This is a genomic window from Acidobacterium sp. FHG110202_01 (genome assembly GCF_059115305.1).
Window position 1 is genome coordinate 1 of record NZ_JBZYWJ010000010.1, and the last position, 56141, is coordinate 56141.

54 protein-coding genes and 2 tRNA genes are annotated in these 56141 nt (G+C 56.9%); 34 read left to right on the plus strand and 22 right to left on the minus strand.

What is annotated here, in order from left to right; translation table 11 throughout:
* Positions 1-351: hypothetical protein (locus tag AC5S16_RS19525; protein ID WP_493931792.1), on the plus strand; the 351-nt coding region annotated here is incomplete at its 5' end.
* A 29-nt stretch (positions 352-380) separates the two neighbouring features.
* Positions 381-470 (plus strand) — tRNA-Ser (locus AC5S16_RS19530).
* Between the two features lie 60 nt (positions 471-530).
* Here AC5S16_RS19530 and AC5S16_RS19535 read toward each other — a convergent pair.
* Both AC5S16_RS19535 and AC5S16_RS19540 read right to left on the minus strand, forming a co-directional pair.
* Positions 531-1055, minus strand: a complete 525-nt coding sequence (locus tag AC5S16_RS19535; RefSeq protein ID WP_493931793.1) for a hypothetical protein — start codon at positions 1053-1055, stop codon at positions 531-533.
* 195 nt (positions 1056-1250) lie between these two features.
* On the minus strand, positions 1251-2051 hold the full coding sequence (locus tag AC5S16_RS19540) for a hypothetical protein (protein ID WP_493931794.1): 801 nt from the start codon (positions 2049-2051) through the stop codon (positions 1251-1253).
* A gap of 368 nt (positions 2052-2419) precedes the next feature.
* Here AC5S16_RS19540 and rplM point away from each other — a divergent pair, with 368 nt between their 5' ends.
* From rplM to AC5S16_RS19575, 7 genes are all read left to right on the plus strand, one after another.
* Positions 2420-2854 carry a 50S ribosomal protein L13 gene (gene rplM, locus AC5S16_RS19545; RefSeq protein WP_493931795.1) on the plus strand — a complete coding sequence of 145 codons (435 nt, stop codon included), beginning with the start codon at positions 2420-2422 and terminating at the stop codon, positions 2852-2854.
* A 97-nt stretch (positions 2855-2951) separates the two neighbouring features.
* Entirely contained in the window at positions 2952-3347 is a 396-nt protein-coding gene (gene rpsI / locus AC5S16_RS19550) for a 30S ribosomal protein S9 (RefSeq protein WP_493931796.1), read from the plus strand.
* A 244-nt stretch (positions 3348-3591) separates the two neighbouring features.
* The gene (gene rpsB / locus AC5S16_RS19555) at positions 3592-4479 is read left to right on the plus strand and encodes a 30S ribosomal protein S2 (protein WP_493931797.1); all 888 of its coding nucleotides are present in this window, start codon (positions 3592-3594) and stop codon (positions 4477-4479) included.
* A 211-nt stretch (positions 4480-4690) separates the two neighbouring features.
* A complete protein-coding gene (gene tsf, locus AC5S16_RS19560; RefSeq protein ID WP_493931798.1) occupies positions 4691-5350 on the plus strand; it encodes a translation elongation factor Ts in 660 nt (219 codons plus the stop codon).
* Between the two features lie 95 nt (positions 5351-5445).
* Entirely contained in the window at positions 5446-6546 is a 1101-nt protein-coding gene (locus AC5S16_RS19565) for a hypothetical protein (protein WP_493931799.1), read from the plus strand.
* Positions 6547-7228: 682 nt separating this feature from the next.
* Positions 7229-7525 (plus strand): type II toxin-antitoxin system RelB/DinJ family antitoxin, encoded by a 297-nt coding sequence (locus tag AC5S16_RS19570; protein WP_493931800.1) that lies wholly within the window; start codon positions 7229-7231, stop codon positions 7523-7525.
* 22 nt (positions 7526-7547) lie between these two features.
* Complete coding sequence (locus AC5S16_RS19575; RefSeq protein WP_493931801.1) at positions 7548-7823, plus strand: type II toxin-antitoxin system RelE/ParE family toxin; 276 nt, start codon at positions 7548-7550, stop codon at positions 7821-7823.
* Positions 7824-8057: 234 nt separating this feature from the next.
* On the opposite strand, the gene AC5S16_RS19580 is transcribed toward AC5S16_RS19575, so the two are convergent.
* Together AC5S16_RS19580 and AC5S16_RS19585 are read right to left on the minus strand one after the other, a co-directional pair.
* Positions 8058-8133: transfer RNA gene (locus AC5S16_RS19580), tRNA-Ala, on the minus strand.
* A 116-nt stretch (positions 8134-8249) separates the two neighbouring features.
* Positions 8250-9527: an alanyl-tRNA editing protein gene (locus AC5S16_RS19585; RefSeq protein ID WP_493931802.1), complete on the minus strand. Its 1278-nt coding sequence runs from the start codon at positions 9525-9527 to the stop codon at positions 8250-8252.
* 181 nt (positions 9528-9708) lie between these two features.
* On the opposite strand from AC5S16_RS19585, the gene AC5S16_RS19590 reads away from it, so the two are divergent.
* The gene (locus tag AC5S16_RS19590; RefSeq protein ID WP_493931803.1) at positions 9709-10266 is read left to right on the plus strand and encodes a hypothetical protein; all 558 of its coding nucleotides are present in this window, start codon (positions 9709-9711) and stop codon (positions 10264-10266) included.
* A gap of 6 nt (positions 10267-10272) precedes the next feature.
* Here the strand turns inward: AC5S16_RS19590 and pstS are convergent, their stop codons facing one another.
* Positions 10273-11649 carry a phosphate ABC transporter substrate-binding protein PstS gene (pstS, locus tag AC5S16_RS19595; protein ID WP_493931804.1) on the minus strand — a complete coding sequence of 459 codons (1377 nt, stop codon included), beginning with the start codon at positions 11647-11649 and terminating at the stop codon, positions 10273-10275.
* A 64-nt stretch (positions 11650-11713) separates the two neighbouring features.
* Between pstS and AC5S16_RS19600 the strand changes: the two genes are divergently transcribed.
* Complete coding sequence (locus AC5S16_RS19600) at positions 11714-12061, plus strand: hypothetical protein (protein ID WP_493931805.1); 348 nt, start codon at positions 11714-11716, stop codon at positions 12059-12061.
* A gap of 49 nt (positions 12062-12110) precedes the next feature.
* Here the strand turns inward: AC5S16_RS19600 and AC5S16_RS19605 are convergent, their stop codons facing one another.
* From AC5S16_RS19605 to AC5S16_RS19620, 4 genes are all read right to left on the minus strand, one after another.
* Entirely contained in the window at positions 12111-13241 is a 1131-nt protein-coding gene (locus tag AC5S16_RS19605; protein ID WP_493931806.1) for a lactonase family protein, read from the minus strand.
* 248 nt (positions 13242-13489) lie between these two features.
* Entirely contained in the window at positions 13490-14065 is a 576-nt protein-coding gene (locus AC5S16_RS19610) for an OmpH/Skp family outer membrane protein (protein ID WP_493931807.1), read from the minus strand.
* 138 nt (positions 14066-14203) lie between these two features.
* The gene (rho, locus tag AC5S16_RS19615; RefSeq protein WP_493931808.1) at positions 14204-15454 is read right to left on the minus strand and encodes a transcription termination factor Rho; all 1251 of its coding nucleotides are present in this window, start codon (positions 15452-15454) and stop codon (positions 14204-14206) included.
* 106 nt (positions 15455-15560) lie between these two features.
* Positions 15561-15782 (minus strand): DNA-directed RNA polymerase subunit omega, encoded by a 222-nt coding sequence (locus AC5S16_RS19620; protein WP_493931809.1) that lies wholly within the window; start codon positions 15780-15782, stop codon positions 15561-15563.
* A 629-nt stretch (positions 15783-16411) separates the two neighbouring features.
* Between AC5S16_RS19620 and AC5S16_RS19625 the strand changes: the two genes are divergently transcribed.
* From AC5S16_RS19625 to AC5S16_RS19635, 3 genes are read left to right on the plus strand one after another with little or no spacing between them, the layout of a single operon-like run.
* Positions 16412-16798, plus strand: coding sequence for a GntR family transcriptional regulator (locus AC5S16_RS19625; RefSeq protein WP_493931810.1), 387 nt, complete (start codon positions 16412-16414; stop codon positions 16796-16798).
* The gene (locus tag AC5S16_RS19630) at positions 16795-17700 is read left to right on the plus strand and encodes an ABC transporter ATP-binding protein (RefSeq protein ID WP_493931811.1); all 906 of its coding nucleotides are present in this window, start codon (positions 16795-16797) and stop codon (positions 17698-17700) included. Before AC5S16_RS19625 ends, AC5S16_RS19630 begins: the two co-directional genes overlap by 4 nt.
* A complete protein-coding gene (locus AC5S16_RS19635) occupies positions 17675-18454 on the plus strand; it encodes a hypothetical protein (RefSeq protein WP_493931812.1) in 780 nt (259 codons plus the stop codon). The genes AC5S16_RS19630 and AC5S16_RS19635 overlap by 26 nt, the downstream gene beginning before the upstream one ends.
* Positions 18455-18548: 94 nt before the next feature.
* Here the strand turns inward: AC5S16_RS19635 and AC5S16_RS19640 are convergent, their stop codons facing one another.
* Positions 18549-18962, minus strand: a complete 414-nt coding sequence (locus tag AC5S16_RS19640; RefSeq protein WP_493931813.1) for a type II toxin-antitoxin system HicB family antitoxin — start codon at positions 18960-18962, stop codon at positions 18549-18551.
* 9 nt (positions 18963-18971) lie between these two features.
* Positions 18972-19121: a type II toxin-antitoxin system HicA family toxin gene (locus AC5S16_RS19645; protein WP_493932045.1), complete on the minus strand. Its 150-nt coding sequence runs from the start codon at positions 19119-19121 to the stop codon at positions 18972-18974.
* Positions 19122-19265: 144 nt separating this feature from the next.
* On the opposite strand from AC5S16_RS19645, the gene AC5S16_RS19650 reads away from it, so the two are divergent.
* Positions 19266-19547 carry an acylphosphatase gene (locus tag AC5S16_RS19650; RefSeq protein ID WP_493931814.1) on the plus strand — a complete coding sequence of 94 codons (282 nt, stop codon included), beginning with the start codon at positions 19266-19268 and terminating at the stop codon, positions 19545-19547.
* Positions 19548-19554: 7 nt separating this feature from the next.
* Positions 19555-20094 (plus strand): adenine phosphoribosyltransferase, encoded by a 540-nt coding sequence (locus AC5S16_RS19655; protein WP_493931815.1) that lies wholly within the window; start codon positions 19555-19557, stop codon positions 20092-20094.
* 126 nt (positions 20095-20220) lie between these two features.
* Here the strand turns inward: AC5S16_RS19655 and AC5S16_RS19660 are convergent, their stop codons facing one another.
* Together AC5S16_RS19660 and pckA are read right to left on the minus strand one after the other, a co-directional pair.
* On the minus strand, positions 20221-20478 hold the full coding sequence (locus tag AC5S16_RS19660; RefSeq protein ID WP_493931816.1) for a hypothetical protein: 258 nt from the start codon (positions 20476-20478) through the stop codon (positions 20221-20223).
* A 142-nt stretch (positions 20479-20620) separates the two neighbouring features.
* Positions 20621-22207 (minus strand): phosphoenolpyruvate carboxykinase (ATP), encoded by a 1587-nt coding sequence (gene pckA / locus AC5S16_RS19665; RefSeq protein WP_493931817.1) that lies wholly within the window; start codon positions 22205-22207, stop codon positions 20621-20623.
* 282 nt (positions 22208-22489) lie between these two features.
* Between pckA and AC5S16_RS19670 the strand changes: the two genes are divergently transcribed.
* Both AC5S16_RS19670 and AC5S16_RS19675 read left to right on the plus strand, forming a co-directional pair.
* Entirely contained in the window at positions 22490-23425 is a 936-nt protein-coding gene (locus AC5S16_RS19670) for an NAD-dependent epimerase/dehydratase family protein (RefSeq protein ID WP_493931818.1), read from the plus strand.
* A 146-nt stretch (positions 23426-23571) separates the two neighbouring features.
* A complete protein-coding gene (locus AC5S16_RS19675) occupies positions 23572-23922 on the plus strand; it encodes a CxxC-x17-CxxC domain-containing protein (RefSeq protein WP_493931819.1) in 351 nt (116 codons plus the stop codon).
* A 98-nt stretch (positions 23923-24020) separates the two neighbouring features.
* Here the strand turns inward: AC5S16_RS19675 and AC5S16_RS19680 are convergent, their stop codons facing one another.
* Entirely contained in the window at positions 24021-24452 is a 432-nt protein-coding gene (locus tag AC5S16_RS19680; protein ID WP_493931820.1) for a hypothetical protein, read from the minus strand.
* A 111-nt stretch (positions 24453-24563) separates the two neighbouring features.
* On the opposite strand from AC5S16_RS19680, the gene AC5S16_RS19685 reads away from it, so the two are divergent.
* The 6 genes from AC5S16_RS19685 (at position 24564) to AC5S16_RS19710 (ending at position 31478) form a co-directional block, all read left to right on the plus strand.
* Positions 24564-24944, plus strand: a complete 381-nt coding sequence (locus AC5S16_RS19685) for a TraR/DksA family transcriptional regulator (protein ID WP_493931821.1) — start codon at positions 24564-24566, stop codon at positions 24942-24944.
* Between the two features lie 239 nt (positions 24945-25183).
* Positions 25184-26623, plus strand: coding sequence for a TolC family protein (locus tag AC5S16_RS19690; RefSeq protein WP_493931822.1), 1440 nt, complete (start codon positions 25184-25186; stop codon positions 26621-26623).
* 11 nt (positions 26624-26634) lie between these two features.
* Positions 26635-26886, plus strand: coding sequence for a YtcA family lipoprotein (locus tag AC5S16_RS19695; protein WP_493931823.1), 252 nt, complete (start codon positions 26635-26637; stop codon positions 26884-26886).
* 9 nt (positions 26887-26895) lie between these two features.
* Positions 26896-28128, plus strand: a complete 1233-nt coding sequence (locus AC5S16_RS19700) for an HlyD family secretion protein (protein WP_493931824.1) — start codon at positions 26896-26898, stop codon at positions 28126-28128.
* A gap of 1 nt (position 28129) precedes the next feature.
* Positions 28130-30271, plus strand: coding sequence for a hypothetical protein (locus AC5S16_RS19705; RefSeq protein ID WP_493931825.1), 2142 nt, complete (start codon positions 28130-28132; stop codon positions 30269-30271).
* Positions 30272-30737: 466 nt separating this feature from the next.
* On the plus strand, positions 30738-31478 hold the full coding sequence (locus tag AC5S16_RS19710) for a tetratricopeptide repeat protein (RefSeq protein WP_493931826.1): 741 nt from the start codon (positions 30738-30740) through the stop codon (positions 31476-31478).
* A 47-nt stretch (positions 31479-31525) separates the two neighbouring features.
* Here the strand turns inward: AC5S16_RS19710 and AC5S16_RS19715 are convergent, their stop codons facing one another.
* On the minus strand, positions 31526-32344 hold the full coding sequence (locus tag AC5S16_RS19715) for a hypothetical protein (protein ID WP_493931827.1): 819 nt from the start codon (positions 32342-32344) through the stop codon (positions 31526-31528).
* Positions 32345-32450: 106 nt separating this feature from the next.
* Between AC5S16_RS19715 and AC5S16_RS19720 the strand changes: the two genes are divergently transcribed.
* Both AC5S16_RS19720 and AC5S16_RS19725 read left to right on the plus strand, forming a co-directional pair.
* Complete coding sequence (locus AC5S16_RS19720; protein ID WP_493931828.1) at positions 32451-33032, plus strand: RNA polymerase sigma factor; 582 nt, start codon at positions 32451-32453, stop codon at positions 33030-33032.
* Positions 33029-33505, plus strand: coding sequence for a hypothetical protein (locus AC5S16_RS19725; protein ID WP_493931829.1), 477 nt, complete (start codon positions 33029-33031; stop codon positions 33503-33505). Before AC5S16_RS19720 ends, AC5S16_RS19725 begins: the two co-directional genes overlap by 4 nt.
* Here the strand turns inward: AC5S16_RS19725 and AC5S16_RS19730 are convergent.
* On the minus strand, positions 33498-33836 hold the full coding sequence (locus AC5S16_RS19730; RefSeq protein ID WP_493931830.1) for a phage holin family protein: 339 nt from the start codon (positions 33834-33836) through the stop codon (positions 33498-33500). The genes AC5S16_RS19725 and AC5S16_RS19730 overlap by 8 nt on opposite strands.
* Before the next feature lie 82 nt (positions 33837-33918).
* Between AC5S16_RS19730 and AC5S16_RS19735 the strand changes: the two genes are divergently transcribed.
* Positions 33919-34746 (plus strand): hypothetical protein, encoded by an 828-nt coding sequence (locus tag AC5S16_RS19735; RefSeq protein ID WP_493931831.1) that lies wholly within the window; start codon positions 33919-33921, stop codon positions 34744-34746.
* Positions 34747-34795: 49 nt separating this feature from the next.
* Here the strand turns inward: AC5S16_RS19735 and AC5S16_RS19740 are convergent, their stop codons facing one another.
* Both AC5S16_RS19740 and AC5S16_RS19745 read right to left on the minus strand, forming a co-directional pair.
* A complete protein-coding gene (locus AC5S16_RS19740) occupies positions 34796-35233 on the minus strand; it encodes a hypothetical protein (RefSeq protein ID WP_493931832.1) in 438 nt (145 codons plus the stop codon).
* Between the two features lie 139 nt (positions 35234-35372).
* Positions 35373-35990, minus strand: a complete 618-nt coding sequence (locus AC5S16_RS19745; RefSeq protein ID WP_493931833.1) for a hypothetical protein — start codon at positions 35988-35990, stop codon at positions 35373-35375.
* Between the two features lie 103 nt (positions 35991-36093).
* Here AC5S16_RS19745 and AC5S16_RS19750 point away from each other — a divergent pair, with 103 nt between their 5' ends.
* A complete protein-coding gene (locus AC5S16_RS19750; protein ID WP_493931834.1) occupies positions 36094-36642 on the plus strand; it encodes a superoxide dismutase family protein in 549 nt (182 codons plus the stop codon).
* Between the two features lie 206 nt (positions 36643-36848).
* Here AC5S16_RS19750 and AC5S16_RS19755 read toward each other — a convergent pair whose 3' ends face one another.
* Positions 36849-37325: a GNAT family N-acetyltransferase gene (locus AC5S16_RS19755; protein WP_493931835.1), complete on the minus strand. Its 477-nt coding sequence runs from the start codon at positions 37323-37325 to the stop codon at positions 36849-36851.
* A 66-nt stretch (positions 37326-37391) separates the two neighbouring features.
* Here AC5S16_RS19755 and AC5S16_RS19760 point away from each other — a divergent pair, with 66 nt between their 5' ends.
* Entirely contained in the window at positions 37392-39791 is a 2400-nt protein-coding gene (locus AC5S16_RS19760) for an ABC transporter permease (protein ID WP_493931836.1), read from the plus strand.
* A gap of 595 nt (positions 39792-40386) precedes the next feature.
* The gene (locus AC5S16_RS19765) at positions 40387-41889 is read left to right on the plus strand and encodes an FAD-dependent monooxygenase (RefSeq protein WP_493931837.1); all 1503 of its coding nucleotides are present in this window, start codon (positions 40387-40389) and stop codon (positions 41887-41889) included.
* A 68-nt stretch (positions 41890-41957) separates the two neighbouring features.
* Here the strand turns inward: AC5S16_RS19765 and AC5S16_RS19770 are convergent, their stop codons facing one another.
* From AC5S16_RS19770 to AC5S16_RS19780, 3 genes are all read right to left on the minus strand, one after another.
* Positions 41958-45515, minus strand: a complete 3558-nt coding sequence (locus AC5S16_RS19770) for a carboxypeptidase-like regulatory domain-containing protein (protein WP_493931838.1) — start codon at positions 45513-45515, stop codon at positions 41958-41960.
* Between the two features lie 562 nt (positions 45516-46077).
* A complete protein-coding gene (locus AC5S16_RS19775; protein WP_493931839.1) occupies positions 46078-47865 on the minus strand; it encodes a CRTAC1 family protein in 1788 nt (595 codons plus the stop codon).
* A gap of 11 nt (positions 47866-47876) precedes the next feature.
* Positions 47877-48290 carry a nuclear transport factor 2 family protein gene (locus tag AC5S16_RS19780; protein WP_493931840.1) on the minus strand — a complete coding sequence of 138 codons (414 nt, stop codon included), beginning with the start codon at positions 48288-48290 and terminating at the stop codon, positions 47877-47879.
* 209 nt (positions 48291-48499) lie between these two features.
* Here AC5S16_RS19780 and AC5S16_RS19785 point away from each other — a divergent pair, with 209 nt between their 5' ends.
* From AC5S16_RS19785 to AC5S16_RS19800, 4 genes are all read left to right on the plus strand, one after another.
* A complete protein-coding gene (locus AC5S16_RS19785) occupies positions 48500-50836 on the plus strand; it encodes a glycoside hydrolase family 2 TIM barrel-domain containing protein (protein WP_493931841.1) in 2337 nt (778 codons plus the stop codon).
* 137 nt (positions 50837-50973) lie between these two features.
* Positions 50974-53601, plus strand: coding sequence for a glycoside hydrolase family 2 protein (locus tag AC5S16_RS19790; protein WP_493931842.1), 2628 nt, complete (start codon positions 50974-50976; stop codon positions 53599-53601).
* A gap of 9 nt (positions 53602-53610) precedes the next feature.
* Positions 53611-54159, plus strand: coding sequence for an RNA 2',3'-cyclic phosphodiesterase (gene thpR / locus AC5S16_RS19795; RefSeq protein ID WP_493931843.1), 549 nt, complete (start codon positions 53611-53613; stop codon positions 54157-54159).
* A gap of 15 nt (positions 54160-54174) precedes the next feature.
* Positions 54175-55776 (plus strand): phytoene desaturase family protein, encoded by a 1602-nt coding sequence (locus tag AC5S16_RS19800; RefSeq protein WP_493931844.1) that lies wholly within the window; start codon positions 54175-54177, stop codon positions 55774-55776.
* Positions 55777-56141: the final 365 nt, after the last annotated feature.

Here is a 56141-nt window from a genome sequence, read left to right on the forward strand (position 1 = left end):
GGGCGAGGGGCGCTGGCGGGTGTTTCTGTGGTAGGTGCAGAAGGGCTGTTCTTTGAGTGCTGCCTGCCTGCATTTGGTGCCGCTGGTGAAGAGGTGGCGGCATTCGTTGTACATGGGTTCTCCTCAGGGTGCAGCGCTCAGCGCGCAGGGTGCAGGGTGCAGGGTGCAGAAACACGAAAGCCCGCCATTGAGGCGGGCTTTTTCTTTGCTCCTATTTCTATTTTAGCAATTTTACTGGGAATTCTATGCCAACTATTTTTCTTCGATCTTCCCTTTGCTTTGTTCAGGTTATGCGGTTTTCTTCAGATCAAGGAATTGACAAGAATTTTCGGCGTTCGTTCTGTCGCGTAAAATCCGTGTCCATACTACACTTGAGAAACGGAAGAGTGGCCGAGTGGTTGATGGCTCCGGTCTTGAAAACCGGCGTACCCGAAAGGGTACCGGGGGTTCGAATCCCTCCTCTTCCGCCATTTCCTTCCTGCACTCCCACTCAAGCCAAAACCGGGCTTGAATGCGCTACCCACCGTCGATTAGTGGTCCATAGGCCGTCCGGTGCCTGCATCAAAGGTCAGGCGCTTCCCGTCAAAGAGCAGCAGAATGAAGCGGTTCTGCCGGTTAAAGCCGAAGTAATTTCCCCACACCCTGCCCGAGGCAGACTGCGGGATTTCATCCAAATTGGGGAAGACATCGCTTACATGCACTTCGCGCACAAGTTTTCCGGAGGTGTAGAAGCAGAGAAAAGTGTCGGACGCTTTGACCGTTTCGCTGAAAATGCTGCCGCCGCTGTATCCGGTCATCAGATGCTGCCCGTCGTCGGACAGGAAAAGAACAGGGTGGTATCCCGGAATCTCCCATAGCGTTTTCTGCCTGTCCTGCGCAGAGAAGATGGATGTCTTTGCAGCTTTCAAGGCGCTGAAAGCGTAAAAGCGCCGGTTGGACGAAAAGACCTTGATGTCTTTTGGAACGGCTGGGGGTGAGTCGGAGTGGGCGGCGTGCGTCATGGAAATGACCAGCAGAGACCATGCGAAGAGTTTGAGGAAGGTTCGTTTGCCCACGGCTTAGTGTATGCGGAGAATCGGGGTCGCTGCACCTTCGGTTCCGCTCCGGCCTACGGCAGTGAGGTGCGGCTCTTCGAGCCGGTTCTTTTTCAGCGGGCTGAAGCCCGCTGCTTCTACCTGGAGGCGCTTTCACGCTCAACTACCCTACTCAAGTCGAAAGAAGGCTTGATGGGCCACCCGTCTAAACGCATCTCAGAAGGGGATATCATCTTCGGTTATCTTGGCGATCACTGTATCTGGGTTAAGTTTTGTGATCCTCAGATTAAGCTCGTCCTGATGCTCCATAAGCCAGTCTTCCCCAGAAGATGTAACGGATAATGACGTATATGGCTCATCGTTCATATTTGTACCTTCTTCAATCCGAATTAGATTCGCTTTAGCCAAGCCCTTTATCGCAAGAGTAGCTGCAATGGAGTTATATCCGCCGCGTTGCATGTCTTGGTTTAAGGACCAACCAGAGATGCCACCTGTATATTCCGATTGAAAAATCATAGTGAGAGCTAGTAGTTCATGTGGTCTTAGACCATTCATAGTCGGTGACGTTGATAATCCCTCGACTACTTCTGCAGTTTCTTTAAGAGCAATTTCACTTTTAGCGACGCTTTGCAGGCGATCGGCTATTTCGCTACGCAATTTTTCATATTCACTTGGTACAGGTCGTGTCGGATATCGAATAATCTTTCGATGTTGAATATCGAAAGGGAACTTTTCCCGATCTTTAGAGCAGACAAGGCAAAGCGGTTTCTGACGCGCAATCGAGTATCCAAGTTCGAACCAGACGTTTGGATTGTCTTCCGAAATCTCAACGAAACAAGCATCAGAGTTTGTGATGTGCTGTTCGATGGCTTCAATTGGAATGGACGCTGAGGGGTCTTGATCTACTCTGTAAGGGCTAAAACCAGCCTGCTCGATGGCAGGTTTGAATATCTCTTTGTAAAGGGAGTCGTACCTGCCACCATCGAACCTTTGAATCACAAAACACTTCTTTTCCATAGCGGGACCAGCTTAAATTACATAGTTCTCTGAATTAAATCGAATTTTTCTTCTATCGTGAGGGGACTTTACAATCCGGAATAGAACTCTTAGCGTTGACTTCCCCTTAAAAATCCCGTATTCTAAAATCCTTGCGCGGTTCTGCGTCTGCCTGTCTGTATGTCTTGAAGACGAGGCGTTGGATGCTCGAAAACCCGACCGGTTGAAACTGCGCAGATTCACCCCGACACACGAACACCACGCGCGTTGGGGCTCCGAACCTCACGCGAACAGTTGATGTCCTGCCGTGGGAAACCGAGTTTTACCGCGGCGACGCTTTGCGTGGGCAAAAAGCGTTTGCACGCAGAGATTTTGCTGGAGATAGAAAGATGTCGACGTATATTCCGAGCGCGCACGAGATCAACCGCAAGTGGTTCGTCGTAGACGCCAGCGGCAAGACCCTGGGGCGTCTGGCGACCGAAGCGGCCAGCGTGCTGAGCGGCAAGAGAAATCCCAAGTACACGCCTTATATCGATATGGGCGACCACGTGATTGTGATCAATGCGGAGAAGGTCCGGCTGACCGGCCTCAAGAGCCAGAGCAAGCTTTACCGCCGCTACACCGGTTTTCCCGGCGGACTGCGGGAAGAGTCGTTTGTGCGCCTGCTCGAGCGCAAGCCGGAAAAGATTGTCGAAGAGGCGATCAAGGGCATGCTGCCCAAGACCAAGATGGGCCGCAAGATGGCGACCAAGCTCAATGTCTACAAGGGCGACCAGCACCCGCACGCGGCGCAGAAGCCTGAGCCGCTTGAAGTGAAGGCTTAAGAAATTTGTGGTCTCCCACCCTTTCGCAAAAGGCGCGAAAGGATGGGGCACCCGGCACCCGGCATGATTTAAGGATTTGAGAGTTTAGGACAGGCGAATGGCAGATTTGGTTCAGTATTACGGAACGGGGCGGCGCAAGGCGGCGATTGCCCGCGTGTTTCTGCGTCCCGGAAACGGTGCGTTCAAGGTCAACGACAAGGAATTCGAGACATACTTCGTCACCGAGCAGCAGCGTGTGTCGGCGAAGCGTCCGCTGGCCGTGACCGAGACCGTCAGTACCTTTGATGTGGTGGCGCGCGTGACCGGCGGCGGTGTGACCGCGCAGGCCGACGCAGTGAAGATGGGCATTGCCCGCGCTCTGCTCGAGTTCAACATAGAACTGCGCAAGACCGTCAAGGCTGACGGCCTGCTGACCCGCGACGCTCGTGTGAAGGAGCGCAAGAAGTACGGTCAGAAGGGCGCCCGCAAGCGGTTCCAGTTCAGCAAGCGCTAATTGCGCTTCAGTTGTTAGTTATCAGTCTTCAGTTGTTAGTAGGGTGACTGAGGGCTAAGAACTGACAACTAAGAACTAAAGTGCGCTTCAGTTGTTAGTTATCAGTCTTCAGTTGTTAGTAGGGTGACTGAGGGCTAAGAACTGACAACTAAGAACTAAAGTTTAGGCAGTTAAATCTTCCCAAATAGGGGAATCAATTCCGGCGACCCTAACTTGCCGGAATGCAGTCCACGAAGGAGGCTGTTTGGCCACAATCACCATGAAGGAGCTGCTCGAAGCGGGAGTCCACTTCGGGCATCAGACGAAGCGCTGGGATCCTCGCATGAAGGAATACATCTTCGGCGAGCGCAACGGCATTTACATCATCGACCTGCAGAAGACCCTGAAGATGTTCAAGGACGCGTCGAAGTACGTCACGGACGTCGCTGCCCAGGGCAAAGTGATTCTGTTCGTCGGCACCAAGCGGCAGGCGCAGGACGCCATCGCCGAAGAAGCCAACCGCTGCGGCATGTTCTACATCAACAACCGCTGGCTGGGTGGCCTGCTGACCAACTGGGTGACGGTGCAGAAGTCGGTGAAGCGCCTTCAGGAACTGGATGATATGGCCACCGACGGCCGCTACGAACTGCTGACGAAGAAGGAAGTCATTCGCCTGGAGCGGGAGCGCAAGCACCTGCAGGCCAATCTCGCCGGCATCAAGAACATGAAGCGCCTGCCCGATGCGCTCTTCGTCATCGACTCGAACAACGAAGCCATTGCTGTCAAGGAAGCCCGCAAGCTGGGCATCCCCGTTGTTGCTGTCGTCGATACGAACTGCGATCCGACGGTGGTGGACTACGTGATTCCGGGCAATGATGATGCGCTGCGCGCCATCCGCCTGTTCGCTTCGAAGATTTCCGAATCGGTCATTGAAGGCGTACAGCTGGTCGGCGACAAGCAGTTTGCCGAAGCTGTCGGCGGCGAGACGGAAGCCAAGACGGAAGGCGAAGAAGGCACAGTGGACAGCATCGAAGCCAGCAGCCCTGTCGAGGAAGAGGTTGACCTCGAAGCGGCGCTCGGCGGCGTGATCCGCAAGTCGCCTGCGGTGGTCAGCTCGCTCGACGAAGCAGAGGCGGCTGAAAGCAGCTACTAAGACTTGAAGAAGGAAAGCATTTCTTTTGGAAGCGTGGCTGCAGTCTGGAAAGGGCCACGCTTTCGTTGTGTCTGAGTGGATTAAGCGCGGACTAAAGTCCACGCATACTGAAATTGCAGGTCCCTCCGCTGCGTCGCTACGCGACTCCGGTCGGGATGACAAACTTGAATTAACGTGCGCGTGATATAGAAGAGGATTGAGGAAAAAGGGAATGTCTACGGTGAGTGAAAAGATTGATGCAAAGCTGGTGAAGGAGCTGCGTGAGAAGTCGGGCGCGCCGATGGGCGACTGCCTGAAGGCCCTGCAGGAATCGAAGGGCGACATGGAAGAGGCCTTCGTCATTCTGCGTAAGCGCGGCATGGCTTCGGCGCAGAAGAAGGCTTCGCGCACCACGAATGAGGGCGCGGTGGGCACCTACATTCACGCCGGCGGCAAGATCGGCGTGCTGGTGGAAGTGAACTGCGAGAGCGACTTCGTTGCCCGCACCCCTGACTTCCAGGAGCTGCTCAAGGACATCGCGATGCACATTGCCGCGACTGACCCGCGTTACATCCGCCCCGAAGATGTGACGGCTGAAGACCTCGATCGCGAGAAGGACATCTTCCGCGCGCAGGCAGCTGAGACGGGCAAGCCCGCTCCGGTGATCGAGAAGATCGTCGAAGGCAAGATGAGCAAGTTCTACGAAGAAGTTTGCCTCCTGGAGCAACCCTTCATCAAGGACCAGACGGTCTCGATCAAGGACCTGATTGCGCAGAAGGTCGGCAAGCTGGGCGAAAACATTACTATCCGCCGTTTCGCGCGCTTCAAGGTCGGCGATCCGAACTGGACCGTCGCGCAGACCAAGGTTGTGGCTGCGGAAGAACAGCAGTAAGTCTCTTTCAATTAGATAAAAGGCCCGACGAAAGTCGGGCCTTTTGCTTTTCTGGAGACGGAACTATTCGCTGCTTCTGTGCGTTACTCCCATACATGAATTATCGTGCTCTTCCTGCTCTTGTTTTTTCAGTCTTACTCATCGCAAGACCTGTTCATGCTGCTTCAGCGGTGACGGAAGAATCGATTCGCACGGCGCTTGCGGCCCATGCTGTTCCGCTGCATGGAGCAGGTGAAGCCCTGCTGATCAAGGAAGCTCGCAGTCACGATTTCTTTCTCCTGGGAGAGCTTCATGGCGAACAGGAGATACCGGAGCTTCTGAAGGATCTATGGCCGCAGCTATGGCAGGCTGGATATCGCCATGCTGCTGCGGAAATCAGTCCCTGGGCTGCGGAACATCTGGACCAGGCTAAAGGAACCTGGACGCAGGAGCAGGCTATGATTGTGCGCCAGTTTGCAAAACCGGGACGGGAAGTTCTTTGGGGATGCGATATCGATGAAATGCAGCCTGATCGCCTGATCCGGGAAATGTCTGAACTCAATCCCAAAGACGCCAAGCTGCAAAGAATGGTGGAGATTACATCTCATGGCTATGATCGCAAGCAGGCAATGGAGCTGTTAAGCATCTCCGAGACGAAGCATCCGGTGCACGATGCCATGTACAGCGGCATCTCGCTCTGGCAAAACATTCGCGACACGTTGCAAGTGGAGACCCTTCGTTCTCGTTCAGACACAAGGCTTGCAGCTTCTGAAACAAGAGAGCTGGTGATGAAGAAGCTTTTCCTGGCTCATTACCGGCAGGACAGTGACGGCAAGATATTCCTGCGTTTCGGACGCAATCATCTGCATCGCGGTTATGATGCGCGCGGTGTTTCTACGCTCGGCAATTTTGTCGCTGAGCTGGCGCTTGCAGAAAACAAGTCCGTCTTCAATGTCGGCGCCTTTGCTGCAGGAGGCAAGGAGCACCTTGCCGGCAAAACATTCGATGCAGATGAACGGCAGGATGAGCTTACGTTTGCCCTGCTTGCAAATCTGGCTGGAACAAATGCGACGCTCTTCGATCTGCAAACGCTCCGGCCTATGCTCCACTCTGTTTCTCAGGCAGAGTGTACGCCATTGGAAGCCAACCTGATTTATTGGGCAGACAGCTATGATTTCCTGATCTGCTATCCGGTTGTTTCGCCGCTTTCTCAATGATCGTGGTGGCGTTGGAAGGAGTCAGAAGTTCCTGGGAGTGGCATAGGCAGGGATGTGCGCGAGCGCGCGTCCGCTTCATGCAATGATAGTGGACCCAAATATTGAAATTTTGAACCAGCTTGCCATGCAAGCGTCCAAAGCCGAGGTTTTCATCTCTGAATTAAATGGCATTTTGAAGGACTTGGAATGCAGCCAGTTCCCGGATGCCCAAAATGAACGTTTGGAGCGTCCGACCTCTGCAGATTCCAAAAGACGAAGCCAATCAGCGCCTGATCGGTCATCACAAAAGACTCCGCGGCCATCTGAAAGAGAGCGAACGGAAAGCATGAAAACTCGTGCGACATCTGAGAAAAGAACCATCAACGTTCCGAAAGCAAGTCCACCGCGATCGACACCTTCGACTATGCGCTATGACCGCAAAGAACTCTACAAAAGGGGCTGGAGAATGCCTGTGCTGAAAGTCGCGAGTTTGTACGGTGTTTCAATGTCGCCATCGCCAAAGCGTGTAAGAAGCTACATATTCCAGTCCCAGGCTTGGGTGATTGGGCGAAGAAAGCCGCGAACCGGCCCGTAAAGCCTCGGCCTCCATTGCCCAAGCTTTTTGCGAACTTAGCCGGATGAGGAACCCGACGAGACCTGCACAATGTAATTCATTTGAATTCCATTAGAGATGGAGGTTCTGATGCCATCAAATTCATTAGTGCAGACCCGGATCGATTCCGACCTGAAGGATCGGGCAGCGGCGGTGTTGGCAAACCTCGGCATGACGGTATCCGACGCAGTGCGTATTCTGCTTACCCGCACTGCGAATGAGGGAGCACTTCCCTTTGAACTGACGCAGGACCCCGCAGCCCACGATGCTTGGTTCCGCGCTAAAGTTCAAGAGGCCCTGGACGATCGTCGTCCTGTGTTCCCTAACGAGCAAGTCAAAGCTCACTTTGCCAAGCGGCGTGCTGCCGCAAAGCGCAAGGTAAAGTAAATCAATGCGATTGGTGTAGACTGTGTCCGCGTATGCCGATCGTGAAGCGATCTTCGATTACATTGAGGCAGAGAGCCCGCAAGCGGCTGTCTCTGTCGATGATCGTATCGAAGCGGAGGTGGAGAGGTTAATCCAGTTCCCCGATAGCGGGCGCATGGGACGGGTGGAAGGCACCCGCGAACTCGTCATCAGCCACACCCCTTACATCGCAGCTTACCGCATCGATGACGATGCAGTTCGCGTCTTGCGCATACTGCATGGTTCCCAGATATGGCCGGAGGATTTAGCGGGTAGATGAATTCAGCGGGCCTGGGGTGCTGTTATTCCGCAGACGCATTTATGCACTTTGCTAATTTGCAGCACCTGGACATCGCAAACGCTTGGGAGATTGCCGGTCCAACGCAGCGCGAACGGGTTCAAAATTTGTTATTTGGAGGGGGTTTAGAGTACACGCCGGAAATCGGTATTTTGAACCGCTTTAAATCTTCCCTTTTCTGTACCTTAAAAAGGATTAGTAAAAAAAATTCTGATTTGGTGGAGCTAATCGGGATCGAACCGATGACCTCCTCGTTGCGAACGAGGCGCTCTCCCAGCTGAGCTATAGCCCCATATCAGATCACCTCAGGACACGAACACTGCGTCTCATGAGGACCCCGGTAGGCGGGAATACTTCTACCAGTTTATCAGTGTGGTTGCGATTCGCAAAGCACATCCGGCCTCTTGTTTATGCATCTTTGGAGGTATGCGAAACCGCCTGGCGTACAGATGCGGCGAGTTCATCCATCAACGCGGACAGATGCTCTTCGGGTACTTGCCCCTGGGCCAGGATAGCTGAGCCTCCGCCACGCAGGCCTAGCCGGGTGAGAGCTTCTTTCATGATCTGACCGGAATTGCATTCGAGATCTTCACTGTGAGCGAGGACAACAAAGGCCGGCTCCTGATATGTCGATGCCAGCAGCGCTACAGTTTGCGGGACCGCCGATGCCAGACGTGAAGCGAGCAGTTTTACATAGTCAGCATCGCGATCATGAAAAACGCGCCGCACCACGCGCAGGTGCTCGATCATCAGTTCTTCTACAGCCAGGCGTGCAGCGTGATAATCAGCCAGTTCTTCACGCAGCTTCTGTTTTTCTTTCGCGCCGGATTTGGCTTCTGACAGAATGCGTTCCACGGCCGCAGGAAGATCGGAGCGCGGCACCGAGAGTGATGATGCGCTGTGAGTGAGAGTGGCGTAGTCGTGGCGCGCTGTTGTGACGGCGCGAAGGCCGCAGACAAATTCGACGCGAATGCCCTGGCGGACGCGCTCGACGCCACGGATCAGGAGGCCGCCGATCTGTCCGGTGGAGCGGACGTGTGTGCCTCCGCAGGCGTTGAGGTCGCAGTTGGCAATCTCGATCAGGCGAATATGTCCTTCGCGTTCAGGAAGCTTGCGCAGCTGTCCGGCAGCAAGCAGCGATCGTGCTTCTTCGCTGCTGACAGTGCGCACGGTGATGGCGCGGTCTTCGGCGATCAACTCGTTAGAGATGCGCTCAACACGCTCGATGCTGTGAGCGGCGAGCGCATCGACGGAGAGATCGATAGTCGATGAAGTCTCGCCAAGATGAAAGGAGACAGTCGGCGCTTTGAGCTCCTTCAGAAAGACAGCTGAGAGCAGATGCTGGCCGGTATGCTGCTGCATGTGGTCGAGGCGGCGCGCCCAGTCGATTTCGCCGGAGACTTCTGTTCCGGCGAGCAGCGGCTTAAGGGTGTGGTGCCAGATCTCTCCATGTTCATCTACTTCGACAGCGATCACAGGAACTTCAAGAACAGCACCGCTGCGCGCTGTCGCGGTCAACAGTCCCAGGTCGTGCGGCTGTCCGCCGCTGGTGGGATAAAAAGCGGTGCGGTCGAGCGCAATTTGCCACACGGACTGGCCTTCGGTGCGTGCGAGCTCATGGATATCGGTGACACGGGCAGCGAAGGTTCGGAGAAAGGAGTCCGGATAGTAAAGGCGGTCGGTCATACTGCACTAGATAGTTTATCCAGAGGATGTTTCGAAAATCTATTTCTACGCAAATGCGGGAAAAACATTTCACCACAGAGGGCACAAAGAGCACAGAGGACCGAAAGCACTTTCCTGGAGGAAAATTTTTATGGGAAGCAAACTTTCTTCTGGGCCCGGTGTCTCTATTCATAGGATTTTTATGGTTTCGCGCGCTTTTGTTCGCATTTTCGTGGCCACTGTGCTTGTCCTGGCTCCGGCAGCCGTCCATGCCCAGGTCGATGACTCGTGGATTCCGCGGAATGTGGAGACGATCAGCCACAATGCCTCGTTCCGCACGGATTTCACCTTTGACCGCTCGATGCTGGCGCTGGCGAACAACTTTATCACCGATGAAGATACACGCCGCGTGGTCGCCAAGCTGCGCGGAATCTCGGTGCACTGCTACAAGTTTTCGATGCCCGGGCTCTATGATCCAGCGGGGCTCGATGCTGTCCGCCAGCAGTACCATACGGAAGGCTGGAAGCACATGGTGACGTCAAAGTCGATCCACGATCCGGATAACCTTGGACGCACCGATGTGTGGATTCGTTTTGAGCACACGAATGTCGAGGGCGCGGTGGTGATGCTGGCGAGTCCCACGGACATCAACATTATTGCAATTAATGGGACGCTGAGCCCGCTCGATCTGCTGCACCTGCGCGGGCATTTCGGGATTCCCCGGTTCGCGGGCGACCATCTGCAGGAGCAGAACAACTAACTCCATTCATTTCAAAGTATCGACGGCGCGCAATTCGCTTGTGATGACGTCATGAGGCAAGGGCGCGTAGCCCAGTGCTGAGCAGTCTTTCTGCCCATCGGTGAGCATCCAGCGCAGAAATGCTGCTATGGTCTTGCGCTTTTCAGGATCGCTGCCTGCTCTGGGCACCACGAGCCAGGTAAAACTGCTGATGGGATAGGCATCTCTTCCCGGAGCATTCAGGATCGACTGCTCCGCATCGCGGCCGGCTGCGGACGCAGTGATGCTTGCAAGATCGGCCCGGATGAAGCGTCCGGAGGAGTTCCTGACGGCCGCGTAGCTCAGACGGTTTTGGATTGCATAGATCAGTTCCACATAGCCGATGGAGTTCGGTGTTTTTGCGACCTGCTCGGCTACGCCTTCATTGCCTGCAGCCTCGATTCCAACCGGCGATTCGATACGCGAACCGACTTTGGCCTTCCACTCCGGGCTAGCCTGTGCCAGATAGCTCGTCCAGATATAGGTTGTGCCACTCCCATCGGAGCGATGGACGACGGTGATTTCAGCGTTGGGCAAGTGCGCGCCTTTGTTCCATTCCGCAATATGTGGATCATTCCATTTTTTGATCGTTCCGGAATAGATACCGGCGAGGACTTCGGCTGTGAGGTTCAGTCCATGCGCGAGCTCCGGCAGGTTGTAGATGGGGACGACTCCGCCGACTACGACGGGGAAGCGGATGGTCTCCGGCTGCGAACCGGGAATGTCGGAGGCGGCCATGTCTGCCTTGCCGGCGAGGAGTTGCTCGATGCCGGCCTCTGAGCCGATGGCGCTGTATGTGATGCCGGCCTGCTGGAAAGACTCGAACCATTTCATGTAGAGCGGTGCGGTGAAGGTGGATCCGGCAGCATGGAGCGCCGGGCCTGCGCTCTTGGGAAAATATGCCGATGGCGATGTTCGAGTAATACCTCCTTTGATTGCTTCCATCAGCTTCTGGCTGAGACGGTCGGCAAGATCATCGACAATGCTGCTGGTACGGAAGCGGCCCGGTGTGACCAGGTAAGACCATAGCGGCTGGTTTTCTGCTCCATTGCCTGCATTGACCAATTCGGCGGAGAGATAGCCCTGGTAAATAACCTGGCGCAGGCTGTGCGAGCGCGGATCATTCGAGATAGTTCCGGTCGGCCAGATTACGGCATTGCCGCGCAGAACGGCGTCTGCGGAGGCAGCGCTGTCCGCGACAGACAGGCCGCTCTTTTTGAGATTGTCTTTGAGTCGCCTCTCGATTGCCGATGTGCTGCTTCCGCCCGCAAGCGGCGCCACAAATACGGAGCGGATAGTCTGTGCGACGGCAATTCCGTGGAGGAACAGCAACAGCGCACAGAGACTGGCTCGGAATGCCCGCATAGCATTTATAAGATTGCTACAGCTTTGTACAAATTGCATAAAAAGAGTAAGCGACAATCGAACTATGACATCATCAAGCGCGAGACGACCGGATGTTCCCCGCAACCTGAAACCCTATTTCCTCTGCCTGTTGAAGAAAGGCCCGCGCTGGAACCAGACGGAAGGGCATGAAGACCTGATGGGGAAGTATCTTGCTTTTTTGCGGCGTGAAATGGAAGCGCGGCGCTATATCGTAGCAGGGCCGGTGACCGATGACAGCGAGATCATCGCGACGGCTATTCTTGAAGCTGCCAACGCCGAGGAAGCTACTGCGCTGGCAAATGCAAATCCTGGCGTCGGATCACGGCACTTCATTGCGGAAGTGCATCCCTGTTATCTGCCGGCGCTTGATGGGGTAAGGGTGGAGTATTAGAACTGCGAGCTGCGGAAGGAAATTCACAGCCCGCAGGATTGTACGAAAGCTAAAGCGCGGCGATGCCGTTAAAGCCGACGTTTTTCGGGAGTCCTTCAATTTCGTCGATGTTGGTAAGCGTACCGTCCTGCTGGACTGCAAAGACGCCGATGGTGCCGGCTGCTGAATTCAGCGTGAAGACAAACTTTCCGTCATTGCTGGCGGCGATATCGAGATTGCCGCTGCCCTGCGGATTGCTTCCCACTACAGTGCCTGCGATTGGCGTCAGGTTTCCGGTCTTGCCAACGGCAAAGCCCGAGATGGTGGATGAGGCGGCGTTGGAAACGTAAACACGCTGGCCATCAGGTGTCACAACATTCCAGCAGTTGGCTGAGCCCAGAGTGGGAACACTGCGGCTGATGACCGCAAGTGAGCCATTGGGCGAAACAGAGTAGGACGAGATTGCCGACGCATTCGTACCGCCTGCAGGCCCTGTCTCAGATACAAACAACTTTCCGTCTGGAGCGAAACGTGCGGCAAATACACCTGGGCCTGCGCTCGGATTCGCCATGATGGTTCCCAGTGTGCCGTCGGGTTGAATGGGAAAGATATCGATGTTATTGGTTGTCTTCTCTGTTACAGCGAGGAAGCGGCCATCGGGGCTGATCGTTATCGATGCTCCTCCGGCGCCACTTGCAGTGAGGAAGGTAGTTGAGTTCCTGATTTCCTCGAGGTGCCCGTTGAAGTTCAAATGGAAAGCTACAACACTTCCGCTGCCACCTGCGTTGAGCACATACACGAGGTTCTGGTGCTGGGCAATGGCGACGGGTTCGCTGCCGCTGGACGGGACCTTATCGGCTAGAAAAAGTTCTCCGTGCAGCACGCGAAAGACCGAGATGGTGCCGCTGCCCGCGTTGGCGGCAAAAAGCAGCGAGTGGTCGGCGCTCAGGGTAAGAGAACCCTGCGAGCCGAGAGGATCGTTGATGCCGCCGCTTCCGCGGCCTTCGGTATAGTAACGATGGGTTTGAATGAATTGCCCATAGTAAGCCTGCTCGTAAGCGATTACTTCATTCCTGTCTGCATTGTTCGTCATGACAAAGACAGTTTCGGTTCCATTTACCGACGCTGCCTTGCTTGCCGTTGGTGCAGTTATGCCAATGCCTACTGCAATCGCCAACAGACTGCTTGTAACTCTCTTCATGGACTGCTCCTTTGAAAACGGGTTGCGCGACGCAATCCAAGTGGCTGGCCTATCTACGACGCGCACACGTTAGAAGAGCAATTGCCGGAGAAGTTACAACAGCCGAAAATGCTTTACCGGAATGTCAACAGCATTGTGTATGGCAATGGAAGCAAAGGAAAATTTCATGTAACTGCGTCCACAAAACTTTGTCTAATGTGAATTCGAAAATCTATCCAGCAATCATGGGCACCTGGATTTGCCGGAAATCAATTCTTTGGCGCAGGGGAGGCTGCGGCCGGCTTGGCAGGCGCGGCGATTCCTGACCTGGTGTTGTAGGCCTGCACTACGGCTGCTGTGATGTCCGTATTATTTGCCGCGTACCAGACGATGGGGTTGTCCTCTGATCCGCGCTCGATGACAAACGTGTAGCCATGCTGCTGGGCATATTCCTGAAGGAAGGAATATACCCTGGCCGCGACGCTGCGAAAGACTTCCTGTGACTCGGACTGCGAATCATTCTGAAAGTCTTCAGAGTCGCGCTGCAGCTGCTTTTCCCTGGTTTCTAGCGCTTGCGCACGGGAGGCTCTTTCCGTTTCAGACAATTTATTTCCCGCCGTATTCAGGTCCTTCTTCATGCTTTCGACCTCTGTGTTTAGCGCCTGGATGCGGGATTCGCGCGGGGCAAATTTTTTCCTGAGGTCATCCAGGTTTTTCTGAGCCTCATTGGTCTGGATGACTGCGGTGCTGAATGAGATGGTGACGGCATTGAGTTGTAGCGGGGTGACCGTCTGAGCCATGCATGCAGATGAGAGTACTACGGCGAGTAGAAACCATTTCTTCATAGGTGAGCCTCCTGAAATGACTGCACTTTTCAGACGGAGGAGCTTTGGGAGGGTTTTCTAAGAAACGAAATAAAAACGCCTGCTCCGGAGAGCAGGCGTTTGTGTGCCAAAGGTTGGTATCGCTGGACGTGCAGTTCCTTAGAGAGAGTTCATGTTCTGCAGGAACTCGGCATTGTTGCGGGTCTTGCCCAGTTTGTCGACGAGCAGTTCCATGGCTTCGACCGGCGACAGCGGGTTCAGCACCTTGCGCAGCACCCAGATGCGGCTCAGGTCTTCCTTGGGGATGAGCAGCTCTTCCTTACGCGTGCCCGAACGCTGGATGTCGATGGCCGGGAAGACGCGCTTGTCGACCAGCTTGCGGTCGAGGATGATTTCCATGTTGCCGGTACCCTTGAACTCTTCGAAGATCACTTCGTCCATACGCGAGCCGGTATCGACGAGCGCGGTGGCGATGATGGTCAGCGAGCCGCCTTCCTCGATATTGCGGGCCGCGCCGAAGAAGCGCTTCGGGCGTTGCAGGGCGTTCGAGTCGACGCCGCCTGAGAGCACTTTGCCTGAGGGCGGAACGATGGTGTTGTAGGCGCGCGCGAGACGCGTGATGGAGTCGAGCAGAATGACGACATCGCGCTTATGCTCGACGAGGCGCTTCGCTTTCTCGATGACCATTTCAGCTACCTGCACGTGGCGGGCTGCCGGTTCGTCGAAGGTGGAGCTGATGACTTCACCCTTGACCGAGCGCTGCATGTCGGTGACTTCTTCCGGGCGCTCGTCGATGAGCAGGACGATGAGGACGACTTCGGGGTGGTTCGAGGTGATGGAGTTGGCGATGGACTGCAGGAGCATCGTCTTGCCGGTACGCGGCGGAGCGACGATCAGGCCGCGCTGGCCTTTGCCGATGGGGGTAAGCAGATCCATGACGCGTCCGCTGATGTTGTCGCGGACGGTTTCCATCTTGATCCGCTCTTGAGGGTAGAGCGGAGTCAGGTTGTCGAAGAGAATCTTGTTGCGGGTCTCTTCGGGCGACTCAAAGTTGATGGCCTCGATCTTGACCAGCGCGAAGTACTTCTCGCCTTCGTGCGGCGGACGGACGTTGCCGCTGATGGTGTCGCCGGTTTTCAGGTCGAATTTGCGGATCTGGGAGGGCGAAACGTAGATATCGTCGGGACCAGGCAGATAGTTGTAGTCCGGGGAGCGGAGGAAGCCATAGCCGTCGGGCAGGATTTCGAGCACGCCCTCGGCGAAGATGTGTCCTTCTTTTTCGCTCTGGGCCTGAAGAATCTTGAAGATAAGGTCCTGCTTGCGGAGGCCGCTGGCGCCCGGGATTTCGAGCGTACGCGCGATGCGGCTCAGTTCGGTAATATTTTTTTCTTTCAGTTCGGAGATGGTCATTGTCACCTGCGGTGGGTAGGTTGTATTGGGAGGTTTTTCTTACTGGAAGGAATCTCGTTGGTGTTGCAGATGTTATTTAAACATAACAGCAAGCAGGGCGCGGCTTTTATGCCGCGCGACGCTGCTGAACTGTTGCCTTTTCTTCCACGGTGTTGGTGGATGCGGCCGCCGGGCTGGTGTGGCGGAAGCGGACCATGACTTCGTTCATGGTGTCTTGTACGCGCGTATTGGGCTTGTGCAGCTTGCGCGTCGCTTTCGATGCCAGCTGGCAGAGCTGATAGCGGTTGCGAACATGGGTCAGAGCCCCGAAAACCAAATCAGAACGCATTGTATTTCTCCTTCAATATGAAACAGTTAGACGGTTCAGGCTATAAAATTGTCAGCAGGGAACCGCTGGGTAACGAAACTCGCAAAAGCGGCTGGGTATCAGCTTCGTCGTCCCGGTAAAAATCTTTTCAAACAACTTAGACGCACCAGCGGGCGTCAACGATCAAAAATTTTTATGTCATCTCTCAGATTTTCAACAGGCTGCGCACAGCACGACGATCAAGTCTGGTGAAAAATCCGAAGGTTTTGCAATTATGTTCCCAGGCGCCAGAATCCATTTATGGCCGCCGGCCAAACCAAACATCAGTTGGATCTGGGAAGTACTCCAAGGCAAAGGAATCAAGAGCGAACAAACAACGCTCTTCCAGCGCCTGTTACTCGAACGGCACTCTTGAAGTTAAACCTGTAACGATATCAGGTCAATACTTTTTTTATAGATGGTTCGATGATTTTCTCCCGAAAATGGAATTTTTCTTTACGTCTGGCCTATCGATGCTATCTTTGCGCCAAGCTCGGCCCTTTTCATTGAAAATCCAGTGGTTCTACGGTGAATCCAGCCTCTTTTCGGTCTCTAAAACATGAAAACAACACTTGACGAATTTTAAAATTGTATTATTGTACTAATACAAAATGATTATCCGCGTCCAGCCCGCACTTGGCGTTCCGATCTACCTGCAGATCGAGTCGCAGGTGAAGCACGCTATTGCGGCGGGAGCATTGAAACAGGACGATGCTCTGCCACCGGTGCGCAAGCTGGCGGCTGAATTGCGGATCAATCCGAATACGGTCGCCCGGGCTTACCAGAATCTGGAGCGCGACGGCATCCTGCGCAGCGTGCCCGGAGGCGGGTGCTACGTCAACGGCCAGAGCCCGGGGCTGTTGCGGACTGAAAAACTGCGGCGTCTGAAGCCGATGGCGACACAACTTGCTGTAGAGGCGAAACACCTCGTGCTTTCCAAGGAAGATTTGGTTCAGTTGCTCGAAAGCTCGTATGAAGAACTGGGAGAAGGGCAATGAGCGATTCTGTTATCCAGACGCAGTCACTGAAAAAGTACTTCGGCGAAACGCGCGCCGTCGATGACCTTGACCTGCATGTTCCGCGCGGCGCGATTTATGGTTTTCTCGGCCGCAACGGGGCGGGGAAGACAACTACGATCCGCATGCTGGCCGGCCTTGCGCATCCCACGAGCGGCGAGATGCGCGTGCTGGGGCTTGATCCGCAGACGGAGCGGATTGCTGTTCTCGAACGCACTGGATTTGTGATCGACAGGATGCTGATTCCCTGGATGTCGGGAAATGATCTGGTGCGATTCAACCGCGGCTTTTATCCGCGCTGGTCGGATGACCTGGCAGCTAAGTATGCCGAGGCGCTCGAAATCCCGATGAAGCGGAAGTTTCGCAAGCTCTCGACGGGAAACCAGACCAAGCTGTGCCTGCTGCTGGCGCTGGCGCAGGGAGCCGAGGTGCTGATGCTCGACGAGCCGACGGCCGGGCTCGATCCGGTAGTGACAGACCAGTTGCTGCGAGTGCTGGTGGACGACTTTACGAATGAAGGGCGGACGCTGTTTCTCTCTTCGCATCATCTTTCTGAAGTCGAGCGGGTGGCGGACTGGGTGGGGATTATCGACCAGGGCAAGCTGCTGCTTGAAGCGCGACTGGATGATGTGCGGGCGAACTTCCGCAGGGTGCGGGTGGCTGGCGAGAATCTTTCGGTTGACTCGGGCAGCGAAGTCTTCCGGACGAAAACCGGCGAAGGCACAACGGAATTTGTGCTGCGCGCGCATGCGGATGCCTTTGTGAGTGAGCTGCGGCAGCAGGGCGCGATGGTGCTCGATGTTCTGCCTATGAATCTTTCCGAGATCTTTCTCGAGGTGGTGGGAAAGGGGGAACCGCATGTACCTGTGGAAGTATTGGCGTGAGAGCCGAGTTGTGTTTGGGGTTGCGGTATTGCTGATTGCTTTTCTTTTTGTGCAGGTCCTTCGGGAGCACATGCCGGGGAATGGCACTGCGCAGCTGGAAGGCATTTCGATGATGTTTGTTGCGGCCTTATATTTTCAGGCTGTGGTGTTCAGCTTATTTGGCTGGGCCTTCGGCAGTTTCGGTGTTGGACGCGATCTGGGAGAAAAGAGCGGGTCGTATCTCTTCAGCAAGCCGCGGAGCCGCGCATTTTTTGTCTGGTCAGACTGGGGATACGGCATGTTGCAGTTGTTCATTATCCTCATTCTTGCCAACCTGGTTTTCTTATTTCAGATACATCTGTTATCAGGCATTGTGACGGATCCGATGCCGGGTTATCTGCGGTTTCCGAATCGGGCCGTTCCTTTTTATCAGGTCGTGCTTACGACATTTTGTGCTGAGTTCCTAGTGGTGGGCCTGGTATTCAGTCTTACGTATTTCTTTACGGTGCTGATGAAACATTCTCGTGGTGTTCTTGCAGGGGCTGCGGTGATTACTGGCTATCTGGTGGGTGGGGTTGTGCTTCATCACTACTGGCCAGGCATCAAATTGCCCGGCCTCGTTGTTCAGGAATTCACCTTCAATACAGGACCTCGCCATAGCATCGTGTTTACAGGAATTGCTGATCATCTGTGGCTACCAATGATCATTCGTGCCGGTATAGTCTTGCTGTTCCCGCTGGCTTCGCAAATGCTTTTGGAGCGAAGGGACATTTAGAGGTGCCGACTGTGAGCTCCAGCTTGCGTGCATGCTCCGCATCTGAAAAAGACTTCGCGTCCAGCGGAACGCGCAGGTAGATACTAGCTATGACTTATACTGCGCGGATTTCCAGAGTTTTGCCCAGGGCTTTCATGGCCGACGCGATTCCATCGATTCTGGACGTGTGCCGGATATCGGTCAGCCTGTTTACCTCTTGCGGTGTTGTATGCAGCCGGCGCGCCAGATCTGCCGGGCGAACCTTCTGATCAATCATTTCATTCAGCAACAGCACCTTTGCCGACATGCTTGCGGGCAATTCCACGAATTCTTTGCTGCGCTTCGTGCGGGACGGCAATGGAACTGTGCGATGCTCTTCAAAATAGAAGTCGAGCGCTGTTTCAAGGGCATTTAAAGCAGCGCGCCTTGCCTCCTCGATGCTTCTCCCCTGCGTGACGGCTTCCGGAATATGGGGAAAGGTTACGAGGAAATATTTCCCGTCCTTCTTGATGTTGATTGGGTATCGCATCCAGTCCTCCTACTTCAGCCCAAGCTGCTTTTTGATGGCATTGACAAGCCCGGTTCCGAGTTCCTTGTTGTGCATAGGTAAAACAGAATTCCTGCCATTCAGATAGACCTTGAGGTGAGAACCTTTACCGGGTTTGAATATTGCTCCCTGATCAGCCAGCCAACCAACGTTTGAACTCGCTGCTTTTCACAATACTGTTATAAGCAAAATTGTTTATATTTACAACAGATCGAGAGGTGGTCGTATCCCGCCTTGCGTAGATGCGCGGCATCTGAAAAACTTGTCTCGGTCCTGTCTTACTTTATGGTTCGGCATTATCTTGTGAAAGGCCGTGTGCAGGGAGTGGGGTTTCGCTGGTATGTGCATCGCGAAGCCGCCTCGATTGGACTGCGCGGCTGGGTGCGAAATACCGAAGACGGCCATGTTGAGGTTGTCGCTGCGGGCGAGCCGGAGGACCTGGCTGCGTTGCGCGAGTCGCTCGATAAAGGATCGCGCGGCAGCCGCGTCGATCATGTCATCGAGCACGAACTCAGCGAGCAGGAAGCCGAAGACCTGGGACCATTTCAGATTGAAGGAGCCTGGTAAATCCAGCATGAACCATTCTCTTGATTGCGAGCCTCTGAAGGCTCTTGTCCGCACTGTGCCTGACTTCCCCAAGCCGGGGATTCTCTTTTACGACATCACGACGCTGCTCAAGGACCAGATCGGATTTGCGCAGCTGATCGATGCGCTGGCGGCGCACTACATCGGCAGGGACATTGATCTTGTCCTGGGCATTGAAGCGCGCGGATTCATCTTCGGGCCGGCGCTGGCCTATCGGCTGAATGCCGGATTTGTGCCGGTGCGCAAGCCGCGCAAGCTTCCTGCCCAGGTGGCGCGCGTGACATACGACCTTGAGTATGGGACGGATTCGCTCGAGATTCATCTGGACGCGATCGAGCCGGGACAGAAGGTGGTGATTGTCGATGACCTTCTCGCTACCGGCGGCACAATGGAGGCAACCGTGAAGCTGGTGCAGCAGCTGGGCGGGCATATCGCCGGGCTGGGGTTTGCGGTGGAGCTGGATTTCCTCAAAGGACGCGAGAAGTTCAAGGACTACGACGTGTTCAGTCTTCTGCACTATGCGGAGTAGGTGCTTCCCGCACGGGGACACGCGCCTCCGGCGCCATCCTGCTTGTGCCGACCGACGGTGGCTTTCCTCATCGCTCCCGTTGGTCGCTAATTTCTTTCGTTGGATACAGTGCTGCCCAAGAGCGGGTCACTCAGTCACGCGCAACTTCTCTTCCAGTTTTAAATAGCCTTTGCGGCGGAACCAGTCTTCCATGGCTGCTTGCAGGCGGTTGAGCGGCACGCGGTAGCCTGCTTCGAGCAGGCCGTCGGCGATGGGCAGGGTGTCGTCGAAGAGGGCGTCGTTAGTAAAGTTGCGCATGGCGAAATTGTCGATCCATGCGATGGGGCAGGGGTGCGCTGCTCCGGTTAGGTCGATGCGGTTGATTTGCAGCTTTCGGGTGAACATGTTTCAAGCTAATGCAATCCTGGTGGCTTCCGCGTTCTTTTTGCTGCGATCGATATCCAGCCGACCTATGGTCGGCCTCGCACGAACGCTAGTTCGTGCGGGTCCTTCGACTTCGCTCAGGATGACAACTTTGAGGGTCAGTTTACTTCCGTGATTTGGGGCCTGCGGAGCGGATGTTTTCCGGCGCATCGAATTTAGCGAAGTTTTCTTCGAACTTGGCTGCGAGCAGTCTGGCCTGCTTGTCATAGGCCTGCTTGTCGGCCCAGGCGTTGCGCGGGTTGAGGATTTCGCCTGGCACGTCGGGGCATGACGTTGGAATCGAAAGGCCGAAGGCATCTTCGGTGACGTACTCGGCTTTGGCGAGGCGTCCGTCGAGAGCAGCGTGCACCATGGCGCGCGTGTGCCTGAGGCTCATGCGCTTGCCGGTGCCGAAGGCGCCGCCGGTCCATCCGGTGTTTACGAGCCAGCACTGCGCGTCGTGCTGCTGGAGGCGGCGGCCCAGCATTTCCGCGTAGGTGCGCGGCGCGAGGGGCAGGAAGGGCGATCCGAAGCATGCGGAGAATTCGGGCACGGGCTCGCTGCCGAGGCCGGCTTCAGTTCCAGCGAGCTTGGCGGTGTATCCGGAGAGGAAGTGATACATGGCCTGCTCAGGAGTGAGCTTGGCGATGGGAGGCAGTACGCCGAAGGCATCGGCGGCGAGGAAGAGCACATTCTTCGGATGGCCTCCGACACCGGGGATGACGGCGTTGGCGATGAACTCGATGGGATAGGCGGCGCGCGTGTTTTCGGTGTAGCGAATGTCGGAGTAGTCCGGCATGCGTGTCTTCGCGTCGATCACAACGTTTTCGAGCACCGAGCCGAAGCGGATGGCGTGGTAAATCTGCGGCTCTTTTTCTTCGGAGAGATCGACGCACTTGGCGTAGCATCCACCTTCGAAATTGAAAACGCCGGTGGGGCTCCAGCCATGCTCGTCGTCGCCGATCAGCCGCCTTAACGGATCGGCGGAGAGGGTGGTTTTGCCGGTGCCGGAGAGTCCGAAGAAGAGCGCGGTTTCACCGTTCGCGCCGATGTTGGCAGAGCAGTGCATGGGGAAGACATCGCGCTGCGGCAGGAGGAAATTCATCACGCCGAAGATCGACTTCTTCATCTCGCCGGCATACTTCGTGCCGCCGATGAGGATGATTCTGCGGGTGAAATCGGCGAGGATGAATGTGCCGGATTTGGTTCCGTCGCGCTCGGGCACAGCTTCAAATTCCGGAGCGGCGATGACGGTAAATTCTGCCGCGTGTTTTTCGAGTTCCGCAAAAGTCGGGCGGACGAAGAGCTGTTTTACAAAGAGCGCATGCCATGCGTATTCGGCGATGACGGTGATGGGCAGCCGGTATGCGGGATCAGCGCCGGCGTAGAGATCCATGACGTAGAGATCGCGCTCGGCCATGTGCTTCACAACGCGGTCGAGCAATGCATCGAACTTTGCGGAGTCAAAGCGCTGGTTGACTTTTCCCCAGTCCACAATGGTGCGAGTTACGTCATCTTCTACGGTGAACTTGTCGCGAGGGGAGCGGCCGGTGCGCGCGCCGGTGAGCGCTACAAGCGCGCCGTTGGCAGCGAGACTGGCTTCGCCGCGGGCGATGGATGCTTCCACAAGCTGCGGTGTGGAGAGATTGCGGTGGACGTGCGGGCCTTCGATAAGAAGGCCCATATCGGCAGCCACGGTGGCAGCTCCCATGTGATACGCTCCTTTGGGGCAAACCATCTATTGTGCCATTCGCCTGAGCGCCATGGCAAAACAGTACAGCGCATGTCTAATTGGGTCAATTTGAATTTCCCTCGGCGGCTAAAGCCGCATTGGATTTCGGGCACTTACGGCACGGCTGAAGCCGTGCCCCTTCAAAACTGATCAAACTGACCCACTACTCAGCGCATGTCTAATGTATACGATGTGTTCTGCTTGTGTGTATAAGATGCATTCTGTTTGCGCATTTGAAATAGTGTTTTGAGAGGACGGGCCATGGAAGAGATTGCTCTGGTGGGAGCGGCAGGCGGTCTAGGAAAGGCCGTTGCCGATGTGCTTCGCGCGAAAGGAAAAGCGTATCGCGTGATCGGCCGCTCGGAGGCATCGCTGCGCAGGTCATTCGGCAATGATGCGCAGGCGACGATTGCCGTCTGGAATCCGGATGACCCGGATTCCGTGAAGCAGGCGCTCGATGGAATAGACACGGCGATTTATATGGTCGGCGTGAATTATTGGCAGTTCGAGCTGCATCCGCAGTTGATGAAGAAGACGCTCGATGGCGCGATTGCCGCTGGAGTGAAGAAGCTGCTGCTGATCGGCACGGTGTATCCCTATGGACTGCCGCAGACCGAGCGCGTGAGCGAAGACCACCCGCGTAATCCGCATACCTTTAAAGGCCGCATGCGCAAGGAGCAGGAAGACCTGGTACTCGCAGCGCACGCATCCGGCAAACTGCAGACAGCGATTCTGCGCCTGCCTGATTTTTATGGCCCCGGCGTAGACAAGAGTTTTCTGTGGAGCGCATTTCAAGGAGCGAAGAAAGGCAAGCGGGCGGAACTGGTCGGCCCGATCGATACGCCGCATGAGTTCGTCTTTCTTCCGGATGCGGCGGTGACGATCGTGCGCCTGATTGCCGAGCCGCGGGCGTGGGGAAGCGCGTGGAATCTGGGCGGAGCGGGCGCGACGTCAGTCCATGAGATGGTGAATGAAATTTTTGCGCAGGCGGGACGGAAGCCGAAATATATCGTTGCGGGGAAGGCGATGCTGCGGATTTTCGGACTATTCAATCCTATGATGCGCGAACTGGTGGAGATGCATTACTTACAGACGTCGCCGGTGATTCTGGACGATACGCGGCTGAAAAACCTTTTGAGTGGATTGACAAAAACTTCCTATAAAGAAGGCATCCGGCAGACGCTGGCAACAATCTAGGTAGCTAACGGGCAAGGAAGTGCGATAATAGGCAAACCAACCGTCGAACCGCTGCTCAGATTTTCTGCCGGTCTCCTCTCTAGGTATCGGGAATAGATCAGGGAACTATCTCCAGTCGGGAAAACAGGAAAGGCAAGGAACTAACAATGGCTGGAGATTTGCAACTTACGTGCAGCGACTGCGGGCAGGAATTTATCTTTACAGAGGCCGACCAGGCGTTCTTTCAGGAACGTGGTTACTCGACACCCAAGCGGTGCAAGCCGTGCCGCCAGGCAAAGAAGAATGAGCAGCATGGCGGGGGGGGCGGCGGCGGATACCGTCAGTCGTTCTCGCAGGGAACAACGGTGGTCTGCGCCGGATGCGGCCAGCAGACCACGGTTCCATTTGAGCCACGGGGCGACCGTCCTGTGTTCTGCAAGAGCTGCTACCAGGCGCAGGCAGGAGGAGGCCGCGGGCCTAGCAGAGGCGGGCGTGGTGGCGGGCGCGGGCGGTATTGATTTCAAGGCCCGCTGAGTTTCACGGAGAGAGTGCAATAAACCCCAGGTTACCCTTGGCGCTGCTCAGGGGAACCTGGGGTTTGTCGATGTCCTAATTATCAGGGAACGGGCTGGGCATCGCTTGTAGCAGGTATAGTCGGCAGCTTGCTGGTGTGGCCGGCTTCATGCAGCACCACGTCGAGATGCTCCAATACTTCATCGACGCTCATGGTGTACATCTCGCGCCCATTGTCGTAGCCGGACTCGATGGCCTGCTTGAGATAGTGGCCAGCGGTTTGCGCGGCGAGCTGGTCGGTAATGACATTGCCGGTGCGCTTTTTCTGTTCTACCCAGGCCGTGCAGGGCATGGCGATCCATACCGGCCTTCCATTCACATCAAAACGGATATCAACGGCATCAGCATGGCGCGTGGCGATGGCGACGACATTTGCCCTCCAGCGGCAGTGCAGATCTTCGCCAGTCCAATGGTCGGTAACGTGGAAATCTTCGTACATGGCTGATTCCAGCGTATACGGGTAGAGTCGCGGCATCAAGCTCGGCAGAAAAAACTGAAAATTCGAACAAATTTTCAGGCACATTGTGCGTCCAATATCTGTCATGCACGAAAGACAGAGTTTCGATGAGTGAAGGAGTTTGAACAAGTGACACATTCCTCTCAAACGCTGCTGCGGCTGGAAGAGAAGCTGCGTCAGCAGCAAAAAACGCTGGAGCGTTCCATGTTGACCGCCGTGGAGCAGGGACGGCAAACGGTTGCCGATGATACGCAGGATGTCGCAGACCAGGCCGTCAGCTCTTATCAGAAGGAATTCCTGTTCAGCCAGGGAACCAACGGGCACACGCAGCTGTCGCTGATTCGTTTTGCGCTCAAGCGTCTGCATGAAGGCGACTACGGCGAATGCCTGAACTGTGGCAATCCGATCGGAGAGAAGCGTCTTGAAGCAGTACCGTGGACTCCGGTCTGCATCTCCTGCCAGGAGAAGATCGAAAACGGCGAGATCGAAGATCCGGTGCGCGCCGCATAAGCGTACTTATAGGTGCAACTGACGGAGGTGGCCTTCACAGGCCGCCTCTTTGCATCTCGGAAGGCAGGCGAGCGGCACTTGAGCAGCAGAACGTCGCACCCAACGGCCATTCATTTTGCCTAGCTTCTCACGTGTGTCGACGATGCAGAAGCCGCAATTGATTAGTTGCCGAGTTCGTTATTGTTCCTGTAGGACTAACGCGTGCACAATGAAGGCGGAATTGCTTTCTACGATTTCGAATGCGCGAAATTTTACGGGCTACGGCATCAGCTTTGTTCCTGGGTCTCGCTTTGTGGAGCGCCGGCGCTCAAAGCGCCCCTCCCGCTCCCGATAAAGTGTGGCACGATTCTTCGGAAGGGAAGCTGAGCAGGCAAATTTCCTCTCTGCCCGATACGAAATACCAAGTTGATTCGAGCAAGGTTTATGCGCTGGCTGAGCTGATCGATCTTGCGGAGCAGCATAATCCGGAGACGCGCCTTGCATGGCAGCAGGCCAAGGTGCGCGCTGCTTCTTTAGGGATTGCTCGCAGCGCGCTCTTTCCAACGATCGCGGCGGTGGCTCTGGCCAACACCGCGAGGGTACGTGTTCTCTTCAACTCCGATTTCTTCCGTCAGACCTACGGCACTTTCTCGCCTGAAGTTCATCTTGAATATCTCATCCTGGACTTTGGAGGCAGGAGCGGCAGGATCGATGAGGCAAAGGCGAATCTATTGGCCGCTGATCTTGCTTTTAACGACACGCATCGCAAGATTATCTTTCAGGTGATGGCGGCCTATTACAAGCTATTGAATGCGATTGGTCAGCGGGCGGCGGCTGAGGTGAGTCTCAAGAACGCGCAGGCGGTTCAGGAAGATGCCGAGGCGCGCCTGAGCCATGGGCTCGCGACCAAGCCCGATGTGCTGGAAGCGCAGGCGGCGACGGCACAGGCGCAGTATGATCTGCAGGCAGCGGTTGGCGGCGAAGAAATTGCGCGCGGCGATCTGGCAACGATCATGGGTCTGCCTCCCGATACCGCACTACAGGTGGAAGACATCAGCAAGCTGAATATGCCGGGCGAGCTTGCAGATTCGGTGAACAGCGCAATCGACCGCGCTTTTGAGCAGCGCCCCGATCTTAAAGAGCAGGTAGCGAAATTACGGGCTTCCGATGCAGCGGTGAAGCAGTCGCGGTCTACTTATTTTCCGTCGCTGACTCTCAGCGGCGATGGCGGCATGGCGCGGCAGTACGGCAGGCAGGACCTGCTGCCTCAGTCTTATGCCACTGGCGAGACGTGGAATGTAAGCCTGGCGTTGAAGTGGACCATCTTTGATGGAACGCGCCGCGAGCATGAGATTGCCGCAGCGAAGGCAGAAAAAGCGGCGACGCAGGCTGAGATCGATTCGCTGCGAGATCAGATTGCCAACGATGTGTGGGCAGCGTATTCGAATGTGAAGACTGCGCAGAGGCAGCAGCAGGCCGCTGCCGCGCTGCTGACTTCTGCGGACCAGTCGTATGCTGCGGCGCGCGAGTCATACAGCTATGGGGTGAGAAATCTGCTGGATGTGGTCGCCGCGCAGAAGGCACTGGCTCAGGCACGATCAGAAGATGTAGGCGCGCGGGCACAGCTGCTGCTGCAGTCGGCGAACCTTGCGTTTGAGACGGGCGATTTGATTGCGGCTCCTCCGAGGAAAGGTCCCTGATGAAAGGCTTGATGAAGACAATGGCTGCGATGGGCATGCTGCTTCTGCTTGGCGGATGCGAGCGCGCGCCGTCCTTCAACATACTTGGATCATTTTTTCCCGCGTGGCTTTTCTGCATTGTTATGGGCATTCTTCTGGCCGCGATTGCCTATTGGCTCTTTACGCGCCTGAAGATCGAGCAGGAAATCAAGCCCTCGATTGTTGTTTATCCTTGCCTGGCTGCATTTTTTGCGTGCACACTTTGGCTGGTTTTTTTCAGGTAGACCGAGGAGATGATGGAGCCGACTGAATCGGAAGAAAAACGCCGTGCGATTGGACGCATCATCAGTGTTGCATCGATCCTGTGCGCGATTGCGGCCGGACTGCTGGTGGTGCGGGACAACACGCAGAATCCGCGCACGGATGATGCGGAGGTCTTTGCCAACTTCATCGGTGTTGCGCCTGTGGTCAGCGGGCCGATCATGAAGCTGAACATTGCCGACAACCAGCAGGTGAAGCAGGGAGATCTGCTCTTTGATATCGATGAGCGACCTTATGCCTATGCACTTGAACAGGCCAAGTCGCAGCATGCCGCACTGGAAGGCCAGATCGTCGATGAGCGGCGCACGATCGCTTCGCAGATGAGCGCGGTGGACGTAGCAAGGTCGAGCACCAAAAGCTCCGAGGCTGCAGTAGTGCGGGCATCGGCTGCTGTAGATGAAGCAAAGGCAGGCGTTGCGAATGCGAAAGCCGCGGTGGACCGCGCCAGCGCCGAGCTTGCCTATGCGACGAATAATCTCCAGCGCATCGAACCGCTGCTGGCCAAGCAGTTTGTCACTGTCGACCAGGTGGACCAGGCGAAGACACTGCAGGCCACGCGTCAGCAGGCCCTGCAACAGGCACGTTCGCAGCTCGCCCTTTCGCAGGCGGGGCTTGATTCGGCGCAGGCGCAGTACAGGCAGGCGGAGGCCATGCTCGAGCAGAGCCACAACCAGGTACAGCAGGCGTCCCATGCCGTCACTACTCTGGAGCCCCTTGTGGCACAGCGCTCCGGACGAAGCGCTGCCATTGACCAGGCGCAGTACAACTTCGACAACTGCAGGTTCTATGCGCCATTCGATGGGCGGGTCACGAACCTTACGATCTCAGAAGGCGCGTATGCGCATGCGGGGCAGGAGGTCTTTACAATGATCGACACGCGCGTCTGGTGGGTGGTCGCGAATTTCCGCGAGACGCAACTGCACCATATCCGCCCTGGGATGGATGCTGATGTGTATGTGCTTTCGCGGCCGAATGTCCGGCTGCATGGCGTTGTGGACAGCGTTGGATTCGGCGTGACGCCAGATGCCGATATCGTTGGCCGCATCTCGCAGGGCCTGCCCGATGTGCAGCGCACGCTGAACTGGGTTCATCTGGCTTCGCGTTTTCCAGTGCGCGTGCGGATTGAAACGGGGCCGTCCGATCTCTTCCGCCTGAGCGAGTCTGCGATCGTCATTATTCGCGGCGGTTCATCTTTGCGGAAATAACATGGCCACTGCTGCCACCGTTACGCGCACCGATACCAGGAGCTTCACGGCATGGTTTGCCGACTTCCTGCGCAGCGAACTTGCGCCCTATCCCGGGCGCGGCGCGGTCGTAGCGCGCATGGTGATTGCGGCTACTATCAGCATGATCCTCATCATGACGTTCCGCATTCCCAACGGAGCGACCGGGCCGCTTTATGCTTTTCTCATCTCGCGCGAGAACCTTGTTTCCTCGGCGAAGTCTGCGCTGAATGTCATCATCGCCTTTGGTCTGGGCACCATTTTCATTCCCATTGGCGCGGCGATGTTCGCATCGATTCCGTTCACGCATTTTCTGTGGGAAGCATTCAGCATCTTCCTCATTTTCTTTCTGATCCGCACGCTGTCGAATTACAGCATTGCCAGCGGGCTTGGCTTGATGGCAACCTCCGCGATTGCGATCTGGTATCTTCCTGGTCCGGCTGAACTGAATGTAGAGCGCACGCTGTGGCAGGTGCTTTCGCCGGCGCTTGGGGCTGCCGTCACCTTTGCGGTCGAAGCCGTTTTTCATGCATTCAACAAGCAGGATGAACTGCTTACCGGCGTGGACACGCGGCTTGAGGCAATTGAAATGATGCTTCAGGACTATGCGAGCGGCGCTCCTGTTTCACGCAAGACCGAGCAGAACCTTACGCGATTTGCGATGACAGGGGCAAGCATGCTGCGCAGGCTGGTGGCGCGCACAAACTATGCACAGCTGTATCGTGCGCAGATGACAGCTGTGGTATCGCTCGTTGCGCGCTCGATCGATTTTGCCGCCGGAATGATTCATGCATACCGTACTGTGCCGGAGGAAGACAGGGCGCTTGCAGCAAATATGGCGCAGGAGGTTGCGAAGATTCGAGAGTGCATGAAGACCGGAAGCAAGCCGCCGGTGATGAAACAAGGCGCTACGGAATCGAGCATCTCCCTGTTGCGCGAACTCGAAGAGATGATTGGGCTGATTCCGCGCGCATTTGAAGGTTCTACTTCTCTTGAGGCATTTCGCGCTTTCGCGCATGTGCCGGAAGAAAAGACTTCCGGCTTCCTGGTGCGGGATGCTTTTACGAATCCGGAGCACCTGCATTATGCGCTGGCGGGTTGTCTGGCGGGCATGCTTTGCTACATATTCTATGTCTCGCTTGCCTGGCCCGGCCTGGCGACTTCAGTGACCACCTGCGTGCTGACGGCATTGTCGAATGTGGGCTCCTCGCGGCAGAAGCAGGTGCTGCGTTTCGCGGGAGCGGTGATCGGCGGGTTTGTCTTCGGCATGGGCGCTCAGATTTTTGTTCTGCCCTATATCGATTCCATCACCGGCTTCACTTTGTTGTTTGTGCCTGTCTCATTAGTGGCCGCGTGGGTTGCGACGGCAGGCTCTCGTCTTTCTTATTGCGGACTCCAGATCGCGCTGGCTTTCTACCTGGTTCATGTGAACGACTTCACCATCCAGACCTCGCTCTCCATTGCCCGCGACCGTGTGCTTGGCGTGCTGCTGGGGATCGCCATGATGTGGGTGGTCTTTGACCGCTTGCAGCCGAAGACGGCGGTGGAACAGATGGTCGGAACCTTTACGAAGAATCTCCGGCTGATGGCCGACCTCGCGATTATGAAACTGCATCCGGAAGATGCAGCTGCTATTGCATCGGTGCGCAGGCTACGCGACCGCATCTACAGCAACTTTGCCACGGTGAATGCGCAGGCAGATGCAGTTCCGTTTGAGATTGGCGCGCGACGCAGCAAGCATATGGCTGCGCGCGACCGCATCCGGCGCTGGCAGGCAGCGCTACGCACCTTTTATCTGCTGGATCTTGCTCTGGTGCAGTATCGCGCCTTCGGCACAACCGCGACTCTGCCTGAGGAAATGAGGACTGCTCTCGATGCTTTTGAGAGATCCTGCGCGCAGACGCTGACCGAGATGGCTGGATATCTCGAAGGGGAACGCGAAGAGATGCTGCAGGCCCCGCCCGGAGTCATCAATGTGCCTGTGCCGGGTCCGGAACTGAAAGAAACTGCCGGCGATGACAAGCTGCACCATGCCAATATCTCTTCTCTGGTGGATGAACTGACCGGGATCCTTGCGAGAATGCGGATGGAGATGCTGGCGGCTCCGTTGTTTGCGATTGAATGATCGAAGTCAGGCTGCGCGCCATTGCGGATCCATGAACAAAGCATCCATTCCAGCGACCGGCGCAATATGAGAATCACGCCGGACCTGCCGGTAAAAACACATCGGGAGCAATCCGGGTTCTTTCAGAAAGGCATAGACTTCTTCAAACTGCCAAGGAGAAACTCTCACCGCAGAGGACACTGGAGGAGACGCGGAGGTTGGCAGAGGAAACTACTTCACCACAGAGTTCACGGAGAGCACAGAGGCTACGTTCAGGGCAGGCTCCGGACGCGGAATATATGCGGAGGTCCGCAGAGGAAATCTCTTCACTACATTTCAGGAAATTCAAATTAACCCAATGCCGATGTTCCGGCGGTTTGACCCCCTAATTTCAGACTGCTAGACTTTTTATACCTAAGCAGGCAGCCCATTTCTGAGATTGCCTGCCAGCTCTCCTGCCCTTAAGAAGGATTTTCGAAGGAACCTAGTGGATACTCAGACACGTCACGCGCTTAAGCAGGACAGTTTCGTTCAAGCGACAGCTTCCAGCATCTCCTGGCTGGACATGCATCGCTCTGCCGTCATTCGTACTTCTATCGTTGTCGTGGTGCTTGTTGGCCTCTTTTTTGCCGGATTGATTGCTTACAACAACCGCTCTGAGAGCGCGGCCAGCCTCTTCGGGCAGGCCATGGATATTTACAGCACTCCGCTGGCCCAGCCGGGGCAGCCGGCAGAACCCGGCGTGAAAACGTATGCTTCGGCGGCCGAGCGCGCCAAGGCCGCCAATCCGCTGTTTCAGCAGGTTGCCGACAAATACGGCTGGCTTGCGCAGGGCGGAAATGCCCGCTATCTGGCCGGCATGACGGCTCTCGATATGGGTCAGGCTGCCAACGGCGAGAACGATTTGAAGAAGGCAGCCGATTCGAGCGACAGCAATGTTGCTGCTCTGGCCAAGCTGGCTCTCGCAGGTGTCTATCACCAGACGGGCCGCGATGCGCAGGCGGTTGAGCTCTATCAGCAGCTGATTTCGAAGCCCTCGGCTACTGTTCCTGCCAGCCTGGCGAAGCTGCAGCTGGCCGCGCTCTACGAAAAGACCAAGCCGGACGAGGCAAAGAAGCTCTACGCCGAGATCAAGGACCAGGACAAGACGACAGCAGCCGGCCAGATTGCCACGCAGAAGCTGCAAGGCGCTGCCCAGGTCCCGGCCCAGGCGCAGCCTCAGCCATAGCTCAGGTCTATCTCCGGGAAAAAGGCCCACGACTACGTGGGTCTTTTTTATTTGGACGAGGATGTAGAGGCCAGGACCTCTTCATTTGCCGGGAAACAGCTTCGCGGTCTGCCGATCAGGTAGGTGATTCCAATTCTTCCGCCTCCTTGTTCGCCGATTTCCCATTGATATCCGTCGTTGCCCAGGCCATCCGTCAGTTCCTGCAGGTCCTCAAGCGAATACGCCCGCAGACACGAGAGGATTCCATCGACGAGTAAAGTAAAAGGGACAACCGGCAGCAGATAGGTCCACAGGATTCGCGACCAGCGAAATGGCCGCATGCGCGGGGTGACGTACCAGTTCAGTACCGGCACTGCCAGCATGGCGAATATCGTAACGGGGGTGCGTTTCGCTGCCTCGAAAACTGCGATTCCCTGATTTCGCATCACGGCGTCGGCAAGGATCGCGCGTGCCTGTGCTGGATTGAAATGGTGAAAGGTCGAGAAGATTGTACGGAAGCCATTGAGGTCTGCAGGAATCTGTTGTGCGTCTACCGGAGTGGAATAAAACTCGATTCCGGACGCGGCAGATGCCCGCATAAGAGCATCGTAATTTGGGTATTTATCAGTCAACGAGATGCTGACCGGAGATCCATCCAGGGGTGCCAGCTGCTCCTGCAATCGAATCCACGGTCCGCCTCCGCCGGAGCAGAGGTCTACGATCCGATGAGTCCCGGCTTCTTCCATAGCGGATTGCAGACGGGGCAAAATCACACGATAGCTGTTGGTATAGCTCCAGATAGCCTCCAGAGCGTCTGTCACCAGATTGCGCAGAAAGGCGGGATAGAGGCGGTGATCGTGCAGCTCAAACCACTCTTTGCGTCGCATGACACTGCGGCAAGCATAGCAGAGCCGTGAAATATCATTCTCAGGGGGATTCCCTGCTTTTTTCGTGAGCGTAAAAGCCAGGTTTCCCGTCATTCAGGATAGGGACATGAGTTCTGTTGAAGCACAAGCCGCTGTCTGGTTCTACACTCAACCTGTCTTGAAGCCGCACGAAGACGTGACAGAAATCATCACCGCGCTTGTTCAGGAATACTCGACGACCCTGTACCGGGTTGCGTATTCGGTTACGCGGAATGCCGCCGAGGCAGAGGACATTGTGCAGGAGACGTTCCTGCGCGTCCTGAAACACCAGGAACAGCTGAGCGAGATTCGCGATGCGCGTGTCTGGCTGGTGCGCATCACCTGGAACCTTGCGCTCGACCGCAAGCGCCGCGCCAAGACCCGTCCGGAAGCCGAGGACATCGATTCGTTTACGCGCACGCTGCCTTCCGGCGACCGCCGCACCGATGAGGTGGTCATCTCTTCCGAGGAGTGCGCCCGCATCCTGGCGCTGGTGGACAAGCTGCCGCGAAAAGAGCGCGATGCGCTGCTGCTCTCAGCGGTGGAGGAGTTGTCCACCGGGGAGATCGCCGGCATCTGCTCCACCACGGAGTCCTCGATTCGCTCCCGCATTTTTCGCGCTCGCAAGGAGCTTGCGGCCATAATGGCCCGGGAAAGGAGCGGCCAATGAACCGGATTCAGAACAGGAAAATCGACGCTGCCCTGCGCCGCTTTGCGCAGGCGCAGCCCAACCCGGATTTGGAGGGGCGTATCCGCGCGCGCCTCGATGAGGAAGCAGCGCAGATACGAAAGAGTCCCTCCGCCAGATTGCGAAGATTCTTCTTCGCCCAGCGCATTGCCTTTGCCACGGCAGCGGCCGCAGTGGGATGCGTGATGATCGTGATTGGAAGCGTGCAGCACTCACGCCAGAAGGCGCTCGAGGGAGCGATGCCTGCTTCCGGAATTCACCTGGCCGCTCCGGAGAGCGGAGTGGGCGCAGCCTCCGGCACGCATATCTCACCGCAGCCCATTGCTGCTCCGGAACATACACGTGCACGCTCCGAGCGCGACGCAGCAGGCGGACGGGCCACTGTTTCGAAGGATGCGCACAAGCCTTCCGGCGTGGCGGTTCCGCAGTCGGCTGAACCGCAAAAACCTAATTAGACAGCGCTTCAAAGAGCATGTGCAGCACCGCCAGCACGGCTGCGCCGATGAACGCCGCTCCGAAGGTGTTTACCTGAAACCCCGGTACGACCCCGCTTGCCAGCTTCAGTATCAGAGCGTTGATCACCAGAAGAAACAGGCCGAGTGTGAGGATGCTGAGCGGCAGGGTAATAACCTTCAGCAGCAGCCCCAGCGTCACATTGAGCAGGCCGATTACGATGACGGCGATGAGGGCTGACGGCAGGTTCAGAACCTTGAAGCCGGGCACCAGCCATGCCACAATCAGCAGAGCCAGCGCATCCAGAAACCATCTCAGGAGCAAACGCAGCATAATCTTGAGCAGAACCCCTTTCCTGTTCGGGTGGGTCTAATAATCGTACCTTGAGATGCCGAAGAAAGGCAGGGTGCTGTTTATGCGGGGTTTTCTGTCGATCTTTTTCTGTCTTCTGACGGAGGCCGTTCTTGCCCAGACCGCGCCGGCGCCTCTGCCCGATACCCTCACGCTCATCAAACAAGTGGTCGATCACCAGCACAAGCTTGATGAGGTGCGCGAGAACTACACCTTCCACGAGACGGCCGTGATCCATGAGCTGGACAAGAACGGCAATGTAAAGAAGACCGAGACCGAGGAAGACGAGGTGTTCTTCGTCAACACGCATGAGATTCGCCGCAAGGTGAAGAAGAACGGCAAAGAGCTGAGCGCCGATGACCAGAAGAAAGAGCAGGACAGCGTTCAAAAAGATGTCGAGAAGGCGATGAAAACGCCGCCGGGCCAGGCTACCGATAAGCATGAAGTCTCGGTTACGCGGCTGCTCCAGATCATGAAAGTCGGCAATCCGCGGCGCGAGCAGATGGATGGACGCAGTGTGATTGCTTTCGATTTCGCGGGCGATCCTCACGCCAAGACGCACGGCATGTCGGAAGATGCCTCGAAGAAAATCTCAGGCACGATGTGGGTGGATGAGAATGACAAACAGGTGCGCCGCGTGATTGCGCACTTTGACGACAATTTCCATCTTGGGTTTGGTCTGTTCTCTGTCGGCAAGGGCAGCACATTTGCCTTTGATCAGAAACTCGTGAACAACGAGCTATGGCTGCCGACCGCTGCGCAGATCCATATCGTGGCGCATGCTATTGGAGTGATCGGCTGGCGCGGTGACATTGCCGTCACTGACAACGACTACAAAAAGTTTCACGCAGATGCTGTAGAGCAGCCAGGAGCTGCTATCGTGAAGCAATAAATTCAGGCCGCTCAAGGCGGCCTGAATTTGTGATGCTGTCAGTTACGAATTACAACTGCGGCTGGGGCTGTGCGCCACCGCCGCCACGCCGGGCCTGCATTCTTTCCTGCATCTTCTGCTGCTCAGCTTCGTACTTCTGCTTTTGCTGATCATTCAGGACCGCTTCGATCTTGGTGGTTGTGTCCTGATGGATGCTCTGGGCTTTCGTCATCCGATCTTCGCGCGAAAGCGACTGGTCCTGATGCAGCTGCATCATCTGCTGCTGCTGGTTTTCAAGCAGCGGCTTGATCTGCGTCTGCTGGTCTGAGGTGAGGCTGAGGGTTTTTGTCATATGCTCGAGCTGCTTGTCAGGGCTGAATCCCTGGCCCCTGGGTCCATGCATCGGGGGAGCAGCGGCGTCCTGTGATTGAGAGGCATCCTGCGCAAGAGCAGTGACACCGGCTCCGAGCAGGGCAGTAAGAGCGAGGGTACAAAATAGTTTTCGCATTGTAGGTAGTTCCTCCAACATTTCTTCAGACACCGTCTGATATGCCGGGTTGCGCCTGTTCTTGTGAACAGGTGTTTCCATTGCACATAGACGGCGAATGTCGAGGGGAAGACGACCTTTACCCGAGAAAATTTTGTATCTATTTACTTTGAGTTTTTGGAGCTGTTGCAAGCGGCGGCATCACTACCGGCTCAGAACGCAGGCCGCAGGGGAGAAGGTCTTCTGCATGTTCCTGAGGATGCGGGAGATATGCGTAGGCAAAGACTGCCCTGTACTCATGCTCGCCGGGATTGTTGCAGATGGCGCAGCTGGGATGATAGGCAATGGATGGGTGATCGCTGATACTTTCTATCCAGTCCTGCGAGGAGTGTGCCGCAACTGTCAGGTATTCAGGATGCTGCGGAGGGTCCTTCGGCTGGTAGGCAAACACCGGGCCTCTCTCGTTGTTGGCGTCGACAAAGCTCCCGCCTGATCCGCTCGATGCGCGCCATAGCCACTTCTGTCCTACATGCGCATACCAATGCGCGCTAGTTGGAACAGGCCTGGCGAGGTGGATGTCCTTATTTGTATCGTTCTTGATTACAAATTGAAATCCGGGCCCCTTTCCCGGCTCGGCCTGTGCGAGATAGCTTGCAGTGAGGCTGATGTGCGAGCAGAGCGGGACAACCGTTCCCGGGTGATGAGTGACGGCCTGTCCTGCGGAAGCAGCCATGGCAGCAGCAAAAACCAGGATGGATGAAGGGACGATTTTGCGCAACAGCATCTCCTAAAGACTATCTTGATCGGATGCATTCGAGATAACGCTTGTCCTCACAAATTTTTAAGGCAAATGGAGTATCCTTACCTTCATTGCGAGGACGATGATGAAAACTTTATCGAAATTTGTGTTGTTGACAGCTGCGGCTGCACTTTGTGCCGCACCTGTGCTGGCGCAAGGCAAGGCCCCCAAGCAGGTAAAGGTTGCGTTGAAAACTGCGGATGGAAAAGACGCGGGAACGGCGACGCTGTCGCAGAGGAAAGCGGGCGTTCAGATCGCGGTTTCACTCGAGAACCTGCCTCCCGGCGAACATGCAATTCATATCCATCAGGAAGCAAAATGCGATCCACCGGATTTCAAGACTGCTGGAGGGCACTTCAATCCATCAGGCAAGAAACACGGCATCAAGAGCCCGGATGGCCACCACAATGGCGACCTTCCGCTCAATCTAACCGTGGGCGCGGACGGCACGGTAAAGAAGACATTTCTTGCTCCTGATGTGACGCTCGATCCGAGTGCGTCGAATTCGGTCTTTGCCAATGGCGGGACTGCGATCGTAGTGCATGAGAAGGCCGACGATATGATGAGCGATCCAACCGGAAATGCCGGCGGGCGCATTGCCTGCGGCGTGATTGCTCCGCCTTCGATGTAACAGTCAGTCCTCAGTTCTCAGATCAATGTTTTTTACTGATAGCTGGGGACTGAGGACTACAGCATGTTTCAAAAATATTCTTCCAGCGAAGAAATTTACCTCAGGGGCTAAAGCCCCCTTGCAAAGCGTGCTTATCGGCACGGCTAAAGCCGTGCCCTTCTAAAACACATTTTTGAAACATGCTTCATTAACTTGAAGCCCATTCATCAGCGGTGGCCTAATTCTTTTGACATGGTTATAAAGTGCGCGGGCTGGGTAAATACCTGCGTAGCTTCCACGCTCAGGTCTTCCGTTCCTGTCACTTCGTATCCGAATTTCCTGTAGATCACAGGCAGTTCTTCTCGAAGGTTTACGATGCGCAGGTCCATGAAGCGGCAGCCTGATTCGCGCGCGAACTCTTCTGCGGCGGTGGTGAGGCGGGCTCCTATTCCGGAGCGCTGCCGTTTGGGATTGATCGACAACAGCCCGAGATAGGCGCGGTCGCCGCGCAGCTCTACATAGACCGTCCCCTGAATTTCTCCGTTCTCTTCGAGCACCATGAAGCGGCCTTTCCTGAAGTAGTGCTCGACTTCTTCCTGAGTAATGCGATTTCCGGCCTTAAAAAAGAATTCGACCTGGAACGCCTGATTGATGAGTTGCGTAATAGCCGGCAGGTCGGCAGCATCGGCAAAGCGAATTTCCATGTTTTCAGTATGGCAGTTTTCTGCCAGGTGTTTTATCTTGCCAAGACAACGGAGGAACTACGGGCCATGGGGACCTTTCTGCAGGATTTGCGTTATGCGGCGCGGCAGTTGTGGAAGCATCCGGCATTTGCATTGACAGCGGTACTGACACTGGCGCTGGGCATCGGGGCGAACACGGCCATCTTCACTGTGGTGCAGTCGGTGTTGCTGGCTCCTCTCCCTTATACCGATGCCAGCCGCATTATGGCGCTCGATACGCACTTTACGGCTGAAGGGCGCGTTCATCCCCGGGTGACCGGGCCGGATGCTGTCGATGTGCGGGCGCAGGCGCACAGCCTCGAGGCGGTGAGCCTGTATGAGGAGGGACTCCAGGGAGTGCAGCTGCGCGACCATGCCGTGTTTACTCCGTATGCGGCGGTGGACGGGAACTTCGGGCGCGTCTTCGGGCTGGCGCCTGTTACGGGCAGGCTGTTTACCGATGCGGAGCTTGGACGGGCGGCGCTGGTGAGCGAGAAGTTTGCCCGGGAGCAGTTTGGCAGCGCGCAGGCGGCGCTGGGGCAGACGGTGAGCGTGGAAAACAAGCCGCTGCAGATTACCGGAGTTCTGCCTTCGTCCTTCAATTTTCCTGCCAAGACGCAGGTGTGGGTCGGCTATCTCTTCAAGCCGGAGACGGAAGACCGGACGGCCTACAACTACAAGGCTGTCGCCAAGCTGCGAAGCGGAGTTTCTGTGGATGCGGCGCGGGCGGAGCTGACGGCGATTTCACAGAGGCTGACGGCGGCGTATCCCGACGCGAACAAGAACAAGGAAATGACGGTGGTGCCGCTGCAGGAGCAGCTGACGGGCAAGGTGCGGCCGATGCTCCTGCTGCTGCTGGCGGCGGTTGCCATCATTCTGCTGATTGCCTGCGTCAACGTGACCCATCTGATACTGGCGCGTTCGATTGACCGGCAGCGCGAGCTGGCGGTGCGCACGGCCCTGGGCTCCTCTCGCTGGCAGCTGCGCTGGCTGATGCTGGCGGAGAGTCTTCTGATTTCCGTGGCCGGCGGCGTGCTTGGAGTATTGCTGGCTGCTCCGCTGGTCCGGGTGCTCCTGGCGATTGCTCCTGCTGATCTGCCACGAGCGGCGGAGATTCACCTGAACGGGTGGGTGCTGGCGTTCACTCTGGGTCTCTCTCTACTGGCGACGGTGGTGTCTTCGCTTGTTCCGGCGCGCAAGGCGGCGAAAGTCGATCCGGCGGAGGCGCTGAAGGCAGACAGCGCGCGCGGCATTACCGGGCATGGGACGTCTGCGCTGCGCAACGGGCTGGTGATTGCCGAGATTGCGGCCACTTTCCTTCTTGCCGTTGGAGCCGGACTGCTGCTGCGGACCATGATGACGCTGACGACGCGCGATCTTGGCTACCAGACGACGCGGCTGCTGGCGGTGGATGCGGCGGCTCCGGCGTCCTACACGAAGGAAGACGGGCAGAAGATTCTGCGGCAGTATGACGAGCTGCTTCCGAATCTCTCTGCCTTGCCGGGCGTGGAGCATGCAGCGGAAATCTTCGGATTGCCGACGGCCAGCCTGGGCTCGAACGGCGGCTACAGCGTGAAGCGCGGCATGCCCCTGGCTGCCCAGGCGGACTTCAGCCTGGCCAGTCCCGGATACTTCCAGACGATGGGGATTCCGGTGAAGCTGGGCCGCGACTTCAGCGCACAGGACACATACGACAGCCAGCGGGTCGTCATTATCAGCGAATCGGTGGCGCGGCGGAGCTTTGGGAACGAGAACCCGATTGGCAAGCGGGTTCTGTGCGGGCTGGATCCGGAGAGCTTTCGGGATGGGATGATGGTCATCGGCGTGGTGGGCGACGTGCGTCAGGATTCGCCGGCATCGACTCCCGGCGCTACGCTCTACATGCCGATGGCGCAGCATCCGTACTTTGCAGCGGAGACGTTTTTTGTGCTGCGCACGAAGGTGGCTCCGCTGACGCTGATGAACGCGGTGCAGTCGGTGATGATGCAGACCAACTCGCAGATCGCCCTGAAGTTCACTACCATGGACACGATGGTGGGCGAATCGATTGCCGCCGAGCGCTTCCGTTCAGCCCTACTGTCCTCCTTTGCCGGGGTGGGGCTCCTGCTGGCCATGCTTGGCGTGTACGGTACGATGGCTTATTCGGTGGCGCAGCGCCGGTTTGAGATCGGCGTGCGGATGGCTTTCGGCGCGGAGCGGCAGTCTGTTCTGCGGATGATCCTGTGGCATGCGGCGAAGCTGGCGGGGTGGGGGATCTCCCTGGGGCTGGTGTCGAGCCTGGTGCTGACACGGCTGATCGCCAATATGCTGGTGGGCGTGCGGGCGGTGGATCCCCTGAGTCTTGGGGTGGCGGCAGGGCTGCTCCTGTTGACGGCTGCGGCTGCTGCCCTGGCTCCGGCATGGAGGGCGGCTCAGGTGGATCCGATGGTGGCGCTGCGGGCGGAATAGGAGGGGTATCCCCTCCCCCTGTTTATACAGGGGTTGTTTGTTTTCAGTGATTTACGAGGGGGTGACCCCCTGATATGTTGTTGATTCTTCTATTGCTTGTGCACTACTCCAGTGTTTTCTTATATTTAGCGGATAATCTTTTTGGGTTATCTTCTTTCAAGGCACAGGGGATTTGGGGATGTCAGTTCGTGGCTGAAAGCGGCCGGGCGCTGTGGCTCTCGATGCTCTGTATGGATCCTTCATTTCATTCAGGATGACGAGTTCGCAGGGTATTGGCTTCCATTGTCTGCGTTGCCTTGATCTGCATCCCGTCGGCCTTTGGCCGACTTCCCACAAGCTCTTTGATTTACTCAGGGCAGGATTTTTCTGCTCGTGGGGGCCTTCGACTCCCCCACCCCAGCCTGCGAACAGCTCGCAGTCCGGGGACCCCCGGTCCGCGTTGCTCCGCTCAGGATGACAATCTGAATGAGCGAAAGAGGGAATATTTTCATCTCCCCATTTTCAGGATATACCGCGCACGGGGGCTTGCGGCAAGACCCGGTTCGTGTCTCATCATCGTCTGCTGAAGCAAAAAACTCAGGAGACGAGATACACGATGATGAAGCATGCAGTAGCGATTGCAGGAGGAGGGCCGACAGGTATGGTGCTGGCGGCTGAGCTGGCGTTGGCAGGTGTTGATGTTGCCATTGTCGAGCGACGCACCAGCCAGGACCTGGTCGGCTCACGCGCGGGCGGCCTCCACCCGCGCACCCTCGAGGTTTTCGATCAACGCGGCATTGCCGACCGGTTCCTCGCCGAAGGGCAGAAGGTGCAGGCCGCTGCGTTTGCCGGAGTCCGGCTGGACGTCAGCGACTTTCCTACCCGGCACAATTACAGTCTCGGGCTGCGGCAGAAGCACATCGAGCGGATCCTAGCCGGCTGGATCGACGAACTCAAGGTGCCGATCTATCGCGGCATGGAAGTGACGGGTTTCGCCCAGGATGAAACCGGCGTGGATGTCGAACTGAGCGACGACTGCTCGCTGCGGGCGCAATATCTCGTCGGCTGCGACGGCGGACGCAGCCTGGTCCGCAAGGCCACCGGCATCGCGTTCCCAGGATCGGATCCCACTACCAGCAACCTGATCGCCGAGGCCGAGCTTGCCGGGAAGCCGCCGGAATGGGGCATCCGCCGCGACGCCCTCGGCACCCATGCCCTGGCTCCGGTGGAATACCAGATACGCAACGGCGAGATCGTCTACGCGGATCATGGACCGATCGGCGTCCTCGTGACCGAAGCGCACGTCGGGCAGACCACCGAACCCACCCTCAGCGATCTCAGCGCTGCGCTCATCACTGTCTACGGGACTGATTACGGGATCCACTCTCCCACCTCGATTTCCCGGTTCACCGATGCTACGCGGCAGGCGGCTTCCTACCGCAAGGGACGAGTGCTGATTGCGGGCGATGCCGCGCACATACATCCCCCCGATGGTGGCCAGGGACTCCAGACCGGTGTGCAGGATGCGGTGAACCTGGGATGGAAGCTGGCGCAGGTGGTCAAAGGCGTGTCGCCGGAAAGCCTCCTCGACACCTACCATGCCGAGCGCCACCCGATCGGCGCCCGTGTGTTGCGCAACACGATGGCGTCGATTGTTCTTCGCCGCGAAGACGAACGGACGAAGGCACTGCGCGACACGATTGCCGAGCTCCTCGGCATGGACGAGCCGCGCCGACGATTCGCCGCGATGATGTCCGGCCTGGATATTCATTACGACCTGGGTGAGGGGCATCCGCTGCTTGGACGCCGCATGCCCGATCTCGACCTGGTCACCGAAAACGGCCCGCTGCGGGTCTTCAGCCTGCTCCATGCTGCTTGGCCAGTGCTCCTCAACTTCGGTGAGCCCGGCGCCTTCGACATCACTCCATGGGCGGATCGCGTTCAGCTGGTCAATGCCGAGTATGTTGGCCCGTGGGAGCTTCCGGCGCTTGGGGTGGTCACTGCTCCAGCCGCAGTATTGGTTCGGCCCGATGGATACGTGGCCTGGGTGGGGGATTCGACTCAGCAGGGACTTGCCAACGCTATGACCACCTGGTTCGGACCAGCTGTTGCAGCGTAGTGCAAGAAAAACGGCAGGTGCCGGGAATGCCGGAACCTGCCGTGTGGTGCTTCTCAGCTTCAGAGCGGTTAGAAGTCGAAGTGGAGGCCGTACTGGATGGTGCGCGAGTTGGCGCTGCCCAGCAGGGCAGAGGATGTGCCGAACCCCGGCTGGAGATCCTGGGCCGACACGACGTTGTTGGTCATGCTGCACGGGTTGTAGAGCGAGTGGCCCGTGCCGGGGTCGGTTCCTACTGCCGGTCCGCAGTTGATGGCTGAGATCGGCGAACCCTGTCCAAGCGAGGCCGGGTTGAAGTTGGGGTGGTTGAAGAGGTTGAAGAAGTCCATCTGGAACTTGATGTTCAACCGCTCGTGGAATGCCGGCCAGTTCTTGCGTGCAGAAAAGTCAGTGTTGTTGTAGTTGGGGCCACCGACGAAACCGCGCGGCTCCATGTTGCCGGGAATGGTGCCGAGCTGATAGCCGATCAGCGTGAATGCGCCAGGATTGATGATGGTGTTGCCGTGGCGCCCGGAGACGGGGCTCTGGCCGGTGAGCAGCGGACGCAGATTGTTGCTCCCGCCATTCAGGCCGATCATGGCCAACTGGCCATTTTGATTGAGCTGGCTGGTGTAGGGCTGGTTCGTTCCCGGAATGTTGGCCAGGTTTGCCTCGTGCGCTCCCTGGAGGATGGTGAAGTTGTTGCCGTTCTGCGCGGTGACGATTCCGGTGGCTTCCCATCCGCCGAGCACGCCGCGTTCGAGCATGTTGGCTCCCTGCAGTTTCGGCAGGAAGTAAGTTACGTTGGCTACGAACATGTTGGGACGGTTGACGTCTGATGTGCCGTAGTCAAGGCGCGGATTTCCGTAGTAAGTCCGGGCCTGGGAGCCGATGCCGCCGCTGGAGTCGTCGATCTGGACGTCGGCCAGAGCATGCGACCAGGTGTAGGCTCCGCCAATCTGCAGGGCATCGCTGATGCGACTCTTCACCACGACCTGCAATCCGTTGTAGTTGGAGTTGCCGCCATGCGCCCAGTAGGTGAGCGTGCCATTGTTACCACCCGCAGCGTAAGGCCGCAGGAGGTTAGTGTCCTTGCCACTGTTGGCGAAGGTTGCCGCCAGCCAGTTCTGCGGAGCGATGCTGTTCACGTCATACACACTGGTGAGGTGGATGCCGCGGTTGCCAACATAGCCGATCTGGAAAGTGGTGTTGCGGGCAATCGCCTGTTCGACGGTGAGGTTCCACTGCCAGGAGTTGGGGATAACGGAGCTCGGGTCTTTGCCGCCGGTGGGGCTTGCTGTGCCCGAAATGCTCGAAGGCGTAGCGCCATCGAGTGTGCGCGGGTAGGCGCTTGTCGTCAAAGCGAAAGGAGCATTGGATACCAGCGTGTACTCGGAGACGCGCTCACGCTGATAGAACTGGCCTGCTCCGATGCGGAAGACGGTTTTGCCGGTGCCGTAGGGATCGAAGATGATGCCGACGCGCGGGGCGACGTTGTGATAGCCATTGTTGACCAGGGAGCGATTGGGGCCCGGAGTGCCGCTGCTGAAGGTGGTGCCGAACTGCTTGTTGGCAGCGCCGCAGGGATCCTGGCCGGGCGCTACCCATAGACCGTTGCAGGCATCGGAGGATGGCTTGCCCGGGTCATAGAGGAAGGGCTGGAAGCTGCTGATCTGGTCGTTGGGCTGGTAAGGATAGAACAGCAGGGAGTAACGCACGCCGTAGTTCAGAGTTAAGCGCGGCGTCAGCTTCCAGGTATCGCCGGCGTAGAACTCGTAATCACGCCAGCGGAGCTGGGCGCGGATGTTGGTGGATGTCTCGCTGAGATTGAAGACGTTACCGGTCAGCTCGAGGTTGGCGAGTGTATCTGTTGTGTCGATGCCGCCGTTGGCAGTAGCAACACTACCTGTAGCCGGGCGTTCACTGCTGGCGCTGTTCACGTCTTCATTCTTGCCGTTGAAGCCGAGGAAGGCGCCGAACTTCAGAGTGTGCTGACCCTTGATCCAGGTGAGATCATCGCGGCCGCTGAAGATGTCGAGCTCGTTCTGCCAGGGGGCCTGCATCGTCATTGTGCCGCCGTAAGAACCGAAGTTCACCTGCGGGACACCCTGCGAGGCATGCTTGAGGGACTCAGAGTAGAGCGTGGGAACAGCGGAAGAAACCTGGGACAACAGGCCGGGGTTTGTGCCGCCGGCGGTGACGTTGATGCGGTTGTTGGAGTAGTTGAAGGCGGCGTCATTCACCAGCGAAGAGGAGATGGTGGAGGTCCAGTGCGCGGTGATGGACTTGGATGGCTGCGCCCAGCTGCTGTTCAGAGCAGGAAATACAGTATCGCCCCAGTAGCCGGCGTTGAAGGCCGGGTTCGACCAGGTGTCCTGCGTGTAGCGGCCCATGATGTGGTTCCTGCTGTTGAGGTCGTAGTCGATGCGGGCGTTTTCCTGGCGCCAGAAGAGACCAGTGGGCAGAGACTCTGACCAGTTCTGGCCGTTGGAGTTGAGAGCGCCATTCGCAGTGGTAGGCAGCGGAAGCATCTGCAGCATGGTGGCCGTGGCCGGATCCACCGAGTTCAGAGTGTGCGGACCGGCGAGCTGCGATGCGGGCACATTGCTGAAATCGGGAAGGCCGGAGGTGTTACAGCCGAGGGTCGAGAAATCTCCGGCGCGCTCTGCTGCGGTAGGTACGCAGGAGCTGACCTGGCGGCCCTTGATCCAGTGGTTCCACTCCTCGCTCCAGAAGAAGAAGAGCTTGTCTTTCTTGATGGGGCCGCCGATGGAGTAACCCCAGTCGTTGCGACGATCCTTTGCCTTGCCGTCGAGCGGAAGTCCGGTGCCCGCGGTGGGAGCGGTGAAGTAATCGTAGGAGTCGAGCGCGTCGTTGCGTCCGCTGTAGAAGGCGCTGCCGTGGAAGGCATTGCTGCCGCTGCGGGTGACGATGCTGATGATGCCGCCGGAGGCCTGTCCATATTCAGGGCCATAGCTGTTGAGCAGCATCTTGAATTCGGCGATGGCTTCATCGGACGGATAGATCAGGATGGTGCGGTTGGAGCCGACGTCGTTGTTGTTGACGCCATCCACCAGGAACAGATTGTTGGTGGTAGGGTTGCCGTTGATCGACATGTCGACGCCGCCGTTGAGGCCCTTGCCGGTGTTGGTGAATCCGTTGGCGGCAGAGACGCCGGGCTGGAGCTGTGTGAGCTCGACGAAGTTGCGGCCGTTGAGGGGCAGCTCCTTGACCTGCGTGCCGTCGACGACCTGGGCGAGCGAGGCGCTGTCAGTCTGCACCTGAATGGCATTGGCCTCCACGGTGACGGATTCGCTTACGCTGCCGAGCTGGAGCTGCGCGTCGACCGTGGTGGTGGTGGCGACGTGAACGACAGCCCCCTTGGTGACGAATTCCTTGAAGTTGGGCGCCTTGACGTCAACCTGATAAGTGGACTCGGGCAGTTCAGGGATGGTGTAGCCGCCCTGCGAGTCGGTGGTGACGGTGTATACCTTGTTGGTTGCAGTGTTGGTGACGGTGACGGTAGCGCCGGGAACGGCTGCGCCGCTGGTGTCAGAAACTGTGCCGGTGATGGAACCGGTGATTTTCTGAGCAAATGCCGAATGCCACAGCAGAAATGCTGCGGCAAGACAGACGAGAGCTCGCCTCATTGAATTTGCCTCCTAATGCTGGTGCAAAAAGCGGGGCGCCTCTGGTTGGGGGCTGTCCGCTTAAGTTTGTTTACCTGTATAGACTTATGGACTGGATTTTCCTGATGCTCCACTTGTCTAAAACATACTTAAAATTACTTGTGAAAAATCTTTCCAGTCTTCAGAAACCTGTTTAGTAAACGGTTTGAGTGGAGTATTTGTGACCACAACAACCGCGTTCAACATTAGGCGACTTTGGGGATTCAGTTGTCAAGCGGGGAAGCGTGCGAGGGGCCAGAGTAGTTATCCCGCGGGAGACGGCATGACGGCATATGGCTATGTATTTATTGCATTTAATCGTTTTATTTCATCAACATGTGTTGTTGCATTTCCTGATTCGGCGTGGACGCCGAGTTATACCGCTCTATGACAGGTATTGGGTAGATGGGGCCTGAAGTGGGAACCGACATGTTTTCTGCCGAGGGCTGCAAAGGTGCGGCATCTCTAGAGAAATCGTTTGGAGGCGGGACGGCGATGGAGGGATGAAGACGCTTTGTCAAATCGTGGAATTCATATATGAAAATTACTTTTTATGTAAGGGCCTGATTTTTTCAGGGGCTACGAGGCCTGATCCTTCGAGGACGGAGTAGAAGCGATCGGCGTCGAGGTTGGCGAGCTTTTCTACAGAGCCGGAGGGCCATCGGATTTCTACTGAGTCGATTTTTGCGGCTTTACCAAGGCCGAAGTGCAGGCGCAGATCGCTTTGGGAGAGATAGCTGCCGCCACTGCGGACTTCATCGGTCTGCGTGATGCCGCCGGCGGTGATGGTGACGCGCGCGCCGAGGGCAAGGCGGTTGCTTCTGGTTCCGGCGAGCTCGAAGCTGATCCAGTGCGTTCCGGGGATGCCCTGGTTGTGCAGGAGCATGGGCTGGCCGTCGATGTCGGAGACGACGATGTCGAGGTTGCCGTCGTTGTCGAAGTCGGCGACGGCGAGGCCGCGGCTCACGCGCGGCTCTTCGAGCGCGGGGCCGGCCTGCTGGCCTGCGTCGCAGAAGGTCCCATCGCGCTCGTTCATAAAGAGGTTCTTGGGCTGGCGATAGCGCGCGCCTGAGGGAAGGGAGTCGACCTGGGGATAGACCTGTCCGTTGACGGCGATGAGGTCGAGCCAGCCGTCGTTGTCGATGTCGACGAAGGCATTGCCCCACTTGACATAAGGAAGCGTCGGAAGGCCTACGCCGGAGTCGTAGGAGACTTCGCTGAAGTCATATTTGCCGTTGTTGCGATAGAGCGCGTTGTTTTCATCGACGAAGTTGGTGACGTAGATGGAGAAGCGTCCGGTGTGGTTGTAGTCGCCGATGGCAACGCCCATGGAGCCTTGCTCGGAGCCGTCGGCGCTGACGGCGGTTCCGGACTCGAGGCCGATCTCAGTGAACTTGCCGTTGCCTTCGTTTTTGTAGAGGAAGTTGGGGGTGGAGTCGTCGGCGATGTAGAGGTCGGGGCGGCCGGTGTTGTTGAAGTCTGACCAGACGACGCCGAGTCCGAAGTAGCCGTTGGAGTCGTCGACGCCTGCGGCTTTCGAGACATCGGTGAAGGTGCCGTTGCCGTTGTTGTGAAAGAGGGCATCGCCTGCGCCGCGGAGTCCGCGCGGGCCGCATTGCACGTCGATGCCGCGGTATTTGCAGGTGGGCGCTTTGCCGAAGCCGGGCAGGTCGGTGAGCTTGAAGTCGACGTAATTTGTAACCATGAGGTCTACAAATCCATCGCCGTCGTAGTCTCCGAATGCAGCGCCTGCGGACCAGCGGCCGTCAGCTACGCCTGCCTGTTTCGTCACATCGGTGAAGGTGCCGTCGCCGTTGTTCTTATAGAGGATGTTGCCGCCGAGGCAGGTGATGTAGAGGTCGGGCCAGCCGTCGTTGTTGTAGTCGCCTACGGCTCCGCCCATGGCGAAGCCGGGAGTGGCGATGCCGGCCTTATCGGTGACGTCAGTGAAAGTGCCGTCGTGGTTGTTGTGGTAGAGCGCGCCGCGGGCCTTTTCACCTTTGAGGGCCATGTCGACGGTGGGCGCGTTGGTGAAGTAGAGATCGGGCCAGCCGTCGCGATCGTAGTCGATGACAAGGACGCCGCCGCTCATGGATTCGACGATGTACTTCTTTTCCGGCGCGGAGAGGTGTTTGAAGCGGATGCCTGATTTCTGCGTGACATCGATGAGCTGCGGGATGGTGCGGTCTTTGCAGATGCGGGTTTTGACTCCGGTTGGTGGTGGAGTGGCGGGACTGTGCGCCTGCGCCAGGAGGCTCGCTACCAGAGTGCTCTGTAAAGCGCAGACCGCGAGGGCGCGGAGGGGAAGGAATGTCTTGAAAGTCGGTTGCATTGAATGTGGCGTTACGCCATCCTCTGAACCCATTGGCTCCGCCAGGCTGGCGCATCGAAGGGATCTGCGAAATATTGTGTCTCGTGTACGACCTTACCGTTGCGGAACTCCATAATGCTCAATGTGTATGCGGGGCGCCCCTGGTAAATGATGGTGTATTCCGTGATCCAGAGATCACCATTTCCGAGAATTCGCTTGACGTTGAAGCCTGACGGTTTGCCGGGATGATGACTCCGCAAGGCCTGCAAATTGCTTCGCCCGAGGATTCGCTCACCAGACTGAGGATAATCACAGATGGCGTCGTCATCGTAAATATCGTGTTCCGCGTTTGCATCGCCGGCTGCCGACGCGAGCCAGTGTTTATTCAGGGCTTCACGTATTTGTTCCTCTTGCATGGATCGCTCCAGGTGCGGTTTGGGTTTCATGATCATCTGCTAGTCCGGCTTCTGGCAAGTTATTTGCTATTTGGTGCTGACAAACCTATGCATTGATTGAGCTATGTCTTTGGCAACTCAGAAAATTGACCTCTACCAGACAATAAGCCAACCTTCTTTGCTTCACGAGTTGTGGCGAATCATTTATCGTTTTGTACGTCCCTAAAAATTGAAAGCGATTTCATTTTGTGAGAGGCAGTATGGATCGGCGTGACTTTATGAAGACCGGCGGCGCGTTGCTGGCCGGGGCCGCGATGGGTGGGCGAGTGTTTGCTGAGGGCCGTGAGGCGGATGGAGATTCAGGCGGGCAGGGGCGGCTGGTGCTGCCGATCAATCGCGGGTGGCGTTACAGTCCGAAATTTGTGGAAGGCGGGCATGACGCGGGCTTTGATGATTCTGGCTTTGAGCGTGCGGTGGTGCCGCATACGAATATCCGCCTGCCGTGGCATGGCTTCGATGACAAGGAATATGAGTTTGTTTCGCTGTACCGCAGGAAGTTTCGCCTGCCGGCGGAGGCGAAGGGCAAGCATGTGTTTGTGGATTTCGAAGGCGTGATGACGGCGTCAACGGTCTGGATCAACGGGACGCGGCTGGGTGAGTACAAGGGCGGCTATACGCCTTTCTCTTTCGATTTGACGCCGCACCTTAATTTCGATGGCGAGAATGTGCTGGCGGTGGATGTGGACTCGACGGAGCGGGCGGACATTCCTCCATTTGGATACCAGATCGATTATCTGACCTTTGGCGGCCTCTATCGCGAGGTGGCGCTGCGGGTTGTGCCTTCTACGTTTCTTGAAAATATTTTTGCGCAGCCGAAGGATGTGCTGAGCGGAAGCCCTTCGCTCGATGTGCAGTGCTTTGTCGAGCATCTGGAGGCTTCGCGGGAGACGCTGACGCTTGAGGCTGTTCTGCTGGACGGCGACAGAACAGTTGCCAAGGCATCGCAGAAGGTTGCGTCTTCAGCCGCGGCGGCGGAATCTGTGCCTCATACAGTTACATTTGGGAAATTGAGCGGTATTGAGCTTTGGAATTTGGCGAGTCCGAAGCTTTATACCGTACGCGTACAGCTGCTGCGCGGCGGGCATGTGATAGATGAAGAGTCGCGCCGCATGGGTTTCCGGCATGCGGAGTTTACCGATCATGGCTTTGAGCTGAATGGCAAGGTCATCAAACTGCGCGGGCTTGACCGGCACCAGACATTTCCCTTTGTGGGGCAGGCGATGGCGGGACGCGCGCAGCGGCGCGATGCCTACATTCTGCGCAAGCAGCTGCATTGCAACATTGTGAGGACTTCGCATTATCCGCAGTCGCGGCATTTTCTGGATGCGTGCGATGAATATGGGCTGCTGGTGCTCGAGGAAATTCCGGGATGGCAGCATATCGGCGACCTGGCGTGGCAGGATATTGCAGTCGACAATGTGAGCCGCATGATCCGGCGCGACTGGAACCATCCTTCGATTGTGCTGTGGGGGGTGCGCATCAACGAGTCGCACGATAACCATGATTTCTATGTGCGCACAAACGCGATGGCGCACAAGCTGGACCAGACGCGGCAGACAGGCGGTATCCGTAACTTTCAGGGATCGGAGTTTCTGGAAGATGTGTTTACGGTGAATGATTTTGGATGGCCGCTGAAGCCGCCGAACCATCCGCGCTATCTGAACACGGAGTTTGTGGGGCATACGTATCCGGTGAAGACGGTGGATGACAATGTGCGGCACCGCGAGCATACGATTCGCCACGCGCGCATCCATGACCAGTTGGCGTCGAATCCGCAATATGCGGGCGGCATTGGCTGGTGCGCGTTTGATTACAACACGCACTTTGATTTTGGCGCGGGCGACCGCATCTGCTATCACGGGGTGACGGACATCTTTCGTGAGCCGAAGCCGGCGGCAGGATTTTATAAATCGCAGTGCGATCCGGAAGAAGAGATTGTGCTGGAGCCGGCGTTTCACTGGGCGCGCAGCGATGAGGCTGTGGGCTTTACGGTGGCGATGATCTGTTCGAACTGCGACCATCTGAAGCTCTACGTGAAGAGCAAAGGAGAGTGGGCGCTGTTTGCAGAGGCTGATCCGGACCACGAGCAGTTCAACCATCTGAAGTACGCGCCATTCAGCATCGATCTGAGGAAATACAAGGAGAAGTGGGGTGATCTGCGCATTGATGGATATCTCAAAGGCAAGCAGGTAATTTCGAAGACCTATTCAGGCCAGGGAGCGGATCAAAAATTTTCGATCCATGCAGATGATACCGAGTTGATGGCCGATGGCGCGGACGTGACGCGGGTGGTGATGCGGGTGACGGATGAGTTTGATGCGATTCGTCCTTATGCGAATGATGCGATTGCGTTCACTCTGGAGGGGCCTGCGGAGCTGATCGGGGATAATCCGTTTGCGCTGTTTGGCGGCACGGGCGCGGTGTGGGTTCGCGCAAAGGAAGAGGTTGGAACGGCGCGGCTCACGGCGAAGCATCCGAGATTCGGCAGTCAGACGGTGGAGATTGCTCTGCGGGCTGCTCCGAAAGAGCTGGCTTAGATTGTGCTTTTGTACTCATTCTTTTGTCTGAATGAGAAACTACCCCAGGTTAGCTACTCACCCCAACGCGCGAACACCGCGCGCGCCGGGGACCCCGATACGCGAACCTGGGGCACCCGCTTAGAGAGATTGGCCTGATGATGTTGCGACGAGTCGCGGGTTGTTTTGCTGCGCTGATTCTGAGTTGTCTTGCGGCGCGTGCAGATGTTTTGCGCGATGGCTGGAGTGTGCAGTCGGCTTGCAAGCTACAGGCTGGGGGCGAGAGCATTTCGACTGCTGACTTTCGTCCGGAAGGCTGGTACAAAACTGCGGTGCCGGCCACGGTGCTGTCAGTGCAGGTGAATGCGGGTGTTTATAAGCAGCCGTATTTCGGCACGAACCTGCGTGACATTCCGGGGACGACGTATCCGGTCGCGCACAATTTTGCGAATCTGCCGATGCCGGAGGACAGTCCGTATCGCTGCGGCTGGTGGTATCGCAAGGAATTTGTTGTGCCTGCGGCGGAGAAAGGGCGCACGCTCTGGCTGAAGTTTGGCGGAATCAACTATCGCGCGAATCTCTGGATCAACGGCAAGCGTATTGCGGATTCTTCGCAGGTGGCGGGCGCATATCGCACGTATGAGTTCGATGTAACGGACAAGGTTGCGGCCGGCAAACCGAATGTTGTGGCGGTGGAGACTTTTGCTCCTACTGAGAAAGACCTGGGCATCAACTGGGTGGACTGGAATCCTTGTCCTCCGGATAAGGACATGGGTTTGTGGGGCGGAGTGGAGCTGGTGACAAGCGGGCCTGTGGCGCTGCGCTCGCCGCTGGCGGTTACGCACTTCACCGATGCTTCGCTGAAGCAGGCGAACCTGACGGTTTACGCGGAGCTTCACAACGCGACAGACAAGCCTCAGCATGGAATTGTAACCGGCACGGTTGCAGGAATCAGAATCGAGCAGGAAGTTGATCTGAATCCGAATGAAGATAAGACTGTCGTCTTTGATCCGGAGAAATTTGCGCAACTGCAGGTGAAGAACCCGGCGGTGTGGTGGCCTTACCAGGTGGGCGCGCCGCACCTGGAAACGATGAGTCTTCGTTTTGTGGAGAATGGCAGAATCTCGGATGAGAAGTCGGAACGCTTCGGCATCCGTGAAATGACTTCTGAGCTTACGGACAAGGGCTATCGGCTCTTTCGCGTGAATGGCAAGCCGATTCTGATTCGCGGCGCGGGGTGGTCGCAGGACATGCTGCTGCGCGAAGATCCGACGCGGCTGCGCGAACAGTTTGCGCTGGTGCGCGACATGCATCTGAATGCGATTCGCCTGGAAGGCAAGCTGGAGACAGATGACTTTTTCCGCCTGGCTGATGAGCAGGGCATTCTTGTGTTGCTGGGGTGGTGCTGCTGCGACCAGTGGGAGCACTGGGACAAGTGGACGCCGGAAAATTACCAGGTGGCGCAGGCGTCGCTGCGCGCGCAGATGCTGCGCATCCGGGACCATGCGAGTTTGCTGGTGTGGCTGAATGGCAGCGACAATCCGCCGCCGGCCGATGTAGAGCGCATGTATCTTGACGTGGAGGCGCAGACGCACTGGCCGAATCCACTTCTGTCATCGGCTTCGGCGAAGCCTACGACGGTGACGGGGAAGAGCGGCGTGAAGATGTCGGGGCCATACGATTACGTCGCTCCGTCGTACTGGTATGTCGATACGGAGAAGCATGGCGGCGGTTATGGCTTTAATACGGAGACGAGCCCGGGGCCGGCGATTCCGAAGCTGAGCAGTTTGAAGAAATTTATTCCTGAAGATCAGTTATGGCCGCAGACGAGTGATGCATGGAATCTGCATAACGGCGGCGGCGGGTTCAAGACGCTGACGGTCTTTGATGATGCGATGAAGGCAACGTATGGCGCGCCGCAGAATCTTGAAGACTACGTGCGCGTGGCGCAGGCGATGACGTACAACGGTGAGCGCGCGATGTACGAAGCGTACACGCGCAACAAGTACACATCGACGGGCGTGATTCAGTGGATGCTGAACAATGCGTGGCCTTCGACGATATGGCACTTGTATGACTACTACCTCAATGTGGGTGGCGGGTATTACGGGACGAAGAAGGCGTGCGAGCCGCTGCATGTGCAGTATTCGTATGACGACCACAGTGTGGTTGTGGCGAACAGCATGTATCAGGCTTCTCCGCGTCTGGTGGTGAAGGCGAGTGTCTATGACATCGATTTGAAAGAGCTTTTCAGCAAGGAGCAGGAAGTTACGGTCGATGCGGATGCGTCGCAGCGCGCTATTGCGATTCCGGATTCTGTTTTTTCTGAAGGCTCCAAAGTTTATTTTGTGGATTTGACGCTCAGGAAGGAATCGGGCGAAGTGGTAAGCCGGAATTTCTACTGGGTGCCTGCTGCTTTAACCACATTTGACTGGCCGAAGACGAAGTACACACATACGCCTGCGATTACGCATGAGGATATGACGGCGTTGGAGTCTTTGCCGAAGGCCAGGGTTGAAGCGGCAGCTTCAATGCAGGGAAAGGTCGTGGAGCTGCGGCTGCGTAATCCTTCGAAGGCACTGGCGTTTCAGGTTGCGGTTGCTGTCGAGGATGGTCACGGGGAGGATGTCACGCCGGTTGTGTGGTCGGATAATTATGTTTCGCTGATGCCGGGTGAATCGCGCACGCTGACGACTGTGCTTCCTGCGCGTGTTCCGGAGAATGCAGTGGTTCATGTTTCCGGATGGAATGTTGCGGAGCAGACTCTGGGCTTGCTGCGGAAGTAGAGTGGTGGTGTGCGGCTCTTTGTTGGCATGGCGTTATCACGCGAGACGGAAGATGCTCTGGCTGTGTATGTGGGTGGGCTGAGCGGGGATTTTCCGCAATTGCGATGGTATGTGCCGGAGCTGTGGCATGTGACGCTGCAATTTCTTGGCGAAGTGGATGATGCGAAGTATGCCTGTGTTGTTGACCAGCTGAAATTGGTGCAGGCGCATGAGGTTGAGATTCGATTGGCGGAGCCTGGCTTCTTTGAGCGTGCCGGGGTTTTTCATGTGGCGGTCGAAGCTACTGAGACATTGACTGCGCTTCATCAGCAGACGGCGCAGGCGCTGCAGCATTGCGGCTTTGAGCCGGAAGACCGGCCTTATGCTCCGCATATTACGCTGGCGCGCAACAAGGGGCGCGGGCCAGCGCCTGATTTCAAGCGGCTGCGGAAGGTGGTGGAGCAGCAGCCGGTTCCGATGCTGCCTGCATTTCTTGCGCGGGAGTTTCTGCTGTATCAGAGTTTCACGGAGTCATCCGGTTCGCGGTATGAAGTGCGCGAGCGTTTCCCTTTGATGTAATCTGCGGCCATACTCATGACCAATAACCAGAACTTAACTGCAGATGTTTTAGGCAGGATCGGGCTGCCTCTTCCGGTTAAAGACCTGGCGCAGCGCGCCTGGGATGTGATTGTCGCGGGCGCGGGGCACAACGGTCTTGCATGCGCCGCTTACCTGGCGCGCGCGGGGAAGCGCGTTCTGGTGCTGGAGGCACGTGAGCGTGTCGGCGGAGCCTGCACGGTTGAAGAGCCTTTTCCAGGAGTGAGGATGTCTCCGTGTGCGTATCTTGCGGGGCTGCTGCATCCGCTGGTGGTGGAAGAGCTGAATCTGCCGCAGCGTGGGTTTGATTGGACTCCTGCGGTGAACGGGTTGTTTGTGCCGTTTCCTGATGGGAGCAGCGTGCAGCTCTGGGATGAGGATGCGAAGTGCGAGGAGGAAATCCGCCGCTTCAGTCCCGGTGATGTTGAAGGCTGGCGTGCAATGAGCGACGTGGTGCGGCGGTTGCGTGATGCGCTGCGTCCGGCGGGCGATGGAGATGTGTGGATTGGCGATGCTCCTGCGCGCGAGCAGATCGAGGAGCGGTTGGGGAATGACGATGAGGCGCGGAAGTTGCTGTTTGATTGGTCGATGGCGGAGTTTGTCGAGCACTATTTGCAGGACGAGCGTTTGCAGGTGGCGCTGTTGGGGCAGGGAGTGATCGGGACGAATGCGAGTCCGTTTGATGCGGGCACAGCTTCGATTCGCTTTCATCATTCTTCGGGCAGGCTGGGCGGCATGCCGGGCATGTGGGGATACGTGAAGGGCGGAATGGGCATGGTCTCGTTCTACTTCTGCGATGCGGCGCGCGAGGCTGGAGCGACTGTAGCTGCCGGAGTTCCGGTGGCTGCGATTCTGCCGGGAGAGGGCGTGCTGCTTGAGAGCGGCGAGCGCATCAGTGCTCCGGTTGTAGTATCGAATGCTGATCCCAAGCGCACGTTGACGATGCTTGGCGCGGCCGCTGATGGCAAGTGGAAGGCGAAGGTCGAGTCTGTGCCGATTGAGGGGTGTACGGTCAAGCTGAATGTTCTGCTGCGCGAGCTTCCGAGTTTCACGGCGCGTCCGGGGATGCTGGAGCCTCATCATTTTGGGCAGATCAATGCGCCTCTTACCAAGTCTGAGTGGAAGGAGGGTTATGCTGCGGCTCGTGCTGGACGCTTACCCGAACATCTGTGGTGCGAGCTTTATTTTCAGAGTGTGCATGATGCGAGCGTTGCTCCTGAAGGACATCACACGATGAGCGTGTTTGCGCAGTATGTTCCTTACCGGTTCGAGCAGAGCACGTGGGATGAGCGGCGCGATGAGGTTCGCAGGCTTGTGCTTGGTTCGCTGGGGCGATTCTGCAGCAATATCGAGGGTGCTGTGATCGATGTGCAGGTGCTGGGGCCTCCGGACATTGAGGAGAAGGTCGGGCTTACGGGCGGTCATATTTTTCAGGGGGAGTGTCTGCCTGCTTATATGTGGTCGGAGCGGTTGACGGCGCGGACTCCTATGAAGGGCGTTTATCTTTGCGGGGCTTGTACGCATCCGGGTGGGAGTGTGATCGGGATCAATGGGAGGAATGCTGCGATGGCTGTGTTGCGGGATCTTGGCGCTGAATAGTCCCGGGTTTATGTTGATATGAAAATTTTGCTTTCCCACCCTTTCGCAAAAAGCGCGAAAGGATGGGGCACCCGATATCCGGCGGGATTTTGGTAATCATAGCTTCGGTTGTGATTTCCCACTCTTGTGGTGGCTATCGACACGAAAAGCAGGTCCTTCGCTTCGCTCAGGATGACAAGGTTGATTGAGAGTTGTGGTCTCCTACCCTATTGGGGCAAAACCACCCAGGTTAGCTACGCGACCCTTCGACTACGCTCAGGGCAGGCTCTGGGGCACCCCTTGTGGTGCCTACCGAAGCTAAAAAGCGGTCGTTGCTGTGCAACGATTCGCAGGAACGCTTAGATTTCGCTCAGGGACGGGCTTTT

Excerpts from the sequence above, each read along its gene's own strand:
- AC5S16_RS19540 (WP_493931794.1), bottom strand. The coding sequence starts at position 2,051 with ATGGAAAAGAAGTGTTTTGTGATTCAAAGGTTCGATGGTGGCAGGTAC.
- rplM (WP_493931795.1), top strand. The coding sequence starts at position 2,420 with ATGTCGACGTATATTCCGAGCGCGCACGAGATCAACCGCAAGTGGTTC.
- rpsI (WP_493931796.1), top strand. The coding sequence starts at position 2,952 with ATGGCAGATTTGGTTCAGTATTACGGAACGGGGCGGCGCAAGGCGGCG.
- tsf (WP_493931798.1), top strand. The coding sequence starts at position 4,691 with ATGTCTACGGTGAGTGAAAAGATTGATGCAAAGCTGGTGAAGGAGCTG.
- AC5S16_RS19565 (WP_493931799.1), top strand. The coding sequence starts at position 5,446 with ATGAATTATCGTGCTCTTCCTGCTCTTGTTTTTTCAGTCTTACTCATC.
- AC5S16_RS19570 (WP_493931800.1), top strand. The coding sequence starts at position 7,229 with ATGCCATCAAATTCATTAGTGCAGACCCGGATCGATTCCGACCTGAAG.
- AC5S16_RS19585 (WP_493931802.1), bottom strand. The coding sequence starts at position 9,527 with ATGACCGACCGCCTTTACTATCCGGACTCCTTTCTCCGAACCTTCGCT.
- AC5S16_RS19590 (WP_493931803.1), top strand. The coding sequence starts at position 9,709 with ATGGTTTCGCGCGCTTTTGTTCGCATTTTCGTGGCCACTGTGCTTGTC.
- pstS (WP_493931804.1), bottom strand. The coding sequence starts at position 11,649 with ATGCGGGCATTCCGAGCCAGTCTCTGTGCGCTGTTGCTGTTCCTCCAC.
- AC5S16_RS19600 (WP_493931805.1), top strand. The coding sequence starts at position 11,714 with ATGACATCATCAAGCGCGAGACGACCGGATGTTCCCCGCAACCTGAAA.
- AC5S16_RS19605 (WP_493931806.1), bottom strand. The coding sequence starts at position 13,241 with ATGAAGAGAGTTACAAGCAGTCTGTTGGCGATTGCAGTAGGCATTGGC.
- AC5S16_RS19610 (WP_493931807.1), bottom strand. The coding sequence starts at position 14,065 with ATGAAGAAATGGTTTCTACTCGCCGTAGTACTCTCATCTGCATGCATG.
- rho (WP_493931808.1), bottom strand. The coding sequence starts at position 15,454 with ATGACCATCTCCGAACTGAAAGAAAAAAATATTACCGAACTGAGCCGC.
- AC5S16_RS19620 (WP_493931809.1), bottom strand. The coding sequence starts at position 15,782 with ATGCGTTCTGATTTGGTTTTCGGGGCTCTGACCCATGTTCGCAACCGC.
- AC5S16_RS19625 (WP_493931810.1), top strand. The coding sequence starts at position 16,412 with ATGATTATCCGCGTCCAGCCCGCACTTGGCGTTCCGATCTACCTGCAG.
- AC5S16_RS19630 (WP_493931811.1), top strand. The coding sequence starts at position 16,795 with ATGAGCGATTCTGTTATCCAGACGCAGTCACTGAAAAAGTACTTCGGC.
- AC5S16_RS19635 (WP_493931812.1), top strand. The coding sequence starts at position 17,675 with ATGTACCTGTGGAAGTATTGGCGTGAGAGCCGAGTTGTGTTTGGGGTT.
- AC5S16_RS19640 (WP_493931813.1), bottom strand. The coding sequence starts at position 18,962 with ATGCGATACCCAATCAACATCAAGAAGGACGGGAAATATTTCCTCGTA.
- AC5S16_RS19650 (WP_493931814.1), top strand. The coding sequence starts at position 19,266 with ATGGTTCGGCATTATCTTGTGAAAGGCCGTGTGCAGGGAGTGGGGTTT.
- AC5S16_RS19655 (WP_493931815.1), top strand. The coding sequence starts at position 19,555 with ATGAACCATTCTCTTGATTGCGAGCCTCTGAAGGCTCTTGTCCGCACT.
- AC5S16_RS19660 (WP_493931816.1), bottom strand. The coding sequence starts at position 20,478 with ATGTTCACCCGAAAGCTGCAAATCAACCGCATCGACCTAACCGGAGCA.
- pckA (WP_493931817.1), bottom strand. The coding sequence starts at position 22,207 with ATGGGAGCTGCCACCGTGGCTGCCGATATGGGCCTTCTTATCGAAGGC.
- AC5S16_RS19670 (WP_493931818.1), top strand. The coding sequence starts at position 22,490 with ATGGAAGAGATTGCTCTGGTGGGAGCGGCAGGCGGTCTAGGAAAGGCC.
- AC5S16_RS19675 (WP_493931819.1), top strand. The coding sequence starts at position 23,572 with ATGGCTGGAGATTTGCAACTTACGTGCAGCGACTGCGGGCAGGAATTT.
- AC5S16_RS19680 (WP_493931820.1), bottom strand. The coding sequence starts at position 24,452 with ATGCCGCGACTCTACCCGTATACGCTGGAATCAGCCATGTACGAAGAT.
- AC5S16_RS19690 (WP_493931822.1), top strand. The coding sequence starts at position 25,184 with ATGCGCGAAATTTTACGGGCTACGGCATCAGCTTTGTTCCTGGGTCTC.
- AC5S16_RS19695 (WP_493931823.1), top strand. The coding sequence starts at position 26,635 with ATGAAGACAATGGCTGCGATGGGCATGCTGCTTCTGCTTGGCGGATGC.
- AC5S16_RS19700 (WP_493931824.1), top strand. The coding sequence starts at position 26,896 with ATGATGGAGCCGACTGAATCGGAAGAAAAACGCCGTGCGATTGGACGC.
- AC5S16_RS19705 (WP_493931825.1), top strand. The coding sequence starts at position 28,130 with ATGGCCACTGCTGCCACCGTTACGCGCACCGATACCAGGAGCTTCACG.
- AC5S16_RS19715 (WP_493931827.1), bottom strand. The coding sequence starts at position 32,344 with ATGCGACGCAAAGAGTGGTTTGAGCTGCACGATCACCGCCTCTATCCC.
- AC5S16_RS19720 (WP_493931828.1), top strand. The coding sequence starts at position 32,451 with ATGAGTTCTGTTGAAGCACAAGCCGCTGTCTGGTTCTACACTCAACCT.
- AC5S16_RS19725 (WP_493931829.1), top strand. The coding sequence starts at position 33,029 with ATGAACCGGATTCAGAACAGGAAAATCGACGCTGCCCTGCGCCGCTTT.
- AC5S16_RS19730 (WP_493931830.1), bottom strand. The coding sequence starts at position 33,836 with ATGCTGCGTTTGCTCCTGAGATGGTTTCTGGATGCGCTGGCTCTGCTG.
- AC5S16_RS19735 (WP_493931831.1), top strand. The coding sequence starts at position 33,919 with ATGCGGGGTTTTCTGTCGATCTTTTTCTGTCTTCTGACGGAGGCCGTT.
- AC5S16_RS19740 (WP_493931832.1), bottom strand. The coding sequence starts at position 35,233 with ATGCGAAAACTATTTTGTACCCTCGCTCTTACTGCCCTGCTCGGAGCC.
- AC5S16_RS19750 (WP_493931834.1), top strand. The coding sequence starts at position 36,094 with ATGATGAAAACTTTATCGAAATTTGTGTTGTTGACAGCTGCGGCTGCA.
- AC5S16_RS19755 (WP_493931835.1), bottom strand. The coding sequence starts at position 37,325 with ATGGAAATTCGCTTTGCCGATGCTGCCGACCTGCCGGCTATTACGCAA.
- AC5S16_RS19760 (WP_493931836.1), top strand. The coding sequence starts at position 37,392 with ATGGGGACCTTTCTGCAGGATTTGCGTTATGCGGCGCGGCAGTTGTGG.
- AC5S16_RS19765 (WP_493931837.1), top strand. The coding sequence starts at position 40,387 with ATGATGAAGCATGCAGTAGCGATTGCAGGAGGAGGGCCGACAGGTATG.
- AC5S16_RS19770 (WP_493931838.1), bottom strand. The coding sequence starts at position 45,515 with ATGAGGCGAGCTCTCGTCTGTCTTGCCGCAGCATTTCTGCTGTGGCAT.
- AC5S16_RS19775 (WP_493931839.1), bottom strand. The coding sequence starts at position 47,865 with ATGCAACCGACTTTCAAGACATTCCTTCCCCTCCGCGCCCTCGCGGTC.
- AC5S16_RS19780 (WP_493931840.1), bottom strand. The coding sequence starts at position 48,290 with ATGAAACCCAAACCGCACCTGGAGCGATCCATGCAAGAGGAACAAATA.
- AC5S16_RS19785 (WP_493931841.1), top strand. The coding sequence starts at position 48,500 with ATGGATCGGCGTGACTTTATGAAGACCGGCGGCGCGTTGCTGGCCGGG.
- AC5S16_RS19790 (WP_493931842.1), top strand. The coding sequence starts at position 50,974 with ATGATGTTGCGACGAGTCGCGGGTTGTTTTGCTGCGCTGATTCTGAGT.
- AC5S16_RS19800 (WP_493931844.1), top strand. The coding sequence starts at position 54,175 with ATGACCAATAACCAGAACTTAACTGCAGATGTTTTAGGCAGGATCGGG.